Below are 48,766 nucleotides of genomic sequence, written 5' to 3' on the forward strand. Positions count from 1 at the left end.
CAGAAAGCCAGCGAAGGGAAGAACTGTAGAAATCAATAAACTGAAGAGACAGAAGCAGTATAGGCATGAAAGAGAGCAATCTGAGCCCGTGAATACTTGCAAACCAGCGAAGGGAAGGACTGTAGAAATCAATAAACTGAAGCGACAGAAGCAGTATAGGTATGAAAGAGAGCAATCTGAGCCCGCCGGTACTTGCGAAAAACAAAGGAACTGTAGTTTTTCGCTTAGTACCGCTGCAGGGCGAAGTTAGCGGGAGCGTGCTCGATTACATACCTATACTGCTTCTGCGCGTGCTGTATCAATGAATACAGTCCCTCCCTTCGCAGGGGCGAGCATAGCGACAGCGTGCTCGATTTCATACCTATACTGCTTCTGCGCGTGCTTTATCGATGAATACAATCCTTCCTTCTTGACTTTTTCAATAATCAATGTTACAAGTTATTCATTACTAACTTTTGTTAGCGTAGACTACATTGTATTAAAAATGGAAACGAAATACAAAAGAGTTAGCCTTGACTTAATAATAATTCCTATTTTACAATATGCTCGTTCTAAAGAACAAGACTTTAACCGTAGTGCACAACAGAGTGCCAAATGCAAGAAAGCTTTATTCTTTAGCAGCAAATAGTAGTTTATGTATAGCAAAACAAGAGGAGGAAAGAATATGTTTTTAGCAAATTGGGCATGGAAGAAGATTGGAATTTTCGCAGGTGGAGTTTTATTCGGAACAGCAGGTATGAAGATTTTGGCTTCTACCGACGCGAAGAAGCTTTACACAGAGGCAGCTGCAGCAGTTCTTAGAGGACAGGATTGCGTAATGAAGGTAAGCACCGGCATTAAGGAAAGCTGCGAGGATATCTATGCAGATGCAAAGCGTATCAACGAGAAGAGAGCAGAGGCTGCAGAGAATTCTTTAATCGAGGATTTTGAAGAAGTTTCCGACTTCGATGCAAAGGAAGTTTAATCAACAGAAACTGAATCAACAGAAACTGAATCAGAAGCAACTCGAGCCGGAAAGGCATTGATCCTAGGGAAGGGATTTACGCATTCCCGGCTCTGTAATTTTGAGAAAGAAGTGGTAAGGGAAAATGAAATGGAATATCTTGCATGAATCCCCGGGGCGTATCCGTGTTCACGCCATGCAGAAGCGCATGACCATGGCACAGGCAGATATCCTTGAGTATTATCTCAAGGCCCAGGAGGGAGTCATTGAGGCGAAGGTTTATGACCGAACCGGAGATGCAGTCATTTTCTACGAAGGAAAACGGGAAGGCATGATTCTTGCCCTGTCCCGTTTTTCTTATAAGGGAAATGAAGGCCTTGTACCGAGTCAGACCGGTAGAGCCTTAAACAGAGAATATGAAGACAAATTAGTGCTGACAGTAGTGGATCGAGTGATTTCCACCCTCTTCTATCCCATCCCCTTAAAGCGGGTGATTACAGGAGTGAAGGCGATTCCCTACTTATTTAAGGGATTACAGACTCTCTTCCAAAGAAAGATTGAAGTATCCCTCCTGGATGCGGTGGCAATTTCCGCTTCCATCTTAACCGGAGACTACGATACCGCGTCCTCCGTAATGTTCCTCCTTTCCGTAGGAGAAATCCTGGAAGAGTGGACTCATAAGAAGTCTGTGGACGACCTGGCAAGAACCATGTCCTTAAATGTGGACAAGGTTTGGACCTTAGTTCAGGGCGAGGAAGTTTTACTTCCCTTAAATGAAGTGGAAGTAGGACAGGAAATCATTGTCCGTACCGGAAATATGATTCCTTTGGACGGAAAGGTAAGCTTTGGTGAGGCTATGGTGAACCAGGCTTCCATGACCGGAGAATCCATCCCTGTTCGGAAGAAAATCGGCTCCTCCGCCTATGCGGGAACCGTAGTAGAAGAGGGAGAATGTCGTATTCGCGTAGAGAAGCTGGCAGGCTCCGGACGCTATGATCGTATCGTGAAAATGATTGAGGAGTCGGAGAAGTTAAAGTCCGCAACAGAGGACAAGGCTTCCCATTTGGCGGATAAGCTGGTGCCTTATAGCTTGGGCGGTGCGGCATTGACCTACCTGCTCACCAGAAATGTGACCAAGGCTTTAGCCTTCTTAATGGTAGACTTCTCCTGTGCTTTGAAGCTTTCTATGCCGGTAGCGGTACTTTCCGCGATGAGAGAGGCCGGAAAGCATAAGATTTCCGTCAAGGGCGGAAAGTTTATGGAGGCCATTTCCGAGGCCAACACCATCGTCTTTGACAAGACCGGAACCTTGACCTACGCTAAGCCGAAGGTGGAGGACATTATCACCTTCAATAATGCGGATGAAAATGAGATGTTGCGTATGGCTGCTTGCCTTGAGGAGCATTATCCTCACTCCATGGCAAATGCAGTTGTGGCTGAGGCGGAAGCAAGAGACTTGCATCATGCAGAGCGCCATTCCAAGGTGGAATATGTGGTAGCCCACGGAATTTCCAGCATTTACGAAGGAAAGCATGTGTTAATCGGAAGCCATCACTTTATCTTTGATGATGAGCATTGTACCGTACCAAAGGGAGAAGAGGAGAAGCTGGCAAGCATTCCGCCTGAGCATTCCGCCCTGTATCTTGCAGTGGACGGAGAGCTCACCACCGTAATTCTGATTTCCGATCCTTTACGAAAAGAAGCGGTTGGCGTTATTCAGGACTTAAAGGCTCTGGGTATCGACAAGGTTGTGATGATGACCGGAGATAATAAAAAGACTGCCCATGCAGTAGCCAGAATGGTTGGCGTGGATGAGTTCCATGCAGAGGTTCTTCCGGAGGATAAGGCAAGCTTTATTAAGGAAGAGCATCGCTTAGGCAGAAAGGTAATCATGGTAGGAGACGGCATTAATGACTCCCCGGCTCTTTCCGAAGCGGATGCGGGAATCGCCATTTCCGCAGGAGCGGCTATCGCCAAGGAGGTTGCGGACATTACTATCCAAGAGGGCGACCTTTACGAACTGGTTATCTTAAAGAAGCTGAGCAACCGTTTGATGAAGAGAATTCACGGCAATTACAACTTTATTATCGGTTTTAACGCTATGCTGATTGCCTTAGGCTTGGCCGGTATTATGACACCTTCCAACTCCGCCCTGTTCCATAACATTTCCACCATCGCAACCGGATTGAAGAGCATGACACCTTTGATTCCGGAGGAGGAAATCGAAGCGGACAAGGAAGAGGTACTGGAAGCCGGAAAACGGAGAAAGAAAGCCTTGGCTAAGAAGGCATCCTAAGAAATATGCGTCCCGTTCTGAACGGAGGGAAAAGCCGAAGAGATAAAAATGCCGGATGGAATTCTCCGGCAATAAGAATCCAAAGAATGCACAAAGGGAGGAAATAGGGAATGAAACCATACGAAAGTCATGAATCAGAGGAGAACTATCTGGAGGCCATCCTGATGTTGTCCATGGACCATAGAAATGTCAGAGCTATTGACATTGCCAATATGCTGGGATTTTCCAAGCCCAGTGTCAGCATTGCCTTAAAGCGCCTTCGGGAAGAGGGAAAGGTGGAAGTGGACGAGAAGGGAGCCTTAAGCTTAACCGAGCACGGTTTGTCCATTGCCCAGGGAACCTATGAAAAGCACACGGTTTTAACGGATGTGCTGGTGGCCTTAGGGGTAAATGCCTATACTGCCTCCCAGGATGCCTGCCGTATGGAGCATGTTTTAAGTCCGGAATCTTTCACCAAAATCAAGGAATTTTATGCGAAATTAAAGGATCAAAAGATTAAAGCGTAAGTGAAGAAATAAATTTTTGGCAATAAGACCTGAAACAGGAGCAATCTGAGATTACCCTGTTTCAGGTCTTATTTTTAACGAGTATCGCACGTGTAGTGTGCGATACTCGTTGTATGGAAAAGCTTTTTGATTTTTTTACAGTCCTTTTTGGGATATGCCGATGGGGGCGTCATCAACAGCTTTTGCCCTATAAGCCTGAATTTTCCTACAGGCAAGCTTTTGTGGAGAATTTTTTGACATTGCCATCATTAAATATCTGGAATTTCATATTTTAATTAAATACAATCCTACTCAGAGCTAATTAATTCTTACAAAATCTTGACTTTATGGTTAGACAGTGCTAATTTAATGAGGCAGATTCGTGCTGTATAGACTGGCTGTGTTAGGCTTTTTCAAAAACAACTGGAATCTTGAAACTAAGAAAGAAAAAGTATTTACAGCGGAAGGAGGGACTATGCCATTAACATTAGCAGGAACAGGGGTTCCACAGATTATCCAGAAGATTAGTGGAAGTGCAGAAGTGAGACAGCATCTTAGCGACCTGGGCTTTGTAGTAGGGGGAGAGGTTACCGTTATTTCCACCTCTATGGGCAATGTCATTGTAAAGGTTAAGGATGCCAGGGTAGCCATCAGTAAAGAGATGGCGAACAAAATCATGGTGTAAAGGTATAGAATGAACCTAAAAGGATCTCAGAATTTTTCTCTTCGAAAGTTATGGGGCGCATGCCGGAGAAGATTGGAAGAGAGGAATTCAGAGAGTTTTACCAGCGAGAGAAGGTGGAGGACAAGATGACACTGAAAGATTTAAAACCGGGACAGAGCGCTGTCGTAAAGAAACTATCAGGCGAGGGCGCTGTAAAGAGAAGAATTATGGACATGGGCCTAACCAAGGGAGCGGAGCTTTTGGTTCGTAAGGTGGCGCCATTGGGAGACCCTTTGGAGCTTACAGTACGGGGATATGAATTATCCGTTCGTAAAGCAGATGCCGAGATGATTGAAGTAGAATTAAAGAACTAGGAGGAGAGACATGGCCATTACCATCGCACTTGCCGGAAACCCCAATGCCGGCAAAACCACATTGTTTAATCAGCTCACCGGTTCCAACCAGTATGTAGGAAACTGGCCCGGTGTTACTGTAGAAAAGAAAGAAGGAAAGCTTAAGGGACACAAGGATGTGGTCATCGCAGACCTTCCTGGAATTTATTCTCTTTCTCCTTATACCCTGGAGGAAGTGGTAGCGAGAAATTATTTGATCAATAACCGCCCGGATGCCATCTTAAACATCGTGGACGGAACCAACTTAGAGAGAAACCTTTATCTATCTACCCAGTTAAAGGAATTAGGCATCCCCGTTGTTATGGCCATCAATATGATGGACGTTGTAGAGAAGAACGGAGATGTGCTGAATCTGGAAGAGCTGGGAAAGGCTATGGGCTGTAAGGTAGTCAGCATTTCCGCTTTAAGAAACAAGGGCGTTGCGGAGGCCTCTGCCTTAGCCGTTGCGGAAGCCAATGGGAAGAATGACACTGTTGTACAGCACAAGTTCTCCGAGCAGGTGGAAGGAGCAATCAACTCCATTGAGAATCTTTTGGAGGGCAATGTACCGGAGAGCCAGAAGCGTTTCTTCGCCATTAAGCTTTTCGAGCGAGATGATAAGATTCGTAATGAAATGCCGGAGAAGGCGAAGAACTTGGATGTGGAGAGCATCATTGCCGCTGTAGAGAAGGCGGAGGACGATGATTCCGAGAGTATTATCACCAATGAGCGATACAACTTTATCCAGAGTATTATCGAGGCGGCTTATGTAAAGAGAGCGCAGAAGGGACTTACCGTTTCCGATAAGATTGATGCCATCGTAACCAACCGTTTCCTGGCAATCCCCATCTTCGCCGCAGCGATGTTCCTGGTGTACTACATTTCCATTTCCACTGTGGGAACCGCTATGACCGACTGGGTAAATGATGTTTTATTCGGCTCCGATCCATGGTCTTTCTTCGGTCTGGTGGAGGTTCCATCTATTCCGGGCATTGCTACCTCCGCTTTGGAAGCGATGAATGTAAGTGAGGCTATTCAGGGTCTTGTAATCGACGGAATCATCGCAGGTATGGGTGCGGTAATCGGGTTCTTACCCCAGATGCTGACCTTCTTCTTCTTCCTTGCTTTCTTGGAGGGCTGCGGATATATGGCCAGAGTTGCCTTCATCATGGATAGAATTTTCCGTAAGTTCGGTCTTTCCGGAAAGTCCTTCATTCCCATTTTGATCGGTACCGGTTGCGGTGTTCCCGGTGTTATGGCATCTCGTACCGTAGAGAATGAAAGAGACCGTCGTATGACCATTATGACCACCACCTTCATTCCCTGTTCCGCAAAGCTTCCTGTCATTGCTCTTTTAGCGGGAGCAATGTTTGACGGCTCTGCATGGGTAGGCTGGAGTACGTACTTCCTGGGAATTTCCGCTATCGTCTTCTCCGGAATCGTATTAAAGAAGACCAAGATGTTTGCCGGAAAGCCGGCACCATTCGTTATGGAGCTTCCTGCATACCACTGGCCAAGACTGATTGATATCTTAAAGAGTGTGGGAGAAAGAGGAATGTCCTTCGTGAAGAAGGCGGGAACCGTTATCCTTCTGGCAACCATCCTGGTATGGTTCTTATCCCGTTTCGACTTTGGCTTTAACTATCTTCCTGAAGAAGATATGGATAGCTCTATCCTGGCAGCTTTCGGTAATACCTTGACTTGGCTTTTTGCTCCTCTTGGATGGGGCAAGTGGAAGGCCGTTGTGGCAGCCCTTACCGGTCTTATTGCAAAGGAGAACGTAGTAGGAACCTTCGGTACCCTCTTCCACTATGCAGGTGCAGAGGCGTTGGCCGATTCCGGAGACCAGATTTGGCCACAGGTTAAGGAATACTTTGCCAGCGGCATAGTAGGCTACAGCTTCCTTGCTTTCAACCTTCTCTGCGCACCTTGCTTTGCAGCTATCGGTGCCATCAAGAGAGAGATGAACAACGGTAGATGGACACTCTTCGCTGTTGCTTGGGAGTGCTTCCTGGCTTACTGTGTATCTCTGGTCATCTATCAGGTAGGCGGTTTGGTAACCGGCGAGGTTAGCTTTAACCCCTTCACCATCGTAGCATTTATCCTGATTCTTGTAGGACTTTGGGGCTTGTTCAGACCTTACAAGGAAGCGGAAACCCTTTCCGATTCCCAAGAGCTGGCAGTGGAGAAGGCCAGGGCATAAAGATTTTTATGAATGTATTCCGGAAAACGGAATGAGCTTGGAAAGGAGCTCCTGCCTTGCAGGGCTCTTTTTCATTTCTACTACTTAGAAAGTGGCAAAGCTGAAGCCTGAGACATTTTACTGTGTATTTGGCCGTTTTATACTGTCCTTTGCGATAGATAAGGAAAAGAGATAGTCGAAAAGAGATAGCTCAAAAACCAAGTTTTTTTGAAGAAATCCTAAAGAATATTAATTTTTAGAATAAACCTTTGGAAAATGACGGTTTTGCTATAATATAGTAAGTAAGTTCGTTTTGCGAGCGGTCTTATTCAGCAGATAGTTTTATTAAAACGCTGTGGTATTAAGTAGCTATGGTATCAAATAGCTAGGGGCTCCAAGCAACTGGGGGTATTAAGTAGTTTTTGTAGCAGAAAGCTTTATCTAAGGATATCAGCTTCAGCTGTTCATCCGGGATAATCTAGCGGTTTATTATTTATTAGAGAAAGGAAGAAAAATGGGAAACGTTATCGTACTGGCCATTGTGGCGTTAATTGTAGTTGCCATCATTCGAGCTTTACGGAAGGAGCACCGGGAAAATGGCTCTTGTGCATATTGCAGTTATGCGAAATCCGGAAAGTGTGACCATGTAGGCCATGAAGAGTTGGATCATAAGGGACAAGAATTTCATTTGACCAAGGAGCAACAGGCTATTATTGACCGGCATACCAGAAACCGGAAGAAGGCTTAAAGAAAGCATAAATAGAGTATGCATCTTGCAAGCTCTCCTGCATCCTGATTGATCGGGCATGCAGGATTGCAAAAAGATTTTGCAAGGCAAGATTGTAGGCAGAAACATTGACAGAAGTAACGGCAGAAGTAACGACAGAAGTAATGACAGAGGCATCGGGAAAAGTCGGTGCAGGAACAGAGGGAGCTGTTCCGTTTAAAGGAGGGAAAAAGACATGATAAAGATTGAGTCCGCCCTGTTGCAGGTGGAGATTAACCGAGAAGCGGAATTACAGTCCGTGTTTGACAAAAAACGAAACAGAGAGTGCTTATGGCAGGGAGATGCAAAGTATTGGAAAGAGCGTTCCCCGCTTCTGTTTCCCTTTATCGGACGTCTTTTTCAGAAGGCCTATTATTACAATGGGGAGAAATACCCCATGGACGTGCATGGCTTTTTACGCTCCATGCAGGCTCGTATCGTAGATCAGGAAGAGGATTCCTGCACCTTGGAATTTCGGGATAGTGCGGAATCCAGAAAGATTTACCCCTTTTCCTTTCGTTTACAGCAAAGCTACCGGGTAAAGGACAATCGTTTGGATGTTTGCTCCAGAGTGGAGAATCTGGGAATTGAGGTAATGTATTTTGCGCTGGGAGGACATCCCGGTTTCTACCTCCCCTTTTCCAAGAAACAGGCAATAAGTGATTACGCCATTCACTTCCCTAAGCAGGAGGCGATGATGGAGAAGGTTCGCTTTTCAAAAGACTTACTTACCTTGGAGGAACGGGAGAATTTCGCCTTGGTAAACGGGCGTCTCCCCTTGGAAACCGTTCTGTTCCGAAATGATGCAGTGGTGCTGGCGCACAGTGGAGGAGAACTGGTGCTGGGAAGTGATGACGAGCCGGTCTCCCTTCGTTTCCTTTATGAGGACTATCCCTATATTGCTCTCTGGCAGCCCTATGGAGAGAAAACGCCCTTCCTTTGCGTAGAGCCATGGACAAGCCTCCCCGGAAGAGAAGGCGTAATGGAGGAGTTATGCTCCATGAAAGACCGCATTACCCTGGGACCGGATGAAGCAAAGAGCTTTTGCTACAGTATCATTTTAGAGGATAAATAGAGACGATAGGATGCAGTATAGGGATGGAAACGGGGTGCGCTGTCGCTAACCTCGCCCCTACGAAGGGATGGACGGTAACTATTGAAGAAATACGCTCCAATGCATAATAGGTCTGTAATCGTGGCACGCTCTCGCTAACTTCGCCTTCGCAACGGTACTAACTTCAAGCTTCGCTTTGCTCGCTTTCAGTAAGTACCGGCGGGCTCAGATTGCCTCTCTTACAGACCTATTATGCATCTGTCGCTTCACTCAATTAATTTCCATAGTCCTTCCCTTCGTAGGTTTGCAAGTACCGGCGGGCTCAGATTGCCTTCTTTCATGCCTATACTGCATCTGTCGCTTGACTTTTTAAGTTCTACAGTACCATACTTCGTAGGCTACCCGCTAGACTGACGAGCTTCGATTGTATTCATACATATCCATATGGCAATCGCTCTACCATAGGACTTGTATAATTAGCTTATAAGATAAACGTGAATTATAGGCTTAGGCTTATAGGACAAAACGTGTTGATGAAAACCGCTCTGCACCCTTGTAAATCAAGGCTGTAGGGCGGTTCGATTTTTTTAAATACAACTTTGATGGTGGAAAAAATATGCTGATAATAATGCAAAGGAATTGAACGGTTTCTTAGACTGCTTGTTCACTAAAAAAGCACAAAGCACAATGCCGAAAGAAGGAAGAATAAAAGCGGTCTTCTGGTGGTGCTATATGCACTCCGTGGAGCCGCTTTCTTCGTCTGAAATATTAAGCTAAATGCTTACAGATAAAAGTATTGCAACCTTATACCCGGAAATCAATAAGGTTAGGCGACAGAAGCAGTATAGGTTTAAAAGAGGGGCAATCTGAGCTCACTGATACTTGCAAGCCTGCGAAGGAAAGAAGTATACAAATCAATCTAGTGAAGCGACAGATGTAGTATAGGCCTGAAAAGGGGCAATTTTATCCCGCGGTACTTGCGGAAGGACTGTGGAAATCAATCTAGTGAAGCGACAGATGTAGTATAGGTCTGTAAAAGGGGTAATCTGAGCCCGTCAGTACTTACTGAAAGCGAGCAAAGCGAAGCTTGAAGTTAGTACTGCTACGAAGGCGAAGTTAGCGAGAGCGTGCCCCGAACACAGACCTATACTACATCGGAGCAAATCATTTTGATGAATACAGTCCTTCCCTCCGTAGAGTCGAGGCTAACGGGAGCGTGCCCCTCGTACAGACCTATACTACATCGGAGCAAATCATTTCGATGAATACAGCCTTCCCTCCGCCGGCTTTATTTACCCTCGTGCTGCGCCTCCAAATGCAGCTTCATCTCTTTCCGCTCCTTCCGGTAAAAATACAGCACCACCAGGAAGGTGAAGGCTTCAGATGCGGGGAAGGAAAGCCAAACCCCCGGCATTTTTAGAAGGGAAGAAAGTAAGAAGGCAAAAAATACAATAGCGATGGTGCCTCTCAGTAAAGAACAGATAAAGGCGGGGCGGGGATTGTTGGTAGCGGAGAAATAGCTTACCATCAGGATATTCAGCCCGGCCGCAAGGAAACCGATGAAATACAAGGGAATTCCTTCCTTGGCATACTGGTAGAGGATAGGATCATTTTCCCGGTTAAAAAGAGCGATACAGAAGTCGCTTTGGAAAATGATGCTTGCCACAATCAAAACCGCCAGTACCAAAGCACTTACAATGCCGTAATGCAGGTAGGACTGCAGCTTATGAATATCACGTTTTCCGTAGCTGTTGCTGATTAAGGGCTGGCTTCCCTGAGCCAAACCATTGAATACACAGGTGCAGACAGAGGAAACATTGGCAATGACACCGTAGGCGGCAACACCGATATTTCCGCTAAGACCTAAAATCAGGCCGTTAAAGGTACTGATGGTCACGGCACTGGTCAGGTCGCCGACAAAGGCAGAAAATCCCAGCTTGCAGCAGGCACAGAGATGCTTGAAGCGCGGACTTTGCCAACGAAAGGCAATGGTATTTTTCGGACTCCGAAAATGCAGAGTGCAAACCAAGCTGGTAACCACCGGAGATAGGGCAGTAGCCAGAGCAGCACCGGTCATGCCCAAATCCATGGGGAACATGAAAATATAGTCAAATACGATATTAAAGAGGGAACCCATCAAAGAGCCGACCATGGCCATGGAGGGGTTCTTGTCATTTCTGGTGAAGGCAGTCATACTGCTGTTTGCCATAAAGAGGAAGGCAGAGCCTAAGATGATTCGAACGTAGCTCATTCCCAGATTCTGCAATTCCGCATTTGCCCCTAAAATTGCCAAAACCTGCTTCGGAAAAAAGAGCCCGAAGAAGGTGAAGGGCAGGGCGAAAATGAAGTTCCAAAAAATAGCTTGTAAAAAGAAGGAGCTTACATCCTTTCCCGCAGCCTGTCGGATGCTGTATCTGGTGGCACAACCCACCGCAATCATATTGCCCAGGGCATTGAGAAGGCCGTACAGCGGAAGAATCAAATTTAAAACCGCAAGTCCATCGGTTCCCGCATAGGAAGAAATAAAATAGGTATCCGCTAAAATATAAACGGAAAGCCCAATCATCCCGGCTATACTTTGACTGACATAACGAAAAAACTTCTTCATTTCTAAACTCCCCTGACTCCCCTAACTCAAGATTTTTTTGCGAAAAAAATTTTACGGTAGTATAATGGCTGTCATTGTAGCATGGAAGTAGAAAAATTGCCAGAGAAGGGAGAGGAAGACATGGCCATAAGCGAAGAGGAGAAGTTTCGGCAAATGCTGGAGGAGCCGGTGAATCGTTTGATTCCCAAGCTGGCCGTTCCTTCCATGGTGTCCATGATTGTGGTGGCGGTGTATAATATGGCGGACACCTTCTTCGTTTCCCGCTTGGGAACCTCCGCCTCTGCCGCAGTGGGAGTGGTATTCTCCATGGCAGCCATTATTCAGGCAATCGCCTTCATGATCGGCATGGGTTGCGGAAACGAAATTTCCCGTTTGTTGGGAGCGAAAAAGCAGGAAGAAGCGGAAAAATATGTGGCAGTAGGATTTTTTACGGAATTGATTATCGGAACTATGATTGCAATCATTGCCGGCATTTTCGTAGAACCTCTGGTTTACGCTCTGGGATCCACCAAAACCATTGCTCCCTATGCCATGCAGTACGCTAGAATCATCCTTTTCGGAAGCCCCTTTATGATGGCTTCACTGGGCATGAACAATATGCTTCGTTTTCAGGGAAATTCCTTTTATTCCATGATTGGTATCAGCACCGGTGGCATTATCAATATGTTTTTGGATCCTCTCTTCATTTACGTTGGGAAAATGGGGATTGGTGGAGCGGCGGTGGCTACCGTAATCAGTCAAATGATATCCTTCGGTATTTTATTGTACCAATGCAACAAGATGCCGGCCTGCATTTCCGTAGCGTTTCGAAATTTTAAGCCCGGCTTAAAACGTTACAGCATTATTCTGCGCTTCGGCTGTCCCAGCCTTGCCAGACAGGGAATTGCCGGTGTTTCCACCATTTTACTGAACTTTTCCGCCCATCCTTACGGAGATGCGGCTATTGCAGCCATGGCCATCGTGATGCGTGTCAGCATGTTTATCTTTTCCTTGGTTATCGGCTTCGGACAGGGCTTTCAACCGGTTTGCGGCTATGCCTATGGCGCCAAGCACTACAAGCGTGTGGCGGAGGCCTACCGTTTCAGTTTGAAGGTCTGCTTTATTATGCTGATTTTTGCCGGAGCGGGGGTCTTCCTTATGGCAAAGCCCATCGTCACCGCCTTCCGAAAAGAGGATGGGGAGGTTATTCGAATCGGCACAATGGCGTTGCAGCTGCAATGCCTAACCATGCCCCTGGCTGCTCAGATTACCATGGCCAATATGTTTTCCCAGACCACCGGCTATCCCCTTCGGGCCAGTATCGTTGCCTTGCTTCGGCAGGGCATTTGCCTGATTCCGATTTTGCTGATTTTCCCCCGTGCCTTCGGGCTTTTCGGCCTGCAAATGTCTCAGCCCCTCAGTGATATCTTTGCGGCGCTTATTGCAGCCCTGATTACCGGAGGAATCTTGAAGGAATTGAAGGAAAGGGAGAAGAAGGAAATTAAAGCATAGTATGCATGGAAGGGAAGAGGGATTAAAGAACGGAAGATAGAATATTTATTAGATGAAACCGGAATAAAGAGTTAAGAATAAAATATTATTCAGACATTAGGATTTGCTCAATATTTTGCTTTCCATATAAGATTCGGAGAATGGTAAGCTCATTGATATTAGAATGAACCATATAGAATATGACAAAATTATCAACATGAACCCTGTGAGTATTTCGACTTGTCCATGGTTCCCACTTGAAACTCTTCTTTCATAATCTGATTCACTTCTTCCACAGAACATTTCTTCCCTTTCAGAGCAGATTCATATCCTTCTTGTAATGCGGTATTTAATTCAGTTTGACTCATATTTCCTAGAGCTGTTGGAGTTTGATAAGACAAGTGTAAATCCAAAGGAAATCCATTTGTTCGTACTATCTGACTATATAGCATTTGAATGGCGCTGGAAGGAGAAATTCCCAGTTGTTGTAGTATGCCTTCAGCATTTTCTTTTAATTTCGTGTCAATTCTTGCATAAACTGCTTTTGTATTTGCCATATAATTCGCCTCCTTTATTATCCCATAGTATAGTTTTAGTGGAGCTACTTTGCAAGCATTTGCAAGCAAATAGATGATTGATTATTGCGAGTAAAGTGATGATTGATTATTTTTCTATAAATTATCTAATCCTTATTTCATAACTTCGGGATAAGGCCATCATACTTGCTATTCACTATTCCAAACCTTATAATGCAATAAGGTATATTCATAAAATTTAACATAGTGAATCATGGGAGAAAGAGCGTATGAAAAGAACAATGATGAAGAAAAAAGGAACCGGAGCGGTGCTGCAAAAAGGCTTGGCAATCGTTTTTCTGGGATTGCTTCTAAGCCTTAGTCTGGTTTCCTGTAAAGGGAATAGTCAGGCAAAGGAAAGTGAAGGGACAAAGGCGGAAGAAAGTACATCGGTAAAGGCGGAAGAGAAAGCTGATGAATCTACTGTAGCTACAGAAGAAAGTACATCCGCCGGTTCAGAGGAGCTTAGTTATGATAGCGGAGCGGTAAACAAATCCAATATATTTGCATCCTATCCCGGGGATGCAATGTGGAAGAGTACTGCTAATGAGTATATGCTTATCCCCTATATTAAGGACGGAAAAGAACAGATTGAGTTTCGTCTTTATGGAGAAGCAAAGTTTTTATTAGAGGGGCTTTCCTTTTCCAAAACAGAGCAAAACGGTTTAAAGGTATCCGGCAAGATGCGAAACCTAAAAGACAATAGCTGGAACGGAGATGCGGATGTGACATGGAATAGTCTTGAGACCATTGATTATCCTATAGTGACTTTAACCAACGGTACGGAATTTACCGATGTGGATATGGGGGGAGATTATAGTTATGCCGGATTAGTGAACAGTACAGGTCAATCCAATGCCGGAACGGCTACCAATGCTTCTGAATTTATTTTCCCATACGCCAACGAGAGACTGATTGCTCGGGGAGAGTATGAGAGCTTGGATGCGGCAACCCTTCGTTTAGCGATTAATGAAATTTATGCTCGCCATGGAAGACAATACGACACTCAAGACCTTAATGCATATTTTTCTTCTAAATCCTGGTATAGACCGCAGTATAGTAAATCGGAATTTGATAAAATCGAAAGTCAGGTTTTGAATTCCTACGAGCGGGAGAATATAAAGATCCTTACCGGATATAGAGATAGCCTGCTTGGAAAAGTAGGATAATAGAATGAAAAAGCAGTGGAAAAGAAATTCCAATATCTCCTCTCGTCCATTACCTTGGATGCGAGGAGATATTTTATTGCACACCTTATCCATTAACGGATATTATCCGAATATGGAGACTAGTATATTTACAATTGCCACATTACAATTATAGCACTACATAATTCTGTCGATTCTTTCCCTTCTTACTATGTCTATTCTTATTCCTATTTCTAAAAGGAGAATCTCATGCCTCAATTTCCAGCAAAAAATTCTAAAAATTCAAAAGAGCAACACACATTACAAAAATCAAGCTCTCAGCTAGAAGTAAAACAAGCTATTATATCATCCCTAACTCTTATGGATGATATCTTTATCAAAATCGTATTGCAGGATAAGCAATGCACCGAATTTATTTTACAAGTTATTATGGAAAATGATTCTTTACGTTTGAAAGATCAATGTATTCAGAAAGACACTCCCAATATTCATGGACATTCTCTTGTCTTGGATTGTTACTGCGAGGACAAAGAGCACAATCTATATAACATTGAAATCCAAAATGATTCTCAAGAAGCAATCCCGAAACGAGCTAGATTTCACGCCAGTCTAATAGACATTCATTCTCTAAAGAAAGGACAAAATTTCAAGCAATTACCTAAAACATATGTTATATTTATTACAGCTAAAGATATTTTCAAACGAGGACTACAATCTTATCATATTGAAAGAATCATTAAAGAAAATGGCCAGCCCTTTGATGATGACTCTTATATTATATACTTTAATACCTCGAAAATAGAAAATAATAGCTTGGGAAGACTGGCAGAAGATTTTCATGCCAACAATCCCAAGCAAATGCATTCGACAATACTGTCCAAAAGAGTAGCAGAACTTAAATCTACAGACTTTATGCAGAAGGGAGACAAAAATATGAATATTCTTTTAGAACGTTATCGCCAAGCTGCCCTAGAAGAAGGCAGAGAAGAAGGCAGTGAGAAATTAGCACAATTAATGGGTATTTTAGCGGAAAGTGGCAGACTGGAAGATATCAAAAAAGCTTCAAAGGATAAACGCTACAGAAAAAAACTCTTCCGTGAACTGAACTTAATGTAGAGGCAGTTCTATTATTGTGCATGCTTTAAGTGTAATTAGATATTGCCAGACCATTCCTTTTTATCATTGTCCCAAACGGAGTTGGACTTTGGATTATCGTTGTAAAATGGTTCGAGGAATCGTAAAAGCTAGGAATAAATCTCTTCTTGCTTAGTCATTTCATTCAACCTACCTCAAAATAGTTTATAGCCCAGTCCTTTAGTTCTTCAAATCGCTTTTGGTTTTCTTTTTTGATATTCAATCCGCTAAAGCTTTCTTCGTGGGAATAGTAATATTTGCTCAAAGCTTCTACAAGAGCAGTTTCATCGCTATGCTCAAAATCGGAAAGCATATCATTTACAGCCTGGCTTGGACTGGAACAAAGAACATTTTCAAAACGTATATACTCTATAGCTTCCAAATCTTCTATGATATGGCATCGGATATTTTCTTCCGGACTTTCCTCCAAGGCATAAACCTCCACCTTGTTTTCTGAAAAGTAGCCCACAAAGAGCTGCAAATATTCCAAGGCGGAGACAGAGCGTAAAATCATCGGCTGATTGCCAACCACATCTCTTAACCATGCTCTATTTGATGTATAGTCACTACTGATTTTCATATTGATCCTCATTGTCGTTCAAAGCGTTTTGTCATTTTTTGTAGTATAGTCTTTATCCCAAGAATACACAATCTTTTGCCAAGAGCTGTAGGTACATATAGTGCATTTTTTCGTTGCAATACAGACCGACTTCCCGTATTGTAAAACTTAGAATGTACTTGGAATACCTCACGCTTCGCGCGGGGCCCCTTGTGAAAAAAAGGCTTTATCCATGGCAGCAATATTGTTTTGTTTCACCCGGAAAAGCCCGGAATTTTAAGAAAATGGAGGAATAAATATATCTCTATAGTCATTCTTAATCGTCTCTCTTGGCATCAGCCTTTCTTACAGCACCGTTGCTTCTTCCTGCACAAAGGTCGGAAACTGCTTTTTCATTCCGACGAGGCTGCAGCATCCTCGGATATAACCAGTGATACTCAGTAAATCCTTCATGGGAAGCATTTCTACCTTTTTGTTTCCGGAAATCTTCGCCTTGTCGAGAATTCTGCACGCATTGGTTTTTGTTTCTTTTCCCATACTATTCTCCTAACTAGGAAACTCGTCCCTTTTCCATCTCATAAATCCGGTCAGCAAGGGACATGGTGGATTGTCTGTGAGAAACCAGCACTACAGTCTTTCCTTCTTTTTCTTTCTCTAAGGACTGCAAAATAATTCCCTCGTTTAAGACATCGAGATTACTGCTAGGCTCATCGAGAAGCAGAAGCTCCGCATCGTGAAGGAAGGCTCTTGCAAGACCTATTCGTTGCTTTTCTCCATCAGAAAGAGAATCTCCAAGCTCGCCCACCTTTGTTTCATATCCTTTGGGGAGGCTCATGATAAAGTCATGAATGCTTGCTTTCTTCGCCGCATTTTCAATCTCTTCCTGCGTAGCGGAGAGCTTTGCGACCGCAATATTTTTCCCGATGCTATCATGGAAGAGAATGGTATCCTGTGTCACATAGCTCGTCATTTTGCGAAGGCAGTCCGTATTGATTTCCTTCACATTTTTTCCGGAAAATAAAATCTCTCCCTTTTTCGTATCCCAGAAACGCATAAGCAGCTTTAAAAGAGTGGATTTTCCGGAGCCGCTGACACCGTGAATCCCGAGAACCTTTCCCTTCGGAATGTCAATCGAAACCTGCTTCAGAATGATTTCATACTGATAAGAAAATGTAAGTTTTTCGACGTTTGCACCGTTAAATTCAATATTTTCTCCGTTTGATACCTCTTCTACCGCCGGCTCCTCCTCTAAAAGGGAAAGCACCCTCTCTCCGGAGGCCAAGGTCTGGTTTAGGGTATTGGAAAGAGAAGAAAGTGCTACAACCGGTCCAAAGGAACTCATCATGGCAAGGGTGGAAAGAAGCATTTCAGAAAAGCTGACTGCATTTCTCTGATAAAGGAAAAGCATGGTAAAGAGCATTCCCCAGGAAAAAAGCTGAATCGCAAGATTCGTCACCGCACGCTGTGAGCCCTCAAAGGAGCTTAAGTTTCTCTGGAAAGCAGAGAGTCTTTTCGACCTTTCGTCCATTTCCATAGCTTGTTTTTCTCCCACATGGTATTGCTGGATTTCATCCAGACCGTAGAGACTATCCAAAACAAAGTTATTTAGCTCACCCATCTCGCTTCTAAGCGCCATTCCGGCTTCTGCGCTGCGCTTTCCGTTCCAAATGGGAAGTAGCACGCCGACAGTAAGATAGGCAAAAAAAGCAATTCCCCCAGCCAGGATATGTTGCTTTCCGATAAAAATCAGCATAATCAGCGAAGTTAAAAAGGCAATTGCAATCGGGGAAACGGTATGCGCAAAAAAGACCTCTAAGAGTTCGATGTCCGAAGTAATGACGGAGATGAGATTCCCCTTTTCCTTTCCCTCCAACTTTGCCGGGCAGAGTTTTCTTAATATGGCAAATACCTTGTGACGGATAATCGCTAAGATTCGAAAGGCAATGTAGTGGTTACAATACTGTTCGCCGTAGTGCAAGCTTCCACGTGCTACGGCAAAGAGGAAAATCACGGTAAAGAGCTTCTGCCATGAGCCTGTAACAAAAGAGATGACGCCCCCCGGCATAAATAAACCGTCTCCGGAAAGCCCATGCAAAGCAGGAAGCTCCAAAATCCCCTTTAGGATTCCGTATCCCCCGAGAATGGTCAGGAAGATTGCACATAAAAATCCCAAAACACCTAAGATAATACCGGTCAGCATTACTCCCGTAAGAGGCTTTACAAGAACGATAAGTTTCCGCATAATGGCCAAATCCGACCTTCTTTTATTCATGCTTTTCCCCTCCTTCCTCTACCGTATCTTCCCTTTCTCCTGTTTTATCCTGCAAGTCTTCCATAATCCCTTGTTCTTCAAAACCAGTATCTTTTTGTTTTTCTGTAGAACTTTCTTTACGTGTTTCGGAAAAGCTTTCCAGCTCCTTTTGTTCCTTAAACAAACGGCTGTAGCTGCCTCCCTTTTTAAGGAGCTCCTCATGCTTTCCGGCTTCCGCCACTCTACCGTTTTCCAACATGAAAATACAATCACTCCCTACAACATTAGCCAGCCTATGGGAAATCAAGAGAATCGTTCTGCTCTTTGCAAGCTCATGAATGACCTCCATAATCCTTTCTTCACTTTCCGCATCAATATTCGATGTCGCTTCATCAAAAATATAGACCGGAGTATCGTGGAGAAGTGCTCTTGCAAGAGAAAGCCTCTGCTTCTGCCCTCCGGAAATATTGGTACCGTTCGAAAGGAGTGGCATAGCAAGTCCGCCCTGTGCTTCTATAAAGGAGAGGAGGTTTACCTTTTTTAAGGCTTCCTTCATCTCCTTCTCGGTTACGGAAGGCTTTCCTAGGAGAAGATTCTCCCGTACAGTCCCCTTAAAGATCCAACTGTCATGCCCGATCATCGTCATTTTATCGAGGATAGACCGAGACGAAAATTCCGTAAGCTCTCTTCCGTTTAGCTTTACAGAGCCTTTGTAGCCCTTATTTTTCCCCATAAGAATCCCGGCTATAGTGGATTTTCCGGATCCGGAAAGACCCACGAGGGACACAAAGGAACAGGCAGGAATTTCCAGTTCGACATCACGAAGGATTTCCCGACTCTCCTCATAGGAAAAGCAAAGTTTCTCCATAGAAATCCGTATTTCTTTTTCTTCCAGTACAGCTTTCCCGTCTTCCGCTTCCGGAAGATCCAGGAAAGCAAAGATTCGGTCACTTGCCTTCATGCCGTTCATGCCGATATGAAAGAAGCTTCCGAGCAGTCGCATGGGGAGAAAGAATTCCGCCGCAAGGAGGGTAATCATTAAAACATCGGAAAGAGAAATTGCCCCTTTGGAAAATTGACCAAGTGCCGAGATGATCCCGACCGCCGCCCCGCCGTAAGCGATAATATCCATCACCGAAGTACTGTTTAACTGCATGGAAAGCACCTTCATCGTGATTTTCCGGAAAAGCTCCGCTTCCCTGTCCATGTCCTCCGCTGCAGCCTGATCCGCCTGATAAATCTTTAAGGTGGTCATGCCCTGCAGCTTTTCCAAAAAGCTGTCGCCAAGTCCATAATAGATTGCAAAATAGTTACTGAGTAATTTTTTGGCTACAATCATAACAAGCATAATGACAATAGGAATAAGAGGCACAGCAAGTAGGAGGAGCAGTGCCGTTTGAACGCTGATGCGCGAGAGGATAAAGAAGAGGGTAATCGGAGCCAAAAGGGAGTAGAAGAACTGACTTAAGTACCTTCCGAAATAGGTTTCCAGCTGTTCCACGCCTTCTCCTGCCATTTGCACGATTTCCGCGCTGTTTACGCTTTCTCGATAAGCCGGTCCGAGGGCAAGCATTTTCCCATAAATCTTATTGCGAAGGATTCGTTTCACATCCGCACTGGCATGAAAGCTCGCCTTTGTATACAGGCGGTCGCAGAGAAAGCGAAAGCCCAGTCCGAGCAGAACAATCCCCATAGTCAGGGCTATTCCCTCCGTACTTAATTTCTTCTGCCAAGCATTCTCTAAGAGATGAGCAATATTGTACACAATCACGACCTGTGCAAGGAGTGAAATCCATTGCCATACTATCTGCTGTACGATATACTTTCCGGCTCCCTCTAAGAGCCGAATCAAACGCATTTTAATCATTAATTCTCCCTTTTCTTTTATCTATTTACACTTTCCTTTTCCATCATTTCAGTTTTATCCCCTAAGCATCCGGCTTTTTTCCCGCTTTCTTATTTTTCATTCCCTCTACCGCATGAGAAATCGATAAGAGCGGATGATGGAGCAGCATACTCGGTCCGCTTATCCGCATGACCGTCCGAATCTTCTCCCGCATTTCCGGCGAATAGCAGTGTACCGGGCAATAACTGCAGAAACTCTTTTTTTCCATAAAAGGACAACGGGCAATCCTCGATATGGCATAGTCCGAAAGCGCCTTACATTCTTCGCAAAGTGCCCCGGATCCACCGTGCTTCTTCTTGCAGTATAGAGAAATCATCTCCGAGATCAAACGGATTTCACCCTGTCTCTTCTTTTCAATCTGCTCTGAATTCATAAAGCGCATTCCCTTTCTTTGCCAATAGAGTAAAGATTTTGTCAGTTGCTAAAGGAATAAAAAGAGAGTAATCATTAACACTTTGATACAATGGTTTCGACTAAAAAACTATGCAAAGGAGATTACTCTAATGGATATTGTAGCACTATTGGAGGTTTTGGCAAAAGGCTTACTTGACGCAGAGAACAAATATAGTGGCTTTTCTCTTGTAATTTATGATTTTCGAAATACAATGAAAAGTAAAGGATTTGTCTTGTGCTTTACTTTAAGATTAGGAGGAAGAGGATGGCAGAGCTACAGTATAATTTGATTGATGATTGGGAAAAGAAAGAGGTGGATCTTCCTGCATTGGAAGAAGCTTTAGAGCAGGGAAGCTCTGATCGTTATAGTGGAAAGGTATTTCATGATATTGCCGCAAAGTGGAAGAAATACAAGAAAAGGGGCATTTCGAATCTTTACCTTTTAAAGGAAGCTGAAGATGAAGGTCTGGCTTGTGCGTACTATGCTTATTCGATTACAAATGGTGTGATAGAGGAGGCACAGCTGGAAAATTTGCGTGCGCTTTGCGCAGAGAAGCTCTCTACTGGAGAAATGCGTGCCAGTGCATCCTTCTGTAAGGCATCTGAATGGTGGGATACCAATCCTACTTATCTTACGAAGCTGGTGGAAAAGGGAGAGGCAGATAGGCTGTATGAATACCTGAGTGCACAGCTGTTCCCCCAAGGGATAGTTCTCACCTCTCTAAGTGCGAAAATGAATGCTAAAGAAGAGCTTGCCTGCTCGGCAATCGCTTGGGGCTTAAAGGAAGGCGGATTTTTCAAAAAAGGCGCTTACATGAGTAGAGCAATCGATAATCGCTATCTTTAAAGACGCATAGCTGTTCTGACAATTCCTAGGCCGTTAAAACGGCAAAGCCAAAATCCCCTGTTGAAACAGCATATACAGGACGGTGCCGGAGAAGATGGAAAGCAGCATATTCCGCTTCCAACAATGCATCAGGATGGTTAGTCCAAGAGAAAGAAACTCCGGTAGTCCTTGGTTTCCGCTAAATAACTGAACATTACGAAGACAATACACCAAAAGCAGAGCAAAGCTTGCGGGAGGCAGAGCCTTTCCCAGATATTGCACTGTTTTAGGGGTATTTTTTTGAAATAAGATAAAGGGCAAAAAGCGGGTCAGCATGGTGCCCAGAATACAAAGCGCTATGATAATGATGCGTTGCCATACAGTCATAAGCTTGCCTTTCTAAAAACTTCGTTTACTACATTAGCTTTTCTTCGCTTCCATAAATTGCCTTTCCAGCTTAGGCTTTGCCAGGAGGAAAATGCTTAGGATGCCAAGCATAGCAGGTAGGATGAAATGCTCTGCTTTAAAAATTACTAGGGAAAGGATGGATACCCCCAGTCCCAGCAGAGAAGAAAAATGATTTTTCTCCTTCAAAAACTGATCTAAGAAAATCACCGCAAAGAGAGCAGTCATGACAAAATCAATCCCCTCTGTGGAAAAAGGCAGGACATTTCCAAGAAGCGTACCAAGACAGGAGCCTAGCACCCAGTAGATTTGATTTAAGAGTGTCACAAAAAACATAAACCAGCCGGGATCCACCCCTTCCGGTATTTTTGTACTATAATTAATACTGAAACTTTCGTCGCACATGCCGAAGATTAGATAAAAATGCTTCCATCCTTTTTTGGGGAATTTATCCAGCATGGCAATGCCGTAGAACAGATGTCGAAGCTGAATCATAATAGCCAGAAAAAGCGTTTCCATAGGAGCGAAAGGACCTAATAGAAATCCTACAGCCAAGAGCTCTAAGGAACCGCCGTAGATTAAGGAAGCCATAAAGAAGGTGTAGACCACGGAAAGGCCGGCGCTGTGCATATAGATACCGTAAGCAAAGCCCAGAAATAAAAAGCCGGTTAAGATGGGAACGGTATGAGGGAAGGCGGCCTTTAGCGCCTTTTTTTGCTGTTCATGAAGCATAAAACAAAATCTCCTTCTATAAAGTTCTTTAGTTGTAGAGCCTTTCGGATTAAAGTAAAAACCGGCTGGACTAAATAGGATAAGGAGTCTCAACTAAAGAAAAAAACAGCAATAGTCTATAAATTTTTTTTATGAATTTCAAGGGAAAGGCGGAAAAAAATTTCCATAAAAAGAGGAGAATACTATAGGAAATATACCAATTTGATATTTCTAAAAATATTCGTTATACTTCCAGTAAAAAAAAAGGGTGTCCCACTACCGTTAAAGGTGGAGCATTAAAGAAGGTGTCTCACTACCTATATCCCAAAGGTGAAGCATTAAAGCTAACAGAGGGGGGTTATCCTCTCTGTTTTTTTTAGGAGAATCCAATGGCAGAAGCGATTAAATATGGATTTTACGCTGTAAATCCTGATTATCTTGAATATCTCAATCAAATAGATTCAGAAGTTTATACAACCTATCATATAGGAACAGTATTAAACCATTTGTTGGAATAGAAAACTATAATTATTTTATTCCAATATCTTCTGCAAAGGAAAAACACAAAAGATGGAAAAATGTTTCTGATGAGCAAAGATAATGCTTTATCTATCATTTTTTCAGCAGTATTTCGAAAAAGTTCCAGCCGATTGCTGTCCGACAAACAAGCAATTTTTCTCATAGCACTTCACCTTCACATATTTTACGAATGGCATCATAAATCCAGTCTGTAGACTCTTTAGCTTCTTGCAAACAAGCTTGTTTTTCTTCTTTTGATAATTTCTTCCTTAGATAGTCTATGGTGTCAGACTTTACATTATTTTTTCCTAAAGCTTTTAATGCTTGAATGACAAGGCTGGTCATATAGGAGAGTCCGGTGATTTCTTTGTTTGTTCTATGCTTAAATTCAATTTCTGTGTTATTCCACTTATAGCTTTTATAGGGGCCGTCACTAATGTAGGACCAGCTTGTACTTACTTGTGTAGATAGACCTAAAAGATTAAGAGCAGTGTTTCCACATGGGGCGATAGTCCAGTGGTAACTCCTAGCTAGGGCTTTAACCACAGTGTCAGGATTGATTGCGACATACTCATCCAGTAATTTACTGTACTTTGGCTTTTCATAAACACCGTTGAATACTCTACGAAGAGTGTCCTTTTGTGCTAAGCGATTCAGAGTTCGGCGGACAGTATCTGTATTGGCGATGTCAGCAAAATCTGAATTCACGAAGACACTACTCTCCGGAGCTTTATGGATTCGATCTTGAATTTGTTTAGCGTATCCTTCAGCCAAGAGCTTCACCTCCTTTGTCCCGAATAATATATAGTATTCGAGACAAAATGGAAATAGCCTTTATAGGCGTACTTCGTATTGGTGCATTTCATAAATTGTGATATTATCATTTCATAAGAATGCAGTGTTAGAAACTAATTTTACTGCTATTTGGACGCTTAAGCATATAAGGAGTAACACTCTTATGATTAATGAAATATTATTTATGGAAATTAGATTATTAGGAGAGTTTTGTCAAAAATATAAAATGAGTCGGGCTGCTGCCAATGCCCTCTTCTCAAAATATAAAATTTGGCAATATATAGAGTCATGCTATGACATTTTCCATATCAATGGTGATGAGTACAATTTAGATGAAATTAGCACTGTTTTGAAGGCGAAAGGAGCGATTTTGTGAAGCTAAGCTTTCAGGAGGCAAGAAAATATGTCATTTGAAAAAATGAATATATGTGCAGACATGATACTCACGAATGCTATTGAGGATATGGCTGAGGAAGAGAATATCTCCATTGAAGAGTCGAGAAATCGGCTCTTAAGCTCCAATGCGTGCAAGTGTCTTTATAATTTTGATTCCGGATTGTGGAAGGAAGGATCCGACTATTTTCTGGACTACTATAGGAAATCCGAGCAAAAAGTAAGCGGCTAAACCATCATTTTCAAATCATCGCTTCCAAATCATAACTTTCCCTAAAATCGATTGCATAGAACATCGTTTCAGAGTATTCTTGAGCGGTATTGAATTTAAGGGGGAGAGAAGATGTTTTCTATACTGTTGCTCATGATTTATCTGGCATTTATTAGTCTTGGACTGCCGGATGCTTTGCTGGGCTCGGCCTGGCCGATCATGTATCAGGAATTTGCTGTTCCCGTATCCTATTCGGGAACAGTTTTTATGATTATTTGCGGAGGAACGATTCTCTCCAGCTTAAACAGTGAAAAATTGAATCGCCGCTTTGGAACCGGGAAAATTACGGCAATTTCGGTGTTTTTAACCGCCATTGCCTTATTCGGTTTTTCCATTAGCCATAGCTTCCTTATGCTCTGTCTTTTTGCCATTCCCTACGGTTTGGGAGCGGGTTCTGTGGATGCGGCCTTAAATCACTATGTGGCTTTGCACTATTCCAGCAGACACATGAGCTGGCTGCATTGTATGTGGGGCTTGGGCGCCTCCGTAGGTCCTTATATCATGGGCTTTGTTTTACAAAGAGGAGAGCCTTGGAATAGGGGCTATCTGATTGTTTCCATAATTCAGTTTATTCTGGCTATCATTCTTTTTTGCAGTCTCTCCTTATGGAAGAAAAATCCGGAGGAGCTAAAGGAAAATGGCTCAAATGCTCCCGTTGGGATGGAGGGAAAGGCTACCTCCGACGGGGCTGAAGCCCCCAAACAAAGAGCGCTTAGTCTTAAGGAGGTCTTTGCCATTCCCGGAGCCAAGGAAAGCTTGGCCAGCTTCTACGGCTACTGCGCCTTGGAGCAGACTGTGGGCTTATGGGCAGGCTCTTTCATGGTTCTTGCTCTGGGCATGGAGGAGAAATTAGCCGCCTCCTATGTGGCTTTATTCTATTTCGGTATTACCTTCGGCCGTTTTCTTTCCGGCTTTTTCACGATGAAATGGAAGGATGAGCAAATGGTGCTGGGGGGAAGCGCCATCGTCTTCTTCGGCATTTTCCTGCTCTTTACGCCCTGGAGTAAGGCTATGGTACTGCCGGCCTTAATTCTCATCGGCCTGGGCTGTGCCCCGGTCTATCCTTCCGTAATTCATTCCACTCCCTATAACTTTGGGGTGGAGCATTCCTCAGCCCTGATTGGAGCACAAATGGCCTCAGCCTATGTGGGAACCTTGATTATGCCTCCCCTCTTTGGGGTTCTGGGACGTAGCTTCAGCATGAAGCTCTTCCCCTATTACTCTATGATCCTTCTGCTTTTTATGGTTTTTACCTATAGAAGAATGCTTCAAGTCACCAAGAAGGCAAGGCGGGAGAAGCGATAAGGAGCTTTTTCTATAGCAGTCAGCCAAAGAACGAATACGGAAGATATTTACTTTTGCAACAAACTGCTGCGCCGAGGGAACGGCGACAGTGGGCCGGTATAGTAAAACAAAGCTACATATAAATCAAGGCTACATATAAAGCAAGACAATACAACAGCAAGACAGTACAACAGAAAGCCGATACCCTAAAGAAAGGATGGAAATCCTATGCAAAAAGTACATGAAGAACTGGAACGTATTTTGCCCAAGGCCATTGCCTTGGCGGAAGACATTTTCAAAAATCCGGAGCTGGGCTATAAGGAATTTCGGAGCCGAGAAAAGGTGGAAGAGGCCTTACAGGATGCGGAGATTCCCTTTATCGAGGTGGCTTACACAGGACTTATGGCGACTTTGGATTCCGGAAAGGAAGGTCCCTGCATCGGCTTAGTTGCAGAGTTTGATGCGGTGCCGGTTCTGGGGCATCCCTATGCCTCCAGCGACCAAAATGCCGCCCACGCCTGCGGCCACTATGCCCAGACCGGGGTGATGCTTGCCGTATTTTTGGCACTGAAGGAAGCCGGCGTGATGGAAAGGCTTACGGGAAAGGTGAAGCTCTTCTTTACTCCTGCGGAAGAATTCTGCGACATGGATTATCGAAGAAATCTCATCAGAGAGGGGAAGGTTTCCCATTCCTCCGGCAAGCAGGAAATGATTTCACTGGGACTTTTTGATGAATGTGCGGTGCTTCTGTCCTGCCACAGTATGGGGCTCATCGACACGGACTATCAGGCCGAGGTGGGGGCTTCCTTAAACGGCTTCTGCCAAAAGAAGGTCACTTTCCTGGGCACTGAGGCACATGCCGGGGCCAGCCCTCATTTGGGGGTAAATGCTCTTCATGCCATGACTTTAGCGATTTCCGCTATCAATGCCCTTCGGGAAAGCTTTCCGGAGGAGGATTGCATCCGGGTGCATTACATCGTAACCGAGGGAGGACAGACGGTGAATTCCGTTCCGGCCAGAACCAAGATGGAAATGTATATTCGAGGAAAGACGGTGGAGGCTATCCGAAGCACGGAGAAAAAGGTGGACCGGGCTTTACGGGGAGCGGCTCTGGCCATAAACTGCGACCTGGAAATCCAAAATACCCCGGGCTATTTTCCCCTGGAGCAGGATCCGGCACTTACGGAGCTGGTACGGAGCCAGATTCTTCGCTATATGCCGGAAAGCCGGATTGCAGAGGGAACCCACGGTACAGCCTCCGGGGATATGGGAGACCTGTCCATGCTCTTTCCCACGGTGGAAATCGGCATTTCCGGCTTCAAGGGACGGATTCACGGCCGGGACTTCGGCACGGAAAATGAAAGGGAGGCCTATCAGATTCCCGCCCACTATTTTGTGGATGCGGTCATGCGACTTTTGGAAAATGAGGGGGCGGAAGCTAAAAGAATCCAAGAGAGCTTTGTACCCAAATTCAAGAAGGAGAACTATCTGGCAGAGCTGGATAGACTTCATACAAGTTTATTTTACGAAAGGGAGAAGGAATAATGAGAAAAAAGAATTGGATTTTAGGACTGAGTGCAGTAGGTATGATGGCTGTTTTGGCAGCTTGCGGAGGCAATGCAAATGCTAAAGCCACCACATCCGCTACAGAGGCGGCGAAGGAGGGAACTACCCCGGCAGCTAAGGAGGAGAAGGCGGAAGGCAATAAGGAAAGTAACGGCAAGAAGCTGAAGGTCACTCTTTTGGTAACCGGTTCCTTCGGAGACAAGGCCTTTAACGATTCCGCTCAGGCAGGAATGAAGAAGATTCAGAAAGAGCTTTCCGACAAGGCGGAAGTGACCATGGTGGAAATGGGGAATGACAAGACCAAGTTTGAAGGGGCTATGCAGGATGCTTCCGAGTCCGATGCGGATTTGATTATTACCGGTCTTTGGGACATGAAGGAAATCACCGAGAAGATTGCTCAGGAATATCCGGAGAAGAAGTACATCCTTTTCGATACCGCTGTAGATTACACTGTGGGAGACCTTTCCAACGTATATTCCATGAGCTATAAGCAAAATGAGGGTGCCTTCCTGGCCGGTGTTTTGGCAGCAGGGGTAACCAAGTCCTCCATGCCTTATGCCAATGCGGATAATGTTATCGGTTTTGTAGGCGCAAAGGATACCGCTGCGGTCATCAATGACTCTGCAGTAGGATATATTCAGGGTGCAAAGTTTATGGATCCTGAGGTAAAGGTATTGGTTTCCTATGTAGGCTCCTATGTGGATTCCGCTACAGCAAAGGATCTGGCATTGACCCAATATGCCAACAATGCGGACACCGTTTTCGTAGCAGCAGGTCCTGCCAGTGTAGGGGTTATCGAGGCCGCGGCGGAAAGCAAGAAGTATGTCATCGGGGTAGACTCCGACCAGGCGGAAGCTTATGCCGGAAAGCCTGAGCAGGAATACATCATTTCCTCCGCCATCAAAAATGTGGGAGAGAGCCTGTATCTTTCCGTAGAAAAGGCGGCAGAGGACAAGCTTCCTTTCGGTGAGGCGGAGGTGCTGGGCCTTAAGGACGGCGTAGTCGGTATTGCGGAAAATGACATTTACAAGAAGGAAGTACCGGAAGACGTACAGAAGAAGGTAGAAGATGCTAAGCAGGATATCCTTGGCGGCAAGGTGACTGTAGACACTGCCTACGGTATGGAAGAAAGCAAGTTAAAGAGCATTATCAGCGGCGAATAAATCCCGACAAAATTTTCGCTTGCCCGGCAAGCTTTTCCGGAGCGTAGAGTTGGCAAAGGCTTTGCAAGCTTTTCTAAAGAAAGGCTAAGTGGAGAATCAGTTACAGCATAGAATCAGGAATATTAACAGGAGGAACTGTGGAAGTCATAGCAGGAAGAGGACTTTACCAGATCTATCCCGGTGGCGTTTTGGCCAATGAAGACGTGAATCTCTCCGTGGAAAAAGGAGAGATTCATGCTTTAGTAGGGGAAAATGGAGCAGGCAAGTCCACATTGATGAAGATGCTCTATGGAGAAATCGCCCCCACCAAGGGGAAAATACTGGTAAAGGGAGAGGAAGTGGAGTTTCATTCCTCCAAAGAAGCCATGGAAAAAGGTATCGGCATGGTACACCAGCATTTTATGCAGATTCCTTCCATGACGGTGGCGGAGAATCTGGTGCTGGGAACCGGCAAGTCTTTATTTGTTGACCGTAAAAAAGCGGTGGAGGAATGTAAGGCACTTTCCGAAAAATACGGTCTGCAAGTGGAGGCGGAAAAAAAGGTTTCCGACATCTCCATTGCCATGCGACAGAAGCTGGAAATATTAAAGGCGCTTTATAGAGGAGCGGAAATCTTTATTCTGGACGAGCCCACAGCGGTGCTGACGCCCCAGGAAACCGAGGAGCTTTTTGTGCAGCTTCGGAGCTTGCGGGAAAAGGGGCATACCATCCTCTTTATTTCCCATAAATTGCAGGAAGTAAAGGCTCTTTGCGACAGAATGACCATTCTTCGGGACGGAAAGACCATGGGAACCTATGGGGTGGAAAGCCTGTCGGAGGCGGACATTTCCCGACTGATGGTGGGAAGAGAAATTCGTCTGGACATCGAGAAAGAGCCATTTTCTCCGGGGAAAAAGGTATTTTCCGGGAAAAACATTTTCCTGCAGGGAGAGGGGGGAAAGGCGATTTTACAAAATCTGTCCTTCTCTCTTTCCGAGGGAGAAATTCTGGGGATTGCCGGTATTGACGGAAATGGACAAAATGAGCTTTGTCAGGTCTTGGTGGGAACGCTTTCGGCAAATGGAGCAGAGCTACAGCTTTTTTCCCAGGACTTTTCCGCATTTTCCGTACAGAAGCGACAGGACCTGGGAATTTCCTATGTGTCGGAGGATCGCTTCCTTTACGGCTCTGCGCCCAGGCTTAGCCTGGAGGAAAATGCCATTTCCCGAAGCTATAGGGAGAAGGCGCTTTTTTCCTTCGGACTTCTAAACAGCGGAAAGATTCAGGCCTTTACCAAGAAGGTGCTTTCGGCCTTTTCCGTAAAATACAAAAATACCAAGCAGGATGTGAAATCCCTTTCCGGCGGAAATGCCCAAAAGCTGATTTTCGGACGGGAATATGAGGCCAATCCCCATTTGTTCATCCTAAATCAGCCTACCAGGGGAATTGATGTGGGGGCCATTGCCTTTATCCGAAAGAAAATTTTGGATATGCGGAAGAATAAGAAGGCGGTGCTACTCATTTCCGCAGATCTTACGGAGCTTCTGTCCCTAAGTGACCATATCCTTGTGATGCATGAGGGGCGCTTTGTGGGCTATCTGGACAATGACGGCAGTCTGACGGAGGAGGAGCTGGGCTTATATATGCTGGGAGTTAAGGAAGACAGTCAGGAGAGAATAGGAGAGGCTTATGAGCAGTAAACAACAATTTCAGCTTTTTCGTTTTATTCTGGCACTGGGGATTTCCCTTGGCATTTCCATGCTGATTATCTTTTTGGTCAGTAAGGAGCCTTGGACAGCCATTTCTTATCTGCTCTTAGGCCCCTTTGGCAGTATGCGGCACTTTCTTTCCATCTTTGCCCAGGCCACCCCGCTGATTTTTACCGGGCTTGCCCTAAGCCTTTGTTTTAAATCGGGAAACTTTTCCATGATTACGGATGCCTGCCTCTATATTTCCGCGGTACTTACCGCGGCCTTGGCCATCCGCCTGAGCCTGCCCTTCCCTCTGCATCCTCTGGTGATTTTACTTTTGGCGGTAGTGATGGGAGGCATTATCGGAAGCCTGCCCGCATTGGCGAAGCTGTATTTTAAGGCCAATGAACTGGTTACTTCCTTGATGCTAAACTATGTCTTTTTCTATCTGGGACTCTTTACCATCAGTAAATACTTTGCGGATCGGGAGGCGGGAACCTTTGCTTCCTTAAAGTATGCCAAAACTGCGGTACTGCCGATTTTGGTGAAGGGCAGTAAGCTGCACCTGGGCTTTTTCCTGGCCCTGCTTTTGGCGGTACTTTTCAGCATTCTGCTGTACAAAACCCGCTTCGGCTATGAGCTTCGGCTTTCCGGAAGCAATCCTTCCTTTGCGAAAATGGTAGGCATTTCCTCCTCAAAGGTGATCCTCCTGACCCAGGTTCTGGCGGGAATGGTGGCCGGCCTTGGAGGGGCGGTGGAGCAAATGGGCATGTATCAGCGATTTAACTGGCAGGAGTCCCCCTCCTATGCCTGGGACGGGGTAATTATTGCCATTCTTTCCCGAAACAATCCGGCGCTGGTGCCCTTTTCCGCCCTCTTCCTGGCCTATATCCGTGTGGGAGCGGATATCATGTCCAGAAAGTCCGATGTGCAAAATGAATTGGTAGCCTTGATTCAGGCCTTACTGATTCTCTTCGTAACCGCGGAAGCCTTTCTTTCCGGCTGGGAGCATAGAAGAGAAGTGAAGGAATCCTTGGCGGCAGCGGATACCGCCCTGCCGGCGACAGAGCATAGGCCGGCGACCGCAAGCGCCGAGCCTGTAGCGACAAAAGCAGATTTGGTAGAAGCAACCGAGCCGGCAGCAACAAAAGCTGAATCAGCAGAAGCGAACGGGCTGGTAGCGGCAACAGCTGATTTGGTAGAAGCAAGCGGGGCGACAGCAGAGAAAAGTGATTCAGTGGATGCGGTTAAGACATTTCCGGAACCGGGAAAGGAGGAGGCATAATGGGAGAGATACTATCCATTTTGGGAAAGGAAGACTTTTACTTTGCCATGCTTCGTACTGCAACTCCGGTACTCCTTACTACCCTGGGAGCCATGACCGCCTCCCGGGCAGGAGTCAGCAACATTGCCTTAGAGGGCACCATGCTTTTTGCCGCCTTCTTCGGGGTGATTGTCAGTGCCTTTAGTCAAAGCGCTCTTTTGGGCTTTTTGGCGGCGGTGGGAATTGGGCTTTTCATTTCCCTGCTTTTGTCCTATTTTATTGTGGAGCTGCATTCCAATGGAATCCTTTCCGGTATCGCCTTAAATACCTTGGCTTCCGGAGGAACCATCTTTCTGTTGTTTTTGATTACCGGAGAAAAGGGAGCCTCCACTTCTTTGCACAGTTTAAAACTTCCTGCTTTAAATATCCCTTTGATAGAGAACATTCCCTTTGTGGGAAAGATTCTTTCCGGACAGCATATCTTGACCTACCTGAGCCTGCTTTTGGTTTTTGCGATTGCTACCCTCTTTAAGAAGAGTCGTCTGGGAATGGAAATCATCGCGGTGGGAGAGAATCCCGAAGCGGCGGAATCCCTGGGGATTTCCGTAAAACGAGTGAAGCGGACAGCACTTCTCATCAGCGGAGCCTTAACCGGTATGGCAGGAGCCTTCCTTTCCATGGGCTATGTGGGATTGTTTTCCGCAGGAATGACTGCGGGACGAGGCTATATTGCCTTGGCTACCCAGGCCATTGCCGGAGGAAATGCCTATTTGGCTTTTCTGGCCTCTCTGCTCTTCGGCTTCTGTCAAAGCATGGCTAACTACCTGCAAAACACCGGCGTACCACTACAGTTTATTCAGCTCATCCCTTACCTTAGTATTGTTGTAGCCTATTGCGCATATTGCAGGGCAAAGTTGAAACGATAAACTAAAAATAGAATGGGATTCATTTGATAAGGAACCTTATGAAGATAAGCAAACCCGGTCAGTAGGGACGCTTGAAAGGGGAGCTGTAAAAAACAAAATAAGAAAGAAGTTTCGGCAATATAGGTCTGAATGTGAGGTGGTCTGATCCCGGTACTTGCAGAAAGTCAGCGAAGGGAAGGACTGTAGAAACCAATAAGATGAAGCGAATGAAGCAGTATGGGTCTATTATAGGGGGGCTGAACCCGATACTAGCGAAAGACCTGTGAAGGAAAGGACTGTAGAAATCAATCTAGTGAAGCGACCGAAGCAGTATAGGCATGGAAGAGAGCAATCTGAGCCCGCCGGTATTTACGAAAACCCGAGAAGGAAAGGACTGTAGAAACCAATAAGATGAAGCGAATGAAGCAGTGTAGGTCTATAATAGGGGTAGTCTGAGCCTGTCGAAACTTACCGAAATCCGGCGAAGTGAAGGATTGTAGTAATCAAATATCTGAAGCGACCGAAGCAGTATAGGCATGGAAGAGAGCAATCTGAGCCCGCCGGTACTTGCGAAAAACAAAGGTACTGTAGTTTTTCGCTTAGTACCGCTGCAGGGCGAGGTTAGCGGGAGCGTGCTCGATTGCATGCCTATACTGCATCGGAGCGAGCCTCATCAATGAATACAGTCCTTCCCTTCGCAGGGCGAGGCTAGCGGGAGCGTGCCCCGATTACAGACCCATACTGCATCAGAGCGCATCGTCACATAGAATACAGTCCTTCCCTTCGCAGGGCGAAGTTAGCGGGAGCGTGCACTATTTCATACCTATACTGCTTCGGAGCGAGCCTTAAAAATCAAAAGAGAGACTATTTTTGTATAGTTTCTCTTTTTTTCTTGGCCAAATTTTAGAAAATCCATAGTATTTTTGTAGGATATTTACAAAAATAAGGGGGAAAAGAAGAAAAATAGGCAGGGATAAAAATTAAATTCAGATACAAATATACGTAAAATAATGATTTTCCATTAATTAAATTATTGAATAAATTAAATTTAAATTAATATAAAATAGAATTATATTGACAGGAAAGGCCAAACTAACTATTATTTATCTTGCAATTTCTTCTAATTTTATTATTTTAATAAAAAATTTAAAGGGTATAAATCGTGTTTAAGAAAGAAAAAATTGAATAAGGATATCTCGGGAAAAACCGGACCCTCTTTGGAAAAGGAAGGGGGTTGGGGGCGGTTTTGGCATTTTCGTAATGAGGGAAAGGAGTGTGCATGACCTACGCAGAGGAGCAAAGATTGGTAGAGGAGTTAAAATCCTTTATTTCTTCGAACTTTGTTTTAAGCCAGATTGAAGATGACGTGTTGGAGGAGAAGGTGAAGGAAGTGGTTGCCCAGAGAATCGGCAACTCTTACTGCTCCGTGGAGCAGAAGCTCTCCATCGTTCAGCAGGTTTACGGAGCCATCAGAGGCTTCGGCCTTTTGGATGCTATTTTAAAGGATGAAAGCATTACCGAGGTCATGATTAACGGCCCGGAAAACATTTTCATAGAGCAAAAGGGCCATCTGTTCCAGCTGGATCGACAGTTTGAAAGCGAGAAAAGGCTGGAGGATATTATCCAAAGAATCGTAGGATTGGCAGGACGGGAAGTAAACCAGGCAAATCCTATTTGTGATACCACCCTGCCGGACGGCTCCCGTGTCAACGTGGTGCTTCCTCCCATTGCCCTCTGCGGCCCCACCATTACCATCCGTAAGTTCTCCAAGGAGCCTATGACTATGGAGAAGCTGATTCGCTTCGGCTCCTTAACCAAGGAAATTGCGGAGAAGCTTCAGCTTTTGGTCAAGGCTCGTTACAACATCTTCGTCTGCGGCGGTACGGGTTCCGGAAAGACCACCTTCCTGAATGCCCTGTCCAACTATATTCCAAGAGATGAGCGTGTTATCACCGTAGAAGATACCGCAGAGTTACAGATTGAAAATGTAGACAACCTGGTACGTTTGGAAACCAGAAATGCCAACTCCGCCGGCGTGGGAGAGATTTCCATGACGGATTTGATTAAGTCCTCTCTTCGAATGAGACCGGACCGTATCGTAGTGGGAGAGGTTCGTGGTCGAGAGGCTTTAGATATGCTCCAGGCCATGAACACCGGACATGACGGTTCTCTCTCCACAGGACACGCCAACTCCACAAGGGATATGTTAAGCCGTTTGGAAACCATGGTGTTGCAGGGCGCGGCAAATGTGCCTTTGGAAGCCATTAAGCAGCAGATTGGTTCTGCGGTTGACATCATTATTCACCTGTCCCGTCTAAGAGACCGTTCCCGAAAGACCATGGAGATTACGGAGGTTTTAGGATTCCATAACGGGGAAATTCTTCTGAACCCCCTCTATGTTTTTGAGGAGGACGAAGAAAGTACCGTTACCAAGGTACACGGCGTTTTGAAGCGGACGGAAAATAAGATGCAGAAGGATTTTAAGCTCCGTCTGGCAGGAATCAACACGGTGATTTAAGAGTTTTGGAGGGACAAATGTTTTTTCGGAAAAAGAAGGAAAAGGAACCGGCAAGCTACCTTTCCCCCTTGGGAACGGAGCTGACCAATTACAACGTATATTATCTGAATTTCAGGGAAAAGCTTCAGGCCTTTGCCATAGCGCTGTTCATCGGCGGTGCGGTGAGTCTGGTGTTTTACGGCAATCAGTTTTTGGATGCCACAGGAAGAGCAACGAAGGCCACCATGTATGGCAATATCGTTATTTTCCTGCTGGTGGGAAGTCTCTGCGGCTTCTTCTTTCTTCCGATTCGGGCCGGTCAATGTAAGGAAAAACGGCTGAAGGAATTAGCCAGACAGTTCAGAGGCTTTTTGGAATCCTTGGCGGTGGCGCTGGCCAGCGGAATGAACATGCACGATTCTCTGGACAGCACCTATAAGGATATGGTGATGGAATTTGGAGAGGATGAAAAAATCACCAAGGAAACCGCGGAAATGATTTTGGGCTTGCGAAACAACTTAGCCATTGAGGACATGATGCTTTCTTTGGGAAAGCGCAGTGCCAACAAGGATATTGAGAACTTTGCCATCATTTTCAATGTAAGCTACCGGGCCGGCGGAAATATCAAGGAAATTGTGCGAAGAACCGCGGACATTATCGGAGAAAAGATGGAAATCAGTGAGGAAATCCAGACGGCGATTTCTTCCAACAAGATTCAGTTTACCGCCATGATGATTATTCCGGTGGTGCTTACGGGAATGCTTAGAGGCATGGGATCCAGCTTTAATCGAAGCTTTTCTACGCCCATCGGAATTGTTGCGGTGACCATCGCCATTGGCATCTTTGCGGGAGCTTATGTGATGGGACAGCGGATTATGCAGGTGGTGAAGTAAGAAGGGGAAAATGATGCGAAGCATAGCAATGATTTTAGGAACCATTCTGGCGATTTTGTTCCTGATTCAGCTTTTTCGGGGACAGAAGTACGAAGAGCTGGTGGAGGGCTTGGAAGAAAAGGATTTTCCGTTAAAGGATATCTATACCGTGGGCTTTTGCTGGGCGGAGCTACCGCCTCTTCGCTTGAGGGGCGTGCTTTTCGAGCGCCTGGAGCAAAATGCCAAGGTCTTATACGGGGAGATGTATGCGGAATACTATGCCAATGTGTATTACGCCATGGCCCTTAGCTTTTTCCACTTTATCTTATGCTTTGGCTGCCTTTTGGCAGGCTGGCAGGATAGCAGGAACTTCTTCTATCTGGGCATCTTTCTGGCGATTGTGGGCCTGATTTACGGTTGCGACTCCATGCGACAGAAGCTGGTAAAGAGAACGGAGAACTGCGAGACGGAGCTTCCGGAGGTAGTTTCCACCATGGCGATTCTGGTGAACTCCGGCATGATTCTTAGAGACGCCTGGAACATGGTGGGCGGCAGAGGGGAAGGGGATATCTACGCCCTGATGCGGGATGCCAGTGAGGATATTCGAAACGGCCATGCGGACAGTGAGGCCATAGCCAAGTTCGGAAGAGCCACCAATTCTCCGGAGATTATCAAGTTTACCAGTGCCTTAATGCAAAGTATGGGAAAGGGTGCAGGAGAGCTGCCGCTATTTTTGGCAAGACAGTCCAGTGACCTTTGGAATGAGAAAAAGCAAAGACTCTTACAAAAGGGAGAACAGGCTTCCGCCAAGCTCTTAATGCCCATCATGCTGATTTTCTTAGGCATTATTATCATTATTTTATCCTCCGCCTTTGCGGGAATTTCTCTGTAGGAGAAGCAACAGTAGAAGAAGCAATCGTAGAAGAGGCAATCGTAGAAGAGGCCACTGTCGAAAGAACAGCACTTTGGAAATTTGTAAGGAATAGAAACAATACAAAACCGGATATGGGAAAGGAATCAAAGGAAAATGATGCAAGGACTTATTAGCGGCGCTGTTTTCAGCATATGCAGCATTGCCGTGTATTTTCTCGTAATAAAGATATTTTTAAAGGGGCAGGCAAGGTCATCCTTCTTAAACCCCTATGCCGTGATTGGCACTTTGGCCTTTTTTTCCTTCCTGACAGGCTACTACGTACGACAAACGGCGGTGCATACTCTGGCCTTAGCCATGATTCTTTTTTGCTTCATGGTTTTGGAATGGGCGGGGCTGGTGGATGCCTATACCATGAAGATACCAAACCTCTGCACCATAGTGCTCCTTGCGGGCAGAATCCTCTTCATGATTCCGGAGCTTCTGTTTTACAAGGGGGACTTCCCCATGATTTTACTCAACAGCTTTGTACCTGCATTTATCGCTTTGATTTTATTGTGCCTCTTATATAAGATTTCCCGCTCCGGCTTGGGCATGGGAGACATTAAGATTTTTACCGGTCTGGCCTTTTTTACAGGGATGTACGGCTTTTGCGTGAGCTTACTTTTTTCCTTCCTGCTCTGCGCCCTGTGTTCCCTTCCGGTTTTACTGTTAAAGAAAAAGAACTTAAAGGACGCCCTTCCCTTGGGACCTTTTATCTACTTCGGTTTTGGCTTTGCAGCCATGCTTTCTCTGATATAGAAAGGAGCAGCTTGTGACACAGACACAGATGGGGGTTGCCTTTGCCCTGGTATTGATTACCGGTATGGGTTGGTATAGTAAGATTTCCGACCAGCAGAGACAGATAAAAAGGTATCAGCAGGAAGTGGCGGAAGCCGCGGACTTTGAGAAGAGAGGCCTGTACCAAAAGGCAGGAGAAAATTACAAAGAGGCCTTAGGCATTAAGAAGGAAGAAGCCATCTATGAAAAGATGATGGATGCCTACGAGAAAGCCTATGAGGAAAAGGAAGACCGCTACAAGGAATATATGGAGGCGGCAGAGATGGCTCAGGCGGCCTATCCGGAAAATCCGCATTTTGCTCTGGCGATTTCCCGACTGTACATTCAGAAAAACGACTATGCCAATGCCTTTTACTTTTTGGATAAGGCGAAAAAGGCAGGCTCCAAGGATAAGACCTTCCAAAAGGAATACCGGAAAATGCTCTATTCCTTCAAAACCTTGTATGGAAACTACAACAGCTATTATCCCCTTTCCAACGGCTTCTACGGGGTGAAAAACAAGGAGGGAGCAGGCTATATCCCGGCAGACGGGGAATCCTCCAACTCCTTAAAGCAGGAATTTGTAGGGCCCATCGGAGAGAAGGGATATCGTCTGCTGCGTAAGGACGGAAAAACCATTTTGATGGATAAAAATGAAGTGACCCAGGGTGTATTTTCCAATAAAAATCCCGAAGACATCGGCTACTATGCGGAGGACAGAATTCCCATCAAGGAAGAGGGAGAATACAGCTACTACAATGCCTTGGGAGACCGACTTTTCGGCGGATTCTCCGAAGCCAGCCGTTTCCAAAAAGGAAAGGCAGTGGTGAAAAAGGCTAAAAGGGTCTTCTTTATCGATTCGGAAGGCAAGGAGCTGGAGCTTAAGTATACGGTAAAGGATGAAAAGGGTAAGGAGAAAAAAGACGAAAACGGAAAGAAGATAGAACAAGAACGAAAGTTCGAAGCGGTGCAGATCAATCCGGACTACAGCTTTATTGCCCAGGGCTGCATCCTGGCCAAGGAGGACGGCGCCTACCATATCTACAATGAAAACTGGGAACAGATTTCGGACTTCTCCGCTGAGGAAGTGGACGGAATCGGAAAGGACGGCATCTTCGCCTTTTCCAAGAAGGGAAAATGGGGCTTTGCCAACCTGAAGGGAGAAGTGGTACTGGAGCCTAAGTACAAGGCGGCGAAGAGCTTCTCGGAAGGTCTTGCCGGCGTGATGGAGGACGACTACTGGGGCTTTATCAACTTAAAAGGAGAAATGGTCATTACCCCCCAGTTCTTCGGCGTGGATTACTTCAACAAAAAAGGCGTATGCATAGTGGAAACCACTCCGGAGGTATATCAGTTTATCAAACGAAATATCGTGAAGAAGGAAATCTTTACGGAAGACAGCAAGGACGCTACCAAAGAAGAGAAGGGCAAGGAAAAGGAAACAAAGCCCGAAGAAACAACGGAAGCGGCAACAGAAGCAATGACGGAAACAGCCACCGAAGCTCCGACAGAAGGAACAGAAGCAGCATCGGAAGCCCCGGCAGAAGGCGGGGAGGCAGCGCCGGAAGCAGTAGCGGAAGCCCCTGTAGAAGGGGGAGAAACGGCAGCGGCAGCTCCCCCGGAAGGGGAAGAAGCACCCCCTGCAGAAGGAGGGGCTCCGGCAGCAGGATAGGGCGCAGATGGAACGAAGATAGCAATCAATAAGCTGGAAAAGAGCAAAGGAGAAGGAAATGAAAATCAAATTAGCGATTTTGGAACAGGACAAGGAATACTTACAAAGAATCGTAACGGTGTTTAGCACCCGCTTTGGAGAAAAGTTTGAGCTGTATTCCTTTACCGACGAAGAACTGGCCTTAAAGACCGTTCGGGAGGTAAAGATGGATGTGCTGGTGGCGGATGCCTCCTTTGACATCAACACCGCCCTTCTTCCCAAGCAGTGCAGCTTTGCGTATTTCGTGGAGTCCGCGGAAATCGAAAGCTATAAGGACGAGGCGGCTATCTCCAAGTACCAGAAGGCGGATCTGATTTATAAGCAGATTTTAAGCCTCTATGCGGAGCGGATTCAGGGCATTACCGGTTTGAAAATCGGAGAGGATCCCTGTAAGGTCTTTGCCTTCGGCTCGGTAGCCGGAGGAACCGGGGCTTCCACCATGGCGGCAGCCTGTGCCTACCATTTTGCCCAGGCGGGACATCGGGTTTTGTACTTGAATATGGAGCGCTACGGCTCGGCGGATATCTTCTTCCATGCCGGAGGACAGCTGGACATGAGCGATGTGGTATTTGCCTTAAAGGAGCAGAAGGCCAACTTCCGCTTAAAGCTGGAAAGTGCGGTTCGCCAGGATCCAAGAGGGGTGTACTTCTTCTCCAAAGCCAAGATTGCCCTGGATATGATGGAGCTTTCCTTAGAGGAGAGACAGAAGTTGCTTCGGGAGCTAAAGCTTGGGGGCTCCTATGACATTATCATCCTGGACGGGGACTTCTCCATTGATGATGACAGCTTAGCGGTTTACCGGGGAGTGCACGGCATTGTCCTCACCGTAGACGGATCGGAAATCGGAAACGATAAGTTCCTAAGAATGCTACAGGCCTTGCAGATTAAGGAGGAAAATTCCCCCGTTCCCATCATGAAGAGAATGTACACCGTATATAACAAGTTCAGTAACAAAACCGGCCAGAGCCTTCCCAAAATCGGCATTCGAGAGCTGGGAGGGGTACCCAGATATGAACACGCCGGAACAGAGGCGCTGGTGGAGACCCTGGCGGAGAAGACCTTCTTCGAGGAATTATTAAAGGAAAATATTTAAGAGCGGAATACGTAGACGCTCGGAAATACATAGAAGTTCGGAAATACACAGAAGTTCATTGGCTTATTAAAGCAATAGAAGATCAAAAGCAAAAGAAAACAATCAGAAAGGGGAATAAAAATGAAGAGAAGAACACTGTTAGGTTTAGGAGTTCTGGCTTTGGCTTTGGGACTTACCGCCTGCAACGGAGGAAAAGAGAAGAGTGCTCAGGGAGACAGCAAGCAGGAGGCAGACAGCGGTAAGGGAAATGAGAAAGCCAATGCCAAACCAAATGAAGACTATTTTGAATGGATGGGAGAGGACTCCATTGCCAATCTGAATGAAGAGGGTGCCAAGCAGAAGGTGATTGTGATTCCCAAGCGGGCAAAGTCCTTTGACTCCGGTTTAGGACCGGATGATGATGTGCAGCTGGAAGAACTGTATTTTGAAAGCGATGATGATTTTCAGCTGGGCTACGGCCTTACTCTTTTGAAGAAGGTAAAGAAGATTGTGCTGCCGAAGAATCAGACCTCCGAGGTCGACGTACAGTCTGACCATAACCTGGAAAGTCTGGATATTCCGGCAGGGGTAACTAGCATTGCCGAGTTCGGTTTTAGGGACTGCACCAGCTTAAAGGAAGTGAATTTTCTGGGAGAACAGTTAAAGGTGATTCCGGACTCCGCCTTCCTAAACTGTTCCGCACTGGAGAAGATTAGCATCCCCAATTCCGTAGAAAGTATTGAAGAAGCGGCATTTCAGGATTGTAAGTCCCTGAAGGAAGTTCACATGCCCAAGAATTTAAAGGAAATCGGCAGCGGTGCCTTTGCCGCAGCTCCTGTGGATTCTTATTACTTCCCCAAGGAAATTGAGAATCTAAAGGTACTTCCGGATTCCTTTGCTTCCACCGGAAAGAGCAATTTCTATGTTGTGAAGGATTCCTGGCTGGACAAAAACTTTGAGGAGGTATTCGGAATCTTAGGAGAAAAGCAGTACTACGACGGAGAATAAAGCTTCCGTAGAAAGCAGTATTACGACGAAAAATAAAGCTTTCGCAGAAAAGCGTTATTACGAAGAAAAAAGCTTCAGTAGGAAAAGTGCTGAAGAGGGTGCTGAAGGGAAAAGCTTCGGTGCCAAAGGAAAAGGATTTTCTGTAAGGAAAAGGAGTCAAGATGAGAAAGGGATTTCGAGAGAAAGGGGAAGATGGCACCGTCATGATTGAATGGTCCATCGGAATGCTGCTGTGTATTCTGATACTGGTGTTCTTCATCGGTTTTAGTATGTACCTTTACCAAAATGTCATGTTCCATGTTACGGCCAATGAGGCCGCGCAGGTTGTGGCGGAGAATTACAAGTATGGATCTGCCAAGAAGGATTTGAATCTGGTGAGTGAAGAAGATATTACGAATATCGGTGTGTATCGCTATCTTTGGATTATGGGGAAAAAGCAAGATCGAATCGATGCGGCAAATTCCAGAGCCTCTAATTTTCTGAACAATCGTCTCACCAATGTGAGCCTGGCAAAGTCAAAGGGTGAGGTGGATATTAAGGTAGAACGTGCCAACGATGATATCGGAAGACATCATATCGAAATTACCATGCACAAGAACTATGGATTTTTATTTGGAGAGTTAATGCGTTTTATCGGCGTTTCCGAAACCAAGCAATTGGATGCGACGGTAGCCTGCAACGACTTTGACGCCTTGGATTATGTCCATTCCGTAAAGCTTGCAAAATATGCCAGTGAAAAGGTGAAGAGCTTTGCAACCGTATTGGAAACGGTGGACAAGGTGGTTAAAGGCCTTAACAAGTTTTTTTCATAGGGGAGAAGAATATGAAAGCATGGTTTAAAGAAAAAAGAAAAGCAATAAGACATTTTCTGAAAAGAAAAGTCAACGGAACGAAGGGCATGCTATCCATCTTTTTAGCCCTAGTGGTTTCTCCGCTATTGATGTCCACCTTTATTTTCATAGAGTACGCAAGAATCCAGAGTATTCAGGAACTAATGAAGGAGGTCATGGGAAGCTCCCTCTATTCTACCTTGGGTCACTATGATGATTATGTGGAAGAGCGTTTTGACTTACTTTCCATTTCGCAAAAGGATGATGTCAATACCACTTACCAGGGCTATATGAAGGCCAATATGAATGCTTTGGGTAAGGGGGCAAGCATACAGAGTATGGAGGCTTCCGGACAGCATAGTCTTGGTAGCGCCTCCATCCTGAAGCAGCAGATTTATGAGGCCAGTGAATATACGGTTATGGCACAGGCCATGTGGGACGGTTTTGACCTGGATCGTATTAAGAAGAAGCTGGACGGTCTTCCCGGAATGAAGCAGTTGAACGCCGGAGCGGAAGTGGCAAACAAGGCGGTAGGCTATGCCAATGACACCAAGGATATGATTAACAGTGTCAAGGATTTTCAGGAGAAGGCGAAGGACTTCAAGGAGAAATGTCAGAATTACAAAACAAAATATCAAGCCTTTCAAACGGCGATGCAAACCGTTGAATCCATCAGAAACAGCGGGCAGGAGGAAGGTCTTCCCGCCGCAGAGGCGGCTGCGGATGCAGCGGCCAGAGAGCTGGCTACCGCGACGAAGGAGCTTAGCACCAGTCTTGGAAACCTTTATGATGCCTCCAAGGATTTAAAGGAGAAGATGGAAAAGGTGAAAAAAGACCTTAGTGAAGTGAAGGAGGCAACGAAGAAAAAGAAAGAGGAAAGCAAAGAGGCGGCAACGGAGAGCGCAGCTTCCACCGGTACAGAGATTGCTACCATTCCTGCAGCAGGCAACGGTACCGGTACAGAGGTAGCCACAGTACCGGCGAATGGCAGCACGGAGGTGGCAACAACAGGAACTGCCGCAGATGGGGAAATTCCTGATGGAGAAGGGGCGGAAACCATAGGAACGGATGCCTATAAGTGGTTTGAAGAAATGCATAAGGCCACGGAAAATTTTGCCAATAAACAGATTCAAAAAGGAATCGATGCCATTGTAGAGGCAGAAAAAACAAGCTTAAACAATCAAGCCACTGCCCTGAGCTCCTTCACCGCTTCCGGTCATTCCATGGCGGATTTATCCTCAGCTCCATTGGGAAAGATAGAAATGAAGGGCTTTAAGGAGGACGTGGCTAAGTATGTGGATGAGCTGGTAGATATTTTAGATAAATCAGCGACTGCGGACCAAGATGGTATCAAGGAAGTTATTGCCGTCGGAAGATTGGCACAAAAGCTGATGGATATGAAGATTTTTTATGACAACAGTTTGGACTCCAATATTAATCCGGCTTTATTAGCGCATACCAGCTCCTTTGATACCTCAACCCTCTTAACGGCTTCCGGATTTGCAGGGATGTTACAGGACGCGATAGATTTTGCGGATGCCTGCTACGGAATTCCGAATGTTTTCAAAATGATCACAAAATTGGCCAGCTTCTTGATTAATCTGGCAAAGTTTTTAGCGGGGTTGGTAACCTGGATGGCAGAGCACTTTATCAATCTGGCGAAGTTCCTGGTGAACTACCAAGAGTATTATCACGCCTTCCTTTTATATGGCTACGCGGCATACAACCTGCCGAATCGAACGACCTATAAGAAGGGCTCCACTTTAACCGGATATAGCTTCCAAAAGGTATTTAGCCTGGCAGGAGGATCGGATAAGGGCGGAAAAGGGGGTGCCATGAGCGACATCGCCTCTTTAGGGAATAATTCCGGATCGGATCCGATGTTTAAGGGTGCGGAACTGGAATATATGCTTACCGGTGCAAACTCCGAGTACACTGCCCAGGCCGGTGCCTTCTTTGACGGCTATATGCTTCGCCTGATGGTGGATTGCTATGCGGTATTTAACTCGGATATCCTGAAGGCACTTTCCGGTTTGGGACCGGTACGAATTGTAGCCACCGTCATCTTCCTCTTACTGGAACCCTTCCTGGATATGGTGATTTTGGTAAATGGAGGAACCCAGGTGCTTTTCAAGACCACGGCGTACCTTTCCACTAAGGGATTACCCCATCTGGCACAAGACATGGCCGGAATCCTGGATCTGAGTGATGAACAGAAATCAACCTTAGGCGGGATGTTTGAAAGGGAGCGAGGGGGAGGTAGCTCCACCGGCACGGAAGTAGCCGTGTACCATGATGATCCTGCCAAGCATGGAGGACAGGACGGCTCGGGAAAAACCAATGATAAAAACGAGATGGGTTATTTCCCGCTGGACTACACTGCCCACGGCGCTATTTTGATGATTTTATGCACCCCCTACGACCAGTATACAGACCGGATGCAGAACCTCATTCAGCTGGAAGCCAAGGAAAAGCACAAGAAGGACTTTGATTTCGACATCAATAAGGCCTACACCAGTGTACATTCCGACAACAAATACAAGCTGAACATATTTATGAATTTATCTCCTACGCTTACCGGAGGCTTCCCATACGAAAAGCAAAAGGATTTGGCGTATTAAAGGAGAAGGGAGTAAAGATGAAACGAGAGAATACGGAAAAAGGCTCGGTAACCATAGAAGCAGCCATCATTCTTCCTATCTTTTGCGCTTTGTTTATGGCATTAAACGGATTCTTCTTTGTGTTTAACGCCCAAAACCAAATCGCACACGCACTGGTACAATCCGCAACCAGCCTGGGCATGGATTCCTATGCCAACAATCAGATTGCCTCGGGCCTGGACGGAGCCAACGGCTTCTGGGGAAGCCTTAGCGACCTCATTCAAGACGGCTACAGAAGATTCTTTTCCAGCAAATACTTTTCCAGCCCCAACGACTGGTATGCCGGAAAAAAGAAAGGCATGGGTGCCGCCCTGGGTATGGGAAATGATGATGCCAAAAGACGTTTTGTAGCCTACCTGACCGGAGACACCAGTGACTCCAAGGCAAATCAAAAACTGAAATCCTTCGGGGTAGAGAGAGGCTTGGACGGCATGAACTTCAAGGTCGAAAGTTCGGGAGGAGATGTTACCCTTACCGTCACATATAAAATGGGTGTCTGGTTTGATATGTTCGGAAAGAAAAAGATGGATATTACCCAGAGTGCCAAAGCCAAAATGTGGGGAGAAAAGTAAGCAAAAAGGAGCAAATGTATGAAAGAATTCAAATACGAAAACCAAGGAGCCAGCAGTTTTCTGGTTTATCAGCTCAAGGAAGAGGATGTGCTGGACAATATCAGTCTGAATATGCTTACCAGCAACAAGGCCAAGGGACTGGCCTCTACCAACTATATGCAGATGGATACACAGCGTTTTATCCGCTATACCATTACCGGAAAGATTACGGCAAACCAGTTCTTTGCCCGGCCGGTAACGAAGCAAAGCTTTATGGGGATTTTCAAGGGGATTACGGAGGCCATGGTATCCGCAGAGGAATATATGCTGGATCCGGCCTGCATCCTCTTGGATTTGAACCAGATTTATACCGACGTATCCACCGGGGAGACGGAGTGCATCTGTCTTCCGGTGGAAAATGAGAAAGAGCAGAAGGATCAGAGAGAATTCCTGAAGTCTGTAATGTTCCAGGCACAGTTTGAGAATCCGGAGGAGGGAAGCTATGTCACCAGAATCCTGAATTACTTAAACAGCATTCCGGTATTTTCTTCACTGGATTTCTTGAACCTGTTGACAGAGATGGAAAGGGAAGGGAAGAAGGATAGAACACCCCTTGCTCCGGCAGCGAAGGAAAGCCTGCAGCAGGGCGTAGCCGAAATCGGAAATGCCGTTGCAAATTCTTCCGTAGGGGGTATGGCGGCAAGCTTTTTCGAGCAATCCTCTCTATCCTCTGTAGGAGCTCTTAAGCAGGAAAATGCAGTGGAGGAAGCTATTCCGGATATTCCTGTACCGGATGATATTCCCAAGGAAGAAAGAATCTCTCTTTTCTACCTCTTACAGCATTACAACAACAACAGAGCCAAGGAATATATGGCACAGCAGAAACAGCTGAAGGCAAGAAAAGAGGCCTTAAAGAAGATTGAGCTGGCGAAGAAGGGCGGAAAGAAAAAATCCGCTGCCTCCTTCAATCTTCCCGGAGGAAAGGCGAAGACCGCTTCTGCTGCTCCGAAGGCGAAAAAACCGTCTTCCGGAGGATTTTCCTTCCAGGTTCCCGGAAAGGAGTCCGGAAAAGACAAGCCGGGGGAGGATCTGTCCGGGATAAAAAGCTTGCCCAATGCCCCGATAAATAGCCAAGGAAATTTCGCAGGAAATCCCAAAGTCAGCGCTCCGGTCGGTGCCGGGATGAATATCCCGAAGAGCAATCCTTCGGCAGCGAAGGGAAATCTTCAGCCGGCCAAGCCAAGCCCCCTGTTTTCTAATCAGCAAGAAGCTGTGGGAAATGGAGGAAGAAACTTCGGAGACACTACGGTTTTGCATAGTGGCTTTCGAGGAGAGGAAACCTCGGTATTAAACTATACCAAGGCACCGGACACACCGAAGCAGCCCTATCTACTCCGGATTAAGAACGGAGAGAGGATTCCTATTACAGGCAACATTTTCCGTTTGGGAAAAGAAGAAAAATTTGTGGATTATGTGATACATGACAATGAGGCAATCAGTAGAAGTCATGCCAACATTATCAGCAGAAACGGACAGTATTTTCTGCAAGACAACAATTCCACAAACCATAGCTTCCTAAACGGACAGCAATGCGTAAGCAATGTGGAGCTTCCTTTACAGGACAAGGCAAGCATTCGTCTGGGGAACGAAGAGTTCCAGTTCCTCTTGCTTTAAGAGTAAGTCGTTCATGGTAGTAGCCTTAGGTTACTTTCAAAATAAATATCAAACAATAACACACAAGAGCACCGAATCGGTGTCTCACTGAGAGAAAGGAGTCTTTATGACCAGACTTGATGACATGATTTTAGCAACAAAAATTCGCGGAGAGAAGGCTTTAGATCGCTTCTTCCATGAGGAGAACGGAGACACAAACTTCATCTCTATGCTGATTCTTATTGCAGTAGCTGTATTCTTAGCAAGTGCATTTAAGACAGTAGGAAAGAACATTCTTGAGTTAGTAGGCCAGAAGGTAACTACCTTCATCAACAGCACAGCTAACTAAGCCGAACGAAAAATTGAATATGGGGTGCAATAAGAAAGATTACGAAGCTTAGAATCGAAAGGGCAAAGCTCTTAGTTCAGGCGTAGTAAAGCTTAAGGCACCAATCAGGGAGAAGACACAGCAGGATGAGTAAGCATCTGCTTTAAAAGAGTCTTGTTGGAAAATGTGTCTTTCTCCCATCAGGGAAAGGCTACTACCATGAAATTTTAACCTTTCCCTGAAACTATATAAAGAAATAAGCGTAGAAATAAGTGCAACAATATGTATAGAGATATGTATAGAAATAAATATAAAAATAAGTTTAAGAGTAAATATAAAAACAAGTATGGAAATAAGTATGAAAATAAGTATGGAAACAGAATCATTATAGATTGTGATTGAGTTTTATAGTTTGTTGTAGAAAGAAGTAAAAGATTCTCCTAGAGAGAAAAATATAGTGTAAAAATACATTGGAAAATAACAGGGAAAAAGGATAATCAAGATGAGAAGAAAAAACATGCTGGCTTTAGGACTGAGTGCAGTACTTTGCGCAGGGATTTTTGCCCCTGCAAGCTATGCGGATAGTATAGATACGAAGGATTCTTACGTACCGGAGGTAGAAACAAGCTCTGAAAAAAATAGCTTTGAAACAGCAGGAACTGTAGAAGGATTAGACGATTTTCCGGAAGAGACTGCTGTGGAAGGAAAAACTGCATCTATAGAGGAAGAAGTGTCGACTACTGATACAGAAGACCCCGAGGAGCTTGCTGAGCGAAAGAGTGAGTCTACAGAGGACTCTACAGAAGGCTCTACAGAAGATATAAGAGGAACAGATTCTGCTCCGATAACCTCCGGATATTCAGGGTTTAGAAGTGCTGCAGTGACGAGATCTCTAGACAATAAGATTATAATGGTGACTGTATCATTTGAAGATTGGGACTTTCCCGCAAGAGATCATATGAAAGTGCTTCGGGATAAAAAAGTAAACGTAAGAGGTGTCGTTTTAAGAGGAAATGAGCCTGGAGTCATCCATAATCCAAGCCCGGATCTTTATAAAATTCTCCCTGAGAGGGAAGTTGAAAAGAAAGTAAATGGTCAGTGGGTACCGTACAATCTCGACTACTTTACCCCGGGGGAGTATCACTATGTATATACACTTGCTGCAGGAAAGAAGAGCCAATTTTATATTTTACCAATAGCAGAACAGGATGGAGATGGTATATTTGCTTATACAAGTGTTTCTATGCATGAAAAGTATTTTCATCAGAAAGGGGAACATGCATACTATCAGGATAA

The 48,766-nt window shown here is 45.3% G+C and carries 44 protein-coding genes and 2 pseudogenes; 36 read left to right on the top strand and 10 right to left on the bottom strand.

Annotated elements, in window-relative coordinates; genetic code table 11:
* The first annotated feature begins 664 nt into the window (after nt 1–664).
* The 8 genes from HNQ46_RS05290 to HNQ46_RS05325 all read left to right on the top strand — a co-directional run bounded on the left by HNQ46_RS05290 (nt 665) and on the right by HNQ46_RS05325 (nt 8,803).
* Nucleotides 665–964: a DUF6110 family protein gene (locus tag HNQ46_RS05290; protein WP_040649607.1), complete on the top strand. Its 300-nt coding sequence runs from the start codon at nt 665–667 to the stop codon at nt 962–964.
* 124 nt (nt 965–1,088) lie between these two features.
* Nucleotides 1,089–3,239 carry a heavy metal translocating P-type ATPase gene (locus HNQ46_RS05295; RefSeq protein WP_183683639.1) on the top strand — a complete coding sequence of 717 codons (2,151 nt, stop codon included), beginning with the start codon at nt 1,089–1,091 and terminating at the stop codon, nt 3,237–3,239.
* 110 nt (nt 3,240–3,349) lie between these two features.
* Nucleotides 3,350–3,745 carry a metal-dependent transcriptional regulator gene (locus HNQ46_RS05300; RefSeq protein ID WP_007158168.1) on the top strand — a complete coding sequence of 132 codons (396 nt, stop codon included), beginning with the start codon at nt 3,350–3,352 and terminating at the stop codon, nt 3,743–3,745.
* 454 nt (nt 3,746–4,199) lie between these two features.
* Entirely contained in the window at nt 4,200–4,409 is a 210-nt protein-coding gene (locus HNQ46_RS05305) for a FeoA family protein (RefSeq protein ID WP_040649688.1), read from the top strand.
* A gap of 125 nt (nt 4,410–4,534) precedes the next feature.
* Nucleotides 4,535–4,762, top strand: coding sequence for a FeoA family protein (locus tag HNQ46_RS05310; RefSeq protein ID WP_183683705.1), 228 nt, complete (start codon nt 4,535–4,537; stop codon nt 4,760–4,762).
* 10 nt (nt 4,763–4,772) lie between these two features.
* Nucleotides 4,773–6,983, top strand: coding sequence for a ferrous iron transport protein B (gene feoB, locus HNQ46_RS05315; protein WP_183683641.1), 2,211 nt, complete (start codon nt 4,773–4,775; stop codon nt 6,981–6,983).
* 493 nt (nt 6,984–7,476) lie between these two features.
* Nucleotides 7,477–7,710, top strand: coding sequence for a FeoB-associated Cys-rich membrane protein (locus HNQ46_RS05320; RefSeq protein WP_183683643.1), 234 nt, complete (start codon nt 7,477–7,479; stop codon nt 7,708–7,710).
* A 214-nt stretch (nt 7,711–7,924) separates the two neighbouring features.
* Nucleotides 7,925–8,803 carry an aldose 1-epimerase family protein gene (locus tag HNQ46_RS05325; protein ID WP_040649685.1) on the top strand — a complete coding sequence of 293 codons (879 nt, stop codon included), beginning with the start codon at nt 7,925–7,927 and terminating at the stop codon, nt 8,801–8,803.
* Between the two features lie 1,267 nt (nt 8,804–10,070).
* Here HNQ46_RS05325 and HNQ46_RS05330 read toward each other — a convergent pair.
* A complete protein-coding gene (locus tag HNQ46_RS05330) occupies nt 10,071–11,390 on the bottom strand; it encodes an MATE family efflux transporter (protein WP_183683645.1) in 1,320 nt (439 codons plus the stop codon).
* An 81-nt stretch (nt 11,391–11,471) separates the two neighbouring features.
* Here HNQ46_RS05330 and HNQ46_RS05335 point away from each other — a divergent pair, with 81 nt between their 5' ends.
* A complete protein-coding gene (locus HNQ46_RS05335; protein WP_183683647.1) occupies nt 11,472–12,881 on the top strand; it encodes an MATE family efflux transporter in 1,410 nt (469 codons plus the stop codon).
* A 191-nt stretch (nt 12,882–13,072) separates the two neighbouring features.
* Here the strand turns inward: HNQ46_RS05335 and HNQ46_RS05340 are convergent, their stop codons facing one another.
* Complete coding sequence (locus HNQ46_RS05340) at nt 13,073–13,417, bottom strand: type II toxin-antitoxin system RelB/DinJ family antitoxin (protein WP_183683648.1); 345 nt, start codon at nt 13,415–13,417, stop codon at nt 13,073–13,075.
* Between the two features lie 248 nt (nt 13,418–13,665).
* Between HNQ46_RS05340 and HNQ46_RS12055 the strand changes: the two genes are divergently transcribed.
* Nucleotides 13,666–14,604 carry a YARHG domain-containing protein gene (locus HNQ46_RS12055; protein WP_183683650.1) on the top strand — a complete coding sequence of 313 codons (939 nt, stop codon included), beginning with the start codon at nt 13,666–13,668 and terminating at the stop codon, nt 14,602–14,604.
* A 228-nt stretch (nt 14,605–14,832) separates the two neighbouring features.
* Nucleotides 14,833–15,699 carry a PD-(D/E)XK nuclease family transposase gene (locus HNQ46_RS05350; protein WP_183683652.1) on the top strand — a complete coding sequence of 289 codons (867 nt, stop codon included), beginning with the start codon at nt 14,833–14,835 and terminating at the stop codon, nt 15,697–15,699.
* Nucleotides 15,700–15,862: 163 nt separating this feature from the next.
* On the opposite strand, the gene HNQ46_RS05355 is transcribed toward HNQ46_RS05350, so the two are convergent.
* The 5 genes and pseudogenes from HNQ46_RS05355 to HNQ46_RS05375 all read right to left on the bottom strand — a co-directional run bounded on the left by HNQ46_RS05355 (nt 15,863) and on the right by HNQ46_RS05375 (nt 20,806).
* Entirely contained in the window at nt 15,863–16,297 is a 435-nt protein-coding gene (locus HNQ46_RS05355) for a hypothetical protein (RefSeq protein ID WP_040649605.1), read from the bottom strand.
* A gap of 330 nt (nt 16,298–16,627) precedes the next feature.
* Nucleotides 16,628–16,768, bottom strand: a pseudogene (locus HNQ46_RS05360) (YbaK/EbsC family protein); the annotation flags it as partial.
* Between the two features lie 58 nt (nt 16,769–16,826).
* A complete protein-coding gene (locus tag HNQ46_RS05365; RefSeq protein ID WP_007158152.1) occupies nt 16,827–18,548 on the bottom strand; it encodes an amino acid ABC transporter ATP-binding/permease protein in 1,722 nt (573 codons plus the stop codon).
* On the bottom strand, nt 18,541–20,394 hold the full coding sequence (locus HNQ46_RS05370) for an ABC transporter ATP-binding protein/permease (RefSeq protein WP_183683654.1): 1,854 nt from the start codon (nt 20,392–20,394) through the stop codon (nt 18,541–18,543). Before HNQ46_RS05370 ends, HNQ46_RS05365 begins: the two co-directional genes overlap by 8 nt.
* Before the next feature lie 61 nt (nt 20,395–20,455).
* Nucleotides 20,456–20,806 carry a nitrous oxide-stimulated promoter family protein gene (locus HNQ46_RS05375; RefSeq protein ID WP_007158150.1) on the bottom strand — a complete coding sequence of 117 codons (351 nt, stop codon included), beginning with the start codon at nt 20,804–20,806 and terminating at the stop codon, nt 20,456–20,458.
* A gap of 130 nt (nt 20,807–20,936) precedes the next feature.
* On the opposite strand from HNQ46_RS05375, the gene HNQ46_RS05380 reads away from it, so the two are divergent.
* Nucleotides 20,937–21,116, top strand: a complete 180-nt coding sequence (locus HNQ46_RS05380) for a hypothetical protein (protein ID WP_040649604.1) — start codon at nt 20,937–20,939, stop codon at nt 21,114–21,116.
* On the top strand, nt 21,092–21,673 hold the full coding sequence (locus HNQ46_RS05385) for a hypothetical protein (protein WP_007158148.1): 582 nt from the start codon (nt 21,092–21,094) through the stop codon (nt 21,671–21,673). The genes HNQ46_RS05380 and HNQ46_RS05385 overlap by 25 nt, the downstream gene beginning before the upstream one ends.
* 33 nt (nt 21,674–21,706) lie before the next feature.
* On the opposite strand, the gene HNQ46_RS05390 is transcribed toward HNQ46_RS05385, so the two are convergent.
* Together HNQ46_RS05390 and HNQ46_RS05395 are read right to left on the bottom strand one after the other, a co-directional pair.
* Nucleotides 21,707–22,039, bottom strand: coding sequence for a branched-chain amino acid transporter permease (locus tag HNQ46_RS05390; protein ID WP_007158147.1), 333 nt, complete (start codon nt 22,037–22,039; stop codon nt 21,707–21,709).
* 33 nt (nt 22,040–22,072) lie between these two features.
* Entirely contained in the window at nt 22,073–22,789 is a 717-nt protein-coding gene (locus HNQ46_RS05395; protein WP_183683655.1) for an AzlC family ABC transporter permease, read from the bottom strand.
* A 368-nt stretch (nt 22,790–23,157) separates the two neighbouring features.
* Here HNQ46_RS05395 and HNQ46_RS12380 point away from each other — a divergent pair, with 368 nt between their 5' ends.
* Both HNQ46_RS12380 and HNQ46_RS12385 read left to right on the top strand, forming a co-directional pair.
* A complete protein-coding gene (locus HNQ46_RS12380; RefSeq protein WP_243155854.1) occupies nt 23,158–23,286 on the top strand; it encodes a type III toxin-antitoxin system ToxN/AbiQ family toxin in 129 nt (42 codons plus the stop codon).
* The gene (locus tag HNQ46_RS12385) at nt 23,283–23,369 is read left to right on the top strand and encodes a type III toxin-antitoxin system ToxN/AbiQ family toxin (RefSeq protein WP_304069712.1); all 87 of its coding nucleotides are present in this window, start codon (nt 23,283–23,285) and stop codon (nt 23,367–23,369) included. Before HNQ46_RS12380 ends, HNQ46_RS12385 begins: the two co-directional genes overlap by 4 nt.
* Before the next feature lie 77 nt (nt 23,370–23,446).
* Here the strand turns inward: HNQ46_RS12385 and HNQ46_RS05405 are convergent, their stop codons facing one another.
* Nucleotides 23,447–24,061 (bottom strand): DUF6088 family protein, encoded by a 615-nt coding sequence (locus HNQ46_RS05405; protein WP_183683657.1) that lies wholly within the window; start codon nt 24,059–24,061, stop codon nt 23,447–23,449.
* 184 nt (nt 24,062–24,245) lie between these two features.
* Between HNQ46_RS05405 and HNQ46_RS05410 the strand changes: the two genes are divergently transcribed.
* The 21 genes and pseudogenes from HNQ46_RS05410 to HNQ46_RS05510 form a co-directional block, all read left to right on the top strand.
* Nucleotides 24,246–24,458, top strand: coding sequence for a DUF3791 domain-containing protein (locus HNQ46_RS05410; protein ID WP_183683659.1), 213 nt, complete (start codon nt 24,246–24,248; stop codon nt 24,456–24,458).
* Nucleotides 24,459–24,485: 27 nt separating this feature from the next.
* On the top strand, nt 24,486–24,707 hold the full coding sequence (locus HNQ46_RS05415; RefSeq protein ID WP_183683661.1) for a hypothetical protein: 222 nt from the start codon (nt 24,486–24,488) through the stop codon (nt 24,705–24,707).
* Nucleotides 24,708–24,818: 111 nt separating this feature from the next.
* Nucleotides 24,819–26,051 (top strand): MFS transporter, encoded by a 1,233-nt coding sequence (locus HNQ46_RS05420; RefSeq protein WP_183683663.1) that lies wholly within the window; start codon nt 24,819–24,821, stop codon nt 26,049–26,051.
* 207 nt (nt 26,052–26,258) lie between these two features.
* Nucleotides 26,259–27,575 (top strand): amidohydrolase, encoded by a 1,317-nt coding sequence (locus HNQ46_RS05425; RefSeq protein ID WP_183683665.1) that lies wholly within the window; start codon nt 26,259–26,261, stop codon nt 27,573–27,575.
* Nucleotides 27,575–28,759 (top strand): BMP family ABC transporter substrate-binding protein, encoded by a 1,185-nt coding sequence (locus HNQ46_RS05430; protein WP_183683667.1) that lies wholly within the window; start codon nt 27,575–27,577, stop codon nt 28,757–28,759. Before HNQ46_RS05425 ends, HNQ46_RS05430 begins: the two co-directional genes overlap by 1 nt.
* 137 nt (nt 28,760–28,896) lie before the next feature.
* The gene (locus tag HNQ46_RS05435; protein ID WP_183683669.1) at nt 28,897–30,438 is read left to right on the top strand and encodes an ABC transporter ATP-binding protein; all 1,542 of its coding nucleotides are present in this window, start codon (nt 28,897–28,899) and stop codon (nt 30,436–30,438) included.
* Nucleotides 30,428–31,714, top strand: a complete 1,287-nt coding sequence (locus HNQ46_RS05440; RefSeq protein WP_183683671.1) for an ABC transporter permease — start codon at nt 30,428–30,430, stop codon at nt 31,712–31,714. The genes HNQ46_RS05435 and HNQ46_RS05440 overlap by 11 nt, the downstream gene beginning before the upstream one ends.
* Nucleotides 31,714–32,619 carry an ABC transporter permease gene (locus HNQ46_RS05445; protein ID WP_183683673.1) on the top strand — a complete coding sequence of 302 codons (906 nt, stop codon included), beginning with the start codon at nt 31,714–31,716 and terminating at the stop codon, nt 32,617–32,619. Before HNQ46_RS05440 ends, HNQ46_RS05445 begins: the two co-directional genes overlap by 1 nt.
* A gap of 1,258 nt (nt 32,620–33,877) precedes the next feature.
* Nucleotides 33,878–35,116, top strand: coding sequence for a CpaF family protein (locus HNQ46_RS05450; RefSeq protein WP_183683675.1), 1,239 nt, complete (start codon nt 33,878–33,880; stop codon nt 35,114–35,116).
* 17 nt (nt 35,117–35,133) lie between these two features.
* On the top strand, nt 35,134–35,988 hold the full coding sequence (locus tag HNQ46_RS05455) for a type II secretion system F family protein (protein WP_007158136.1): 855 nt from the start codon (nt 35,134–35,136) through the stop codon (nt 35,986–35,988).
* A 10-nt stretch (nt 35,989–35,998) separates the two neighbouring features.
* Entirely contained in the window at nt 35,999–36,859 is an 861-nt protein-coding gene (locus HNQ46_RS05460) for a type II secretion system F family protein (RefSeq protein WP_183683677.1), read from the top strand.
* A 135-nt stretch (nt 36,860–36,994) separates the two neighbouring features.
* Nucleotides 36,995–37,639 (top strand): prepilin peptidase, encoded by a 645-nt coding sequence (locus HNQ46_RS05465; RefSeq protein WP_183683679.1) that lies wholly within the window; start codon nt 36,995–36,997, stop codon nt 37,637–37,639.
* A 13-nt stretch (nt 37,640–37,652) separates the two neighbouring features.
* On the top strand, nt 37,653–39,329 hold the full coding sequence (locus HNQ46_RS12225; protein ID WP_183683681.1) for a WG repeat-containing protein: 1,677 nt from the start codon (nt 37,653–37,655) through the stop codon (nt 39,327–39,329).
* 58 nt (nt 39,330–39,387) lie between these two features.
* Complete coding sequence (locus HNQ46_RS05475) at nt 39,388–40,461, top strand: P-loop NTPase family protein (protein WP_183683683.1); 1,074 nt, start codon at nt 39,388–39,390, stop codon at nt 40,459–40,461.
* Between the two features lie 120 nt (nt 40,462–40,581).
* Nucleotides 40,582–41,448 (top strand): leucine-rich repeat domain-containing protein, encoded by an 867-nt coding sequence (locus tag HNQ46_RS05480; protein WP_183683685.1) that lies wholly within the window; start codon nt 40,582–40,584, stop codon nt 41,446–41,448.
* A 161-nt stretch (nt 41,449–41,609) separates the two neighbouring features.
* Nucleotides 41,610–42,260 carry a hypothetical protein gene (locus HNQ46_RS05485; RefSeq protein WP_183683687.1) on the top strand — a complete coding sequence of 217 codons (651 nt, stop codon included), beginning with the start codon at nt 41,610–41,612 and terminating at the stop codon, nt 42,258–42,260.
* Nucleotides 42,261–42,271: 11 nt separating this feature from the next.
* Nucleotides 42,272–44,899, top strand: coding sequence for a hypothetical protein (locus HNQ46_RS05490; protein ID WP_183683689.1), 2,628 nt, complete (start codon nt 42,272–42,274; stop codon nt 44,897–44,899).
* Nucleotides 44,900–44,916: 17 nt separating this feature from the next.
* Nucleotides 44,917–45,510 (top strand): TadE family protein, encoded by a 594-nt coding sequence (locus tag HNQ46_RS05495; RefSeq protein WP_183683691.1) that lies wholly within the window; start codon nt 44,917–44,919, stop codon nt 45,508–45,510.
* Nucleotides 45,511–45,528: 18 nt separating this feature from the next.
* Complete coding sequence (locus HNQ46_RS05500) at nt 45,529–47,163, top strand: DUF6382 domain-containing protein (RefSeq protein ID WP_183683693.1); 1,635 nt, start codon at nt 45,529–45,531, stop codon at nt 47,161–47,163.
* A 106-nt stretch (nt 47,164–47,269) separates the two neighbouring features.
* A complete protein-coding gene (locus tag HNQ46_RS05505) occupies nt 47,270–47,491 on the top strand; it encodes a hypothetical protein (protein WP_007158123.1) in 222 nt (73 codons plus the stop codon).
* A gap of 481 nt (nt 47,492–47,972) precedes the next feature.
* A pseudogene (locus HNQ46_RS05510) lies at nt 47,973–48,766 on the top strand (hypothetical protein); the annotation flags it as partial.

It is taken from the genome of Oribacterium sinus, assembly GCF_014202695.1.
Classification (GTDB): Bacteria; Bacillota; Clostridia; order Lachnospirales; family Lachnospiraceae; genus Oribacterium; species Oribacterium sinus.

Excerpts from the sequence above, each read along its gene's own strand:
- HNQ46_RS05430 (WP_183683667.1), top strand. The coding sequence starts at position 27,575 with ATGAGAAAAAAGAATTGGATTTTAGGACTGAGTGCAGTAGGTATGATG.
- HNQ46_RS05375 (WP_007158150.1), bottom strand. The coding sequence starts at position 20,806 with ATGAATTCAGAGCAGATTGAAAAGAAGAGACAGGGTGAAATCCGTTTG.
- HNQ46_RS05485 (WP_183683687.1), top strand. The coding sequence starts at position 41,610 with ATGAGAAAGGGATTTCGAGAGAAAGGGGAAGATGGCACCGTCATGATT.
- HNQ46_RS05450 (WP_183683675.1), top strand. The coding sequence starts at position 33,878 with ATGACCTACGCAGAGGAGCAAAGATTGGTAGAGGAGTTAAAATCCTTT.
- HNQ46_RS05365 (WP_007158152.1), bottom strand. The coding sequence starts at position 18,548 with ATGAATAAAAGAAGGTCGGATTTGGCCATTATGCGGAAACTTATCGTT.
- HNQ46_RS05415 (WP_183683661.1), top strand. The coding sequence starts at position 24,486 with ATGTCATTTGAAAAAATGAATATATGTGCAGACATGATACTCACGAAT.
- HNQ46_RS12380 (WP_243155854.1), top strand. The coding sequence starts at position 23,158 with ATGGCAGAAGCGATTAAATATGGATTTTACGCTGTAAATCCTGATTAT.
- HNQ46_RS05310 (WP_183683705.1), top strand. The coding sequence starts at position 4,535 with ATGACACTGAAAGATTTAAAACCGGGACAGAGCGCTGTCGTAAAGAAA.
- HNQ46_RS05390 (WP_007158147.1), bottom strand. The coding sequence starts at position 22,039 with ATGACTGTATGGCAACGCATCATTATCATAGCGCTTTGTATTCTGGGC.
- HNQ46_RS05325 (WP_040649685.1), top strand. The coding sequence starts at position 7,925 with ATGATAAAGATTGAGTCCGCCCTGTTGCAGGTGGAGATTAACCGAGAA.
- HNQ46_RS12055 (WP_183683650.1), top strand. The coding sequence starts at position 13,666 with ATGAAAAGAACAATGATGAAGAAAAAAGGAACCGGAGCGGTGCTGCAA.
- HNQ46_RS05350 (WP_183683652.1), top strand. The coding sequence starts at position 14,833 with ATGCCTCAATTTCCAGCAAAAAATTCTAAAAATTCAAAAGAGCAACAC.
- HNQ46_RS05370 (WP_183683654.1), bottom strand. The coding sequence starts at position 20,394 with ATGATTAAAATGCGTTTGATTCGGCTCTTAGAGGGAGCCGGAAAGTAT.
- HNQ46_RS05300 (WP_007158168.1), top strand. The coding sequence starts at position 3,350 with ATGAAACCATACGAAAGTCATGAATCAGAGGAGAACTATCTGGAGGCC.
- HNQ46_RS05440 (WP_183683671.1), top strand. The coding sequence starts at position 30,428 with ATGAGCAGTAAACAACAATTTCAGCTTTTTCGTTTTATTCTGGCACTG.
- HNQ46_RS05475 (WP_183683683.1), top strand. The coding sequence starts at position 39,388 with ATGAAAATCAAATTAGCGATTTTGGAACAGGACAAGGAATACTTACAA.
- HNQ46_RS05480 (WP_183683685.1), top strand. The coding sequence starts at position 40,582 with ATGAAGAGAAGAACACTGTTAGGTTTAGGAGTTCTGGCTTTGGCTTTG.
- HNQ46_RS05395 (WP_183683655.1), bottom strand. The coding sequence starts at position 22,789 with ATGCTTCATGAACAGCAAAAAAAGGCGCTAAAGGCCGCCTTCCCTCAT.
- HNQ46_RS05500 (WP_183683693.1), top strand. The coding sequence starts at position 45,529 with ATGAAAGAATTCAAATACGAAAACCAAGGAGCCAGCAGTTTTCTGGTT.
- HNQ46_RS05460 (WP_183683677.1), top strand. The coding sequence starts at position 35,999 with ATGATGCGAAGCATAGCAATGATTTTAGGAACCATTCTGGCGATTTTG.
- HNQ46_RS05445 (WP_183683673.1), top strand. The coding sequence starts at position 31,714 with ATGGGAGAGATACTATCCATTTTGGGAAAGGAAGACTTTTACTTTGCC.
- HNQ46_RS05385 (WP_007158148.1), top strand. The coding sequence starts at position 21,092 with ATGGCAGAGCTACAGTATAATTTGATTGATGATTGGGAAAAGAAAGAG.
- HNQ46_RS05340 (WP_183683648.1), bottom strand. The coding sequence starts at position 13,417 with ATGGCAAATACAAAAGCAGTTTATGCAAGAATTGACACGAAATTAAAA.
- HNQ46_RS05455 (WP_007158136.1), top strand. The coding sequence starts at position 35,134 with ATGTTTTTTCGGAAAAAGAAGGAAAAGGAACCGGCAAGCTACCTTTCC.
- HNQ46_RS05295 (WP_183683639.1), top strand. The coding sequence starts at position 1,089 with ATGAAATGGAATATCTTGCATGAATCCCCGGGGCGTATCCGTGTTCAC.
- HNQ46_RS05420 (WP_183683663.1), top strand. The coding sequence starts at position 24,819 with ATGTTTTCTATACTGTTGCTCATGATTTATCTGGCATTTATTAGTCTT.
- HNQ46_RS05290 (WP_040649607.1), top strand. The coding sequence starts at position 665 with ATGTTTTTAGCAAATTGGGCATGGAAGAAGATTGGAATTTTCGCAGGT.
- HNQ46_RS05410 (WP_183683659.1), top strand. The coding sequence starts at position 24,246 with ATGATTAATGAAATATTATTTATGGAAATTAGATTATTAGGAGAGTTT.
- HNQ46_RS05355 (WP_040649605.1), bottom strand. The coding sequence starts at position 16,297 with ATGAAAATCAGTAGTGACTATACATCAAATAGAGCATGGTTAAGAGAT.
- HNQ46_RS05380 (WP_040649604.1), top strand. The coding sequence starts at position 20,937 with ATGGATATTGTAGCACTATTGGAGGTTTTGGCAAAAGGCTTACTTGAC.
- HNQ46_RS05425 (WP_183683665.1), top strand. The coding sequence starts at position 26,259 with ATGCAAAAAGTACATGAAGAACTGGAACGTATTTTGCCCAAGGCCATT.
- HNQ46_RS05505 (WP_007158123.1), top strand. The coding sequence starts at position 47,270 with ATGACCAGACTTGATGACATGATTTTAGCAACAAAAATTCGCGGAGAG.
- HNQ46_RS05320 (WP_183683643.1), top strand. The coding sequence starts at position 7,477 with ATGGGAAACGTTATCGTACTGGCCATTGTGGCGTTAATTGTAGTTGCC.
- HNQ46_RS05490 (WP_183683689.1), top strand. The coding sequence starts at position 42,272 with ATGAAAGCATGGTTTAAAGAAAAAAGAAAAGCAATAAGACATTTTCTG.
- HNQ46_RS05305 (WP_040649688.1), top strand. The coding sequence starts at position 4,200 with ATGCCATTAACATTAGCAGGAACAGGGGTTCCACAGATTATCCAGAAG.
- HNQ46_RS05330 (WP_183683645.1), bottom strand. The coding sequence starts at position 11,390 with ATGAAGAAGTTTTTTCGTTATGTCAGTCAAAGTATAGCCGGGATGATT.
- feoB (WP_183683641.1), top strand. The coding sequence starts at position 4,773 with ATGGCCATTACCATCGCACTTGCCGGAAACCCCAATGCCGGCAAAACC.
- HNQ46_RS05335 (WP_183683647.1), top strand. The coding sequence starts at position 11,472 with ATGGAAGTAGAAAAATTGCCAGAGAAGGGAGAGGAAGACATGGCCATA.
- HNQ46_RS05495 (WP_183683691.1), top strand. The coding sequence starts at position 44,917 with ATGAAACGAGAGAATACGGAAAAAGGCTCGGTAACCATAGAAGCAGCC.
- HNQ46_RS05465 (WP_183683679.1), top strand. The coding sequence starts at position 36,995 with ATGATGCAAGGACTTATTAGCGGCGCTGTTTTCAGCATATGCAGCATT.